The following is a 57,250-nucleotide window of genomic DNA, read 5'->3' as shown; positions in this document are numbered from 1 at the left end:
AGGACGGTGAACGGGGGCTGAAGGCGTCGTCCGTCCGGCTCGCCGAGGGCCCCGACGGAAGGCCCCTGACTCCCCCGCGGCCGGCCGCGGTCGGCATCGCCGGATCCGCGGACGACGACACGCTGTGCGACGTGCTCAGCGCGGCCGAGTACACCAAGGCGGTGACCGACGTCCTGCTGGAGTCGGCCCCCTCGCTGACGGGTGCTCAGATTCTGCAGATCCGGGGCGGGTTGCTGCAGTTCGCCAAGAACCACGGCTGGACCGAGGGCTGACGGCACACCCCGCACGAGCGTTCAGATGGTCGGCTCCCGCACCACCAGCGGGGTGCCCAGCACCTGGTGTCCGCCGCTGGCGATCATGCGCACCTCCCCGCGGTCGCTGATCTCCGCGCGCACGATTCCGGTCTCGTCCTCGTAGATCGGATACCCGCCCGCGCCCGACTGTTCCGTACGCCGGACGGTCACCGTGTCGTCCTCGACGGCCGACGCCTGAAATACCAACTGGTAGCTCTCCGGGTAATCCATGGCCGTTCTCCCGATACGGGCGGCGCGGGACAAGGTCCGCCCGCGCCTTCCCTCGTTCTCCTGCACCTTCCATCGTCCCTCGGACCGGCCCGTCGCGCCCGGCCGACGGTCCACGGCTGCGGGTTCATGCCCGGTCCACTTATCCTTAAGCCATACGGGCGGTTCGACGACATTCGGGCACACAGTACAGATACGCCCCCTTTCCTCCGGTTCGCGTGCGCGGCATGCGTGACCGGGACCCAGGAGCCGGGAAGGGACACACCATGAAGGACGCCGACATGGGAGACGATGTCTACCAGCCCCAGCAGCCTGAGGCCTCCGACCTCCCCGAGCAGCTCGACATCGAGGACACCCTGGACAACCGGGGCCTGACCGATCTGCTCGACGAGGGCTACTCCCCGCCCGAGCGGCCGTGGGTGGTGGAGGACCAGGGCACCACAGCCGCCGAGCAGCACAGCGGCGAGCCGCTGGAGAGCCGCCTGGCCCGGGAGCTGCCCGAGGTCTCCGAGATCACCGGCGACGGGCTGGGCGATCTCTCCGACGGTGACGGCGAACTGTGGGACGGGGAGGTCGGTACGGTACGCGCCGGCCGGCTCACCCGGCAGCTGGACATCAACGAGCCGGACACCCTGACGGCCGAGGACGTCGGGATCGACGGAGCGGCGGCATCGGCCGAGGAAGCGGCCATGCACGTGGTCCTGGACAGCCAGGTCTGACGAGGCTCCGCCTCCGCCCGCTCCGCCTCCTCGCCGCACCGCGCCGACGCACCCTCGCGCCGGGGGAGTTGCGCACCGCCCTTTTGTGATGTGACACCTCACCTCCGAGCCCCGGACCATGACCTCGGAGGTAATCGACGCTTTCCGCGCCATCGGACATCGTGTTCCTCACCTGCACACGGGAGCCCGGCCCCAGGGGTCGGGACGCGAGGAGAGGACAGCACGATGACCGCATACGAGGACGCCGTTCAGCGCTACTTCGTCGCCTGGAACGCGGCCACCCCCGAGGACCTGGAGAAGGCCGTGGCGGCCGCCTTCACGGAGAGCGCCACCTACACCGACCCGCTGGCGGACGTGCGCGGCCACGAGGAGCTCACGGCCACGATCAACGGAGCCCACCAGCAGTTCCCCGGCTTCGAGTTCCGGCCGACCGGCACCCCGGACGGGCACCACGACATCGTGCGCTTCAGCTGGGAACTGGTCTCCACCGCCGACGGCTCGGCGCCCGTCGCCGGGTCGGACGTGCTGACCCTCGCCGAGGACGGACGCATCGCCTCGGTCAGCGGCTTCCTCGACCGCGTGCCCGGAGCCTGATCCTCCGACAGGAGACACCGGGCGACGCCGAGCGCACCGGCCGTCCGACGGGCCGTCCGTTCCATGGACGGCCCCTCAGCCGTCCGCGCCGGGCGAGTCCCGCGACGCGGGCGCGGCGGCTCTTCGTCCCCCTCGGTCTCGTCCTCGGCAAGGACGCCTTCGGGCGGTTCCGCGTCGCGGCCGGGCCCGTCGGGGGCGCTCCTCGTCCGGCGGCCCGATGGCGCACACGCCAGAACGGAACCGGTGTCGGAGCACCTCGGCGTCAGGCCGGCTCGTCGAGGAACCTCCCGCCTTCCAGAAGGGTCTTGAGCGAGGAGAGGATCGCGATCCAGCCGTCGCTGACACCTTCCAGCATCCTGCTCTCCGGGCTGTCGAACCCGTCGTGGGTGACCGTCAGCCTGATCCCCAGCTCGGGCTCGTCTGCGGGCTCGATGTCGAAGGTCACCTTCGACCGCTCCCGGACAGCCTTCTCCCACTCCTCGTCCGAGGCGAAGTCGAACATCTGACGGTGCATGGGCTGCAGAGTGTGCCAGGTGTACGAGAGCCGCCTACCGGGCTCCGCCTCCAGGACGCGCTGGCCGACCTCCTCGAACTCACCGTCCGGATCCATCTTCCACCGCACCGGCGCGCCGACCTCCCAGGTCGACTCGGGGCCGTATCCACCCATGTAGATCTTGATGGACTCGGGGTCGGTCAGCGCCTGATAGAGATGCTCGGCGGTGGTCTGGATGTAGATGGCGTAGACGAACTCGGGTTTGCCCATGACCGTTCCTTCCGGGCTCTGCTCAAGGCGCGACAGTGCGGCCGGACGGTGGCGTCCGTACCGGCCGGTCCAGCGGTCGGCAACCTCCTGGATGGGCACCGGGTCGAGGTAGTGCAGCTTCTCCCGCCCCCGGCGCACGACGGTGACCAGCATCGCCGATTCCAGCACCGCCAGATGTTTGCTCACCGCCTGCCGGCTCATGCCCAGCCCCTCGCCCAACTCGCGCAGGGTCTGGCCACCCCGCGCATCGAGCCGGTCGAGGAGCTCCCGGCGGCTCGGATCGGCGAGCGCCCTGAATATCGCGTCCATCGCCGCCATCGGGACCACCCTCACCCGCTCGCCCCCTGCCTTCCTCTCCACCATAGGCAACCCCTTGGTTGCACGTCGAGTCGGAGCCACGGGACCCACCACGGGCCGGACCCCCGATGGGTGGCCACCATCTGCCGATGGTGGCCGGAAGACACCGCCGCGCCTCAGCGCCTCCCACCCCTCGCCGCTCCCCCGCAACGCCTTCAGGCCGCCGGAGCGATTTCTGGAATTAACTTCTGATGTCTTGTCACGGCCGGTTCTACGCGCATAGTTTTTGCCCTCACCACACTTCGGGAGCAACTCACCGTGCGCATATCCAGACCCCGTTCCGTCCTGCTGGCCGGCGCCGTCGCCGTCACACTCTCGGCCACCGCGCTGCCCGCCGCATTCGCGGCTCCGTCCTCGACCGCCGTGATCTCCGAGGTGTACGGCGGTGGCGGCAATTCGGGCGCCACACTCAGCCGCGACTTCATCGAGCTGGCCAACGCCGGCTCCGCCGGTTACGACCTGTCCGGTTTCAGCGTCCAGTACCTGCCCGCCGCCCCTTCCGCCGGATCGCTGTGGCAGGTCTCCGCACTGACCGGTTCCATCGCCCCCGGTGGCCGCTATCTCGTCGCCCAGGCCGCGGGCACCGGCGGCACCGTCGCGCTGCCGACGCCGGACGCCACCGGCACGGTCGCCATGGCGGCCGGCGGCGGAACCGTCGCGCTCGTCTCCGGCACGACCCCGCTGACCTGCAAGACGGCTGCCGACTGCGCGGCCGACACCCGGATCGTGGACCTCGTCGGCTACGGCTCCGCGGTCGTACGGGAGGGCAGCGGCCCGGCCGCGGGAGCGTCCAACACCTTCTCGGTGGCCCGCGGTGCGTCCCTCGCCGACACCGATGACAACGCCGCCGACTTCACCGCCGGTGACCCGACGCCGGTCAACTCGGCCGGTGAGACATCCGGCGGCTCCGGCCCGGTGGACCCCGGTGGCCCGACCGAACCCGGCACCGTCCGGATCCACGACATCCAGGGCACCACCCGGGTGTCGCCGCTGAAGGGTCGGCAGGTGACCGGGGTGCCCGGCATCGTCACCGGCGTGCGGACCACCGGTTCGCGCGGCTTCTGGATCCAGGACACCGCACCGGACGCGGATCCCCGTACCAGCGAGGGCGTGTTCGTCTTCACCGGCTCCACCGCTCCGGAGGTCGCCGTGGGCGACTCGGTGCTGGTCAGCGGCAAGGTGGACGAGTACTACCCGTCGACGACCACCCAGTCGATCACCGAGATCAGCGCCCCGAAGACGACGGTCCTGTCCTCGGGCAACGCGCTGCCGGCCCCGGTCGTGCTCGACGCGGCCTCGGTACCGGACGCCTACGCCCCTTCGGCGGACGGCGGTTCGATCGATTCGCTGGCCCTCGACCCCTCGGCGTACGCCCTCGACCTCTACGAGTCGCTCGAAGGCACCCGCGTCCAGATCTCCGACACGCGGGTGACGGGTGCGACGACCGCGTACGACGAGGTCTGGGTGACCGTCAAGCCGGACGAGAACCGGACCGGGCGGGGCGGCACGCTGTACTCCTCGTACAACGACCAGAACGCCGGCCGTATCAAGGTGATGTCGCTCGACCCGGCCAAGCCGGTCCCCGTCGCCGACGTGGGCGACGTGCTGTCCGGAGCCACGACCGGTGTCATGGACTACGCGTCGTTCGGCGGTTACAACCTCCAGGCCACCGAACTCGGCACGCTCACCGACAACCACCTGCAGCGCGAGGTCACCCGGAAGCAGAAGGGCAATGAGCTCGCCGTCGCCACGTACAACGTGGAGAACCTGGACGCGCTGGACGAGCAGGCCAAGTTCGACACCCTCGCCGAGGGCGTCGCGGTCAACCTCTCCTCCCCGGACATCGTGTCGCTGGAGGAGATCCAGGACGACAACGGTGCGGTGAACGACGGCACGGTCGGCTCCGAGGCGACGCTGAAGCGGTTCACCGACGCGATCGTCGCCGCGGGCGGTCCCCGGTACACGTGGCGGTACATCGCCCCCGAGAACAACAAGGACGGCGGCGAACCCGGCGGCAACATCCGCAACGTCTTCCTCTTCAATCCGAAGAGGGTCGACTTCGTGGACCGCGCGGGCGGCGACGCGACCACCGCCGTGACCGCGGTGAAGACGAAGAAGGGAGTGACGCTCTCGGCGTCGCCCGGCCGGATCACCCCGACCAGCGACGCGTGGGCGGACAGCCGCAAGCCGCTCGTCGGAGAGTTCCGCTTCCACGGGAAGCCGGTCTTCGTCATCGGCAACCACTTCACGTCCAAGGGCGGCGACCAGCCCCTGCACGGCCGCTACCAGGAGCCGAAGCGCAGCTCCGAGACGAAGCGTGCGAAGCAGGCGACGGAGGTGAACACCTTCGTCAAGTCGTTGCTGGCCGCCGACGATTCGGCCCGGATCATCACGCTCGGCGACCTCAACGACTTCGCCTTCTCCCCGACGATGGACGCGCTGACCAGTGGCAAGGTGCTCAAGCCGCTGATCACCACGCTGCCCGCGAGCGAGCAGTACAGCTATGTGTACGAGGGCAACTCGCAGACGCTGGACCACATCCTGACCAGCCCCGGCGTCCGTCGCTTCGACTACGACGTGGTGCACATCAACGCGGAGTTCGCCGACCAGGCGAGCGACCACGACCCGCAGGTCGTGCGGGTGGACGTCAACGCCCCGAGCAACAACGGGCACTGACCGCCGGGCCCGCGCGAACACCGCGGGCCACAAGGTGGGGTCGACCGGCCGCCGGTCGGCCCCACCCTCGCGTCGTTCCTGGGCGGACCACCGGGCCTCGCCCGTAGACTCCGCGATCATGACGACAGACATGCCGATAGCCGGGGCCGGAACCGATGAACCCGCGCTCTTCGCGACGATGTCCACCATGCGGGCCATGCGCCGTCTCAAGCCGGAGCCGGTGCCCGACGAGATGCTGGAGCAGCTCGTACAGGCCGCCGTCTGGGGTCCCAGCGGCGGCAACATGCAGTGCTACGAGTACGTGGTCGTGACCGACCGCGAGGTGATGGCGCGTCTCGCGCCACTGTGGAAGCGGTGCGTGGACGCCTATCTGGCGACGACCGGGAAGTACGCGCCCAAGGGCATGGACGACGCGGCGTACGGCCGGATGGTCGCCGCGATCGAGTACCAGCGAGACCACTTCGCCGACACACCCGCGCTGATCGTGCCCTGCTACCGGTTCCCGGAGCCGCGTCTGGACGAGGAGGGGCTACTGGCCTCCGCGCAGGCACTCGGTCCGGCCGGTACCGCGCACATGGCGAACACCGGGACACGCTTCCAGGCGCTCGCCGAGGGCTCCTGCGTCTATCCGGGTGTGCAGAACATCCTGCTCGCCGCCCGCGCGCTGGGGCTCGCGGCGAACATCACCATCTGGCACCTGATGCTGGAGCAGGAGTGGAAGGCGGCCCTCGGTATTCCTGAGGACATGCACACCTTCGCCGCCGTTCCGGTCGGGTGGCCGCAGGGCAACTTCGGTCCGGTCAGCCGCCGCCCGGTGGCGGACGTCATCCACCGCGACCGCTGGTAGGACAGCGCACCGGCCCGGCCCCGCCCGGTGGCCGCCGAAGCGGTCGTCGGGCGGGGGCCCGGCGTGCGTTCCAACCCCGTCCGGGTGAAAGGCAGTTCGACACACCAGCAGATGATTGTCATGCCCTGGACACATCGATACGCTGTGCGGGCTTCGGCCCCTCGGCCCACCCCACTCGGGCCCGGGGGCCGTTCTTCTCCCCCCACAGAGCAGGAGCAGGTATGCCCAGACGAGCAGCCGTCCACACAAGGGCACGCGCATCCGTCCTAGCGGCCCTCACCGTCACGGCGCTGGCCGCGGCAAGCACCCCGGCCTTCGCCGCTCAGCCCGACGACCATCCCATGAACCGGGCGTTCGCACGCGCGGCCGCGAAGTACGACGTACCGCGTGATCTGCTCGCCGCCGTCGGATACGGCGAGACCCGTCTCGACGGCCACTCCGGGCGCCCCAGCCAGGCGAACGGCTACGGAGTGATGCATCTGGTGAGCAACCCCCTGAACCGGACGCTGGAACGGGCCGCCGCTCTCACCGGCAAGCCGCCGGCCGCCCTCCGCGGCGACACCGCGGCCAACATCCTGGGCGGCGCCGCGGTGCTGCGGGGCTACGCGGACACGCTGGGCCTCGACGCCCGGGAGCGCGACGACATCAACGCCTGGTACCCGGCCGTCGCCCGGTACAGCGGCACGCAGGGGCCCGCCGCGGCCCTCTACGCGGACACCGTCTACACCCTCCTGGCCGACGGGCTCGACGCCGTCGTCCCCGGCGGCGAGCGGATCTCGGTGACGGGCCGCCCCGTCTCGCCCCAGAAGGGTTCGCTCACCGCCACCGAGGTGCGCACCCAGAGCCCCGACTATCCGTCGGCGCTGTGGGTGCCGGCCGACGCGAACAACTTCACCGTCGGCCGCTCGGCGAAGATCGACAAGGTGATCGTCCATGTCACCCAGGGCTCGTACGCGAGTTCGATCAACTGGTTCCAGGACCCGGTGGCGGAGGTGAGCGCGCACTACGTGGTGCGCTCCTTCGACGGTGAGATCACCCAGATGGTGCGTGACAGTGACACCGCGTACCACGCGCGGAGCGCGAACGCCTCGGCGCTCGGCATCGAGCACGAGGGGTTCATCGACGACCCGTCCTGGTTCACGGACACGATGTACCGCTCGTCGGCGGCCCTGACCAAGTACCTGTGCGACCGGTACGGGATCCCGAAGGACCGGGCGCACATCATCGGGCACAGCGAGGCGCCGGGCAACGACCACACCGACCCCGGGCCGTACTGGGACTGGACGCGCTACATGGAGCTGGTCGGCGGGTCCACCGGTGGCGGCGACAGCAGGGACGGACTGAGCTTCACCGCGTACGCGACCCAGCGCAGCGGCTCCACGGGTGCCCAGGTCAAGGCCGTTCAGCAGCTGCTGGGCGAGCAGGGACACCCGGTGGTCCCGGTGGACGGCAGCTTCGGCCCCGCCATGCAGAGCGCGGTGACGGCGTATCAGGCCGCCCACGGGCTGGACGCCGACGGTGTCGTCGGAGCCAGGACCTGGACCACGCTGCTGTCGGCCGGTGCGGCGACGACACTCCAGCAGGGCGAATCGGGCGAGGCGGTGAAGAGGCTCCAGCGCTCACTGACCGCGGCGCTCGGCTCGACGGTGGACATCGACGGGAGCTTCGGCCCGGCGACGGCGACGGCGCTGCGCGGCTACCAGACGAGCCGGGGACTCACGGCCGACGGCATCGCGGGGCCGGCCACCTGGGCGGCACTGCAGGCCGGTCGCTGACGGACATCGTCACGGCGGGGTGGTGCGGACCACGCACCACCCCGCCATTGAGCGTGCCGTCGCCCGCCTCCCGGCCGTCGTCCGCGTGTTCGGCGCCGTCGAGGCCGCCGGGGCACCACCCGTACCGCCGAGCCCCGCGTCACGTTTAGGTAACCTGCCGGAAACCCTTGACGTTTCTCCTGACTCGTTCTTAACCTCACTGCGTAGTTCGCATTCTTTGCAGTTCACGTGCTGCGGCGCTTTCCGCAGTGTTTTGACAGGCACAGACATAGACCACCTGTCGGTGGTTTCGTCATGCCTGTTTTTTTGTGCTCCCCGTGCCGCCGATGGGTCTTCCTCGAAGGCGGATTCATGGCACAACGTCCGAGCGTCAAAGGCGTCGCCGACGTCGTTGCGCTCATCGATGGGCTGGGAAAGATCACCGGCCGGGCGCAAGTCATCTGGTTTCTCGTGTTCGGCGGGCTGTTTCTCGACGCCTATTCGAATGCCGCGCTGAGCGCCGGTCTGGGACCGATGACGTCCCAGATGGAGCTGACCAGCACCCAGGTCTCGATCCTCACGGCCACCGCTCCGGCCCTGGCGATCATCTTCAATCCGTTCGGCGGCTGGCTCGCCACCCGGATCGGCCGCGTTCCCCCGCTGCTCATCGCGAAGGTGTTCGCCATCGCGGGCGCCCTGCTCGCCGCCTTCGCCGGTGACTTCACCGTCGTCTGGCTCGGCCGGGTACTGGTGGGTGTCGCATACGGCATCGACTTCGCGGTCGCGATGGCGCTGCTCGCCGAGTACACGCCCGCGAAGCTGGGCGGCCGGCTGAACCTGTGGCAGGCCGTCTGGTACGTGGCCACCACCAGCAACCTCGCGCTCGCCCTGCTCTTCTTCAACCTGGACGTCGGCGCGGACATCTGGCGCTGGTCGGTCGGCTCGGCCTCGGTCGTCGCCGCCGCGCTGCTCGTGGGCCAGTGGCTGATGCTCAAGGAGAGCCCCACCTGGCTGGCGAGCAAGGGCCGGCTGGACGAGGCCGTCGTCAACCTGGACAAGATCTACCGGATCAAGGCCGTCGCCGGCAGGCCCGACGAGGCGACCCGCGCCGCCACCGAGGCACCCGCCATCGGCTTCCGCCAGGCCGGGCTGCTCTTCAAGGGCGAGTACCTGCCGCGCACGATCCTCTCCTCCGTGATCTCGCTCGGACAGTCGATGCAGTACTTCGCGGTCGGCTGGTACCTCCCGCTGATCAGCCTGACGATCTTCGGCGAGAGCTTCGAGAAGGCCACCATCGGCTCGATGGTCTTCAACGCCTTCGGTATCGCGGGCGGCCTGCTGTCCGCTTACTTCGGCCGTCGGCTCGGGCTCCGGCTCAGCTCCGCCGCCGGTTTCGCCGGCGTCTTCGTCGCGCTGCTCGCGATGGGGCTGACCTTCGAGAAGGTGCCCACGGCCGTGGCGTTCCTGCTGCCGGTGCTGTTCATCCTCTGCCACTCGTCGGGCCCCGGCGCCAACGGCAAGTCCATCGCCGCGCTCTCGTACAGCAGTGATGTCCGCGCGCTCGGCACCGGGGTCACCGGGATGGTCGGCAGCTTCGGCAGTGTCGTCGGGCTGTACGTCTTCCCGCAGATCAAGGACTCGCTCGGACTCGCCGACACCTTCCTGGTGCTCTCCGTCGTACCGCTGCTCGGACTGATCACCTGTCTGGCGATCAAGTGGGACCCGACGAAGGCCGCGTCCCCCGACGAGGCCGTCGGGCAGGACCGTGACGCCGCCGAGGAGCGAACCGCCCGTTCCGCGACCGCGCGCTGACCCGCCGCCGGGCCTGTCGCACCACACGATGGTCCCTTCCCCCTGTCGTATCCCTCCGCACAGCTCGCGATGCTCGCGATGAAAGGGCTGCAATGACGCAGACGTTCCCCGGCGCCGCCCCACGGCGCGGCGTGCTGTCCATCGACGAGGGCACCACGGGCACCAGGGCCGGAGTCGTTCTCGACTCGGGCGCCGCGCACGAGGTGTTCTACCGGTCGATCAAGGTCAGCCATCCGGACGACCTCTCGGTCGAGCAGGACCCGATGGAGATCTGGACCGCCACCGTCGAGGTGGCGCGCCGGGCCGTCGGCCGGGCCCGCGAGGAGGGCATCGAGATCACCGCGGTCGCGCTCTCCACCCAGCGGGCCACCGCGATGCTGTGGGACCGGGTCACCGGGCAGCCACTGCTGCCCGCGGTGGTGTGGCAGGACCGACGGTACGCACACGAGCTCACCTCGTACGAGGCGGAGTGGGACGCCGCGCTGCTGGCCCGCCAGGGCCGGCCGGTCGGCGCCCGCGCCCCGTTCCTCTGGGCCGCCCGGCAGATCGCCGGACACCCAGCGGTGGCCGCCGCGCACCGCGACGGCCGGCTGCTCTTCGGCACCGTCGACACCTGGCTGATCTGGCGTCTCACCGGCGGCGCCGTGCACGCCACCACCCCGACCAACGCCGCTTCCACCGGCGGCTATCTGCTGGAGCGGCACGCCTGGGACGAGGAGTGGATCGACCATCTCGGCTTCCCCCTCGACCTGCTGCCGGAACTCCGCTCCGACGACGCCGGATTCGGTACGACCGACCCGGCGGCCCTCGGCATCGCCGTCCCGCTGGCCGCCTCCATGGGCGACCAGCACGCCGCACTCGTCGCGCTCGGCGGCCTCGCCGCCGGGCAGGGCATGTGCGTGTACGGGACCGGCGCCTTCGTCGACGCCGCGACCGGCACCACGCCCGCCCTGCCCCGGCCGGACATCTCCGGGGTGCTCGCCCAGCCCGGCCGGCGGCAGGGCGACATCAGCCACTACAGCCTGGAGGCCTACACCTCCACGGCGGGTTCGGCGCTGCGCTGGCTCTGTGACGACCTGGGGCTGTTCGCATCGCCGAAGGAGCTCGGTGAGGAGGCGGGCCGGGTCCCCACCCGGCCGGGCCGCACCCCGCGTTTCGTCCCGGCGCTCGCCGGGGTCCGTACGCCGGTCTGGCACCCGGAGGCCACCGCCTCCCTCACCGGCCTCACCCTCGCCACCACCCGCGCCGACCTCGCACGCGCCGTGCTGGAGGGCATCGCGCACTCCGTGTGCGACCTGATCGACGGCGTCGCCGACACCATGGGCACGCCGTTCACCCGGCTCCGGGTCGGCGGCGGGGTCTCCGGAAGCGACCCCCTCATGCGGATCCAGGCCGATCTGACGGGTCTGCCGCTGGAGCGGGTCTCCGACTCCGCCACCGCGAGCCTGCGCGGCACCGCCTATCTGGCGGGCGTCGCCCAGGGGCTGTGGTCCTCGCTCGAAGAGGTGGTCGAGGCCCAGCCGCACGGCCGGATCTTCGAGCCCTCGATCACGGCGGCCGAACGCGCCGGACAGCGCGCCGCCTGGCGCGACGTGCTGATCGCCCACCTGGACGACCCCGCGCTCCTCCCCCTGAAGGACCCCGAACCTCACACCCCCCACTGACGGCCCCCGACCGTCGCCCCGGTGGCCCGTACCCGACCACGCGGCCACCGCACCGAAACACCAGGAGTTGATGTTGTGATCACCATGCCCGCCCGGAAACCGCGGCGCAGCGCCGCGGCGACCCGCCGAACGCCCCTGCTGCTCGACCGGGCGGCCCTCAAGCGCCGGCTGGCCGACGACACGTACGACGTGCTCGTCATCGGCGGCGGCATCACCGGGGCGTACGCCGTGCTCGACGCGGCCTCGCGCGGTCTGCGCGCGGCACTGATCGAGAAGGACGACTTCGCCTCCGGGACGTCGTCGAAGTCCTCGAAGATGGTGCACGGCGGCCTGCGCTACATCGAGCAGGGCAACGTCAACCTGGTCCGCCACTCGCTCCTGGAGCGCCACCGCTTCCGCAAGAACGCCCCGCATCTGGTGCACCGGCTGCCGTTCCTCTTCCCGATCCTGGAGAAGGAGGGCATCTTCGACGCCCGCCTCGCCAAGGGTTTCGAGGGCCTGCTGTGGACGTACGACCTGGTCGGCGGCTGGCGGATCGGCAAGCTCCACCAGCGGCTCACCGTGCCGGAGGTCCTCGCGCAGGCGCCGACGCTGCGCGCGGAGAACCTCAAGGGCGGGCTGATGTACTTCGACGCCCGTACCGATGACGCCCGGCTCGTCCTCACCATCGTCCGCACCGCCGCCGCGCTCGGCGCGACGATCCTCAACGGCGCCAAGGCCGAGGGTCTGCTGATGCAGAGGGGCAAGGTGTCCGGCGCCCGGGTCTCGGCGGACGGCGACACCATCGACATCCGCGCGCGGGCCGTCGTCAACGCCACCGGCGTATGGACCGACGAGCTCGACGCGAAGGCGGACGACGGCCACAAGCCGCAGGTCAGGCCCGCCAAGGGCGTCCACATCGTGGTGCCCTGGGACAAGGTCAGGATCAACTGCACGGTCACCGTCCCGATCCCCGGCCGGGCCCGCCGCGCGACCTGCACCCGCTGGGGCAACAGCGTCGTGCTGGGCACCACCGACGAGGACTACCAGGGCTCCCCCGACGATGTGCACTGCACCCGCGAGGAGATGGACTTCCTGCTGGAGGGCGCCAACACCGCCTTCGAGGGGAAGCTCACCCCGGACGACGTGGTCGGCTCCATCGGCGGTCTGCGTCCGCTGGTCGGCGGCAAGGAGGGCGCCACGCTCGACATGCGCCGCGACCACCACATCACCGTCGGCCGCACCGGCATGGTGACGGTGACCGGTGGCAAGCTCACCACCAGCCGGCACATGGGCGAGCTCGTCATCGACAAGGTGATGGCGGTCCTCGGCCGCAAGGGGAAGAGCCGCACCACCGACCTTCCGCTGCTCGGCGGCGCCGGTTACGACGCCGAGGCCGTCGCCGCGTCCGGTGGCATCGCCGCGCACCTCGGCGAGCGCTTCGGCACCGAGGCCCGCTTCGTCGGCGACCTCATCCAGGACGACCCGGCGCTGGCCGAACCGGTCGTCGCGGGACTCCCGTACACCAAGGCCGAGGTCGTCTACGCGGCCCGCGCCGAACTGGCCCGTTCCGTCGACGACGTGCTCTCCCGCCGGACGCGCGCCCGGCTGTTCGCCCGGGACGCGTCCGTCGACGCCGCCGAGGCCGTCGGCGCGATCCTCGGCCGGGAACTGAACCTCACGGAGGCCGAGGTGGAGCGTTCGGTCTCCGAGTACCTCGCAGCCGTCCGTCACGAAAAGTCCGTACTCCTCGAAGGGGCAGCAGCATGATCAGCCGTCAGACCATCACCCACCCGTTCAACCGGGGCAACTACACGATCGGCGCTCCCAGCTTCGCCAAGTGGGCGCAGAACACGCCGATCGGGGACGGCGAGGCCGCCCTCCAGGTGAACCCGGTCGAGGTGCCCGGGACCGTGATCGAGGCGCTGCGCGAGGCCGCGCACGCCGTGCACACCTCCCGCGAGGAGGTCGTCACCCGGACCCGCGACTGGTGGGCCGGCTCGATGATCGGTGAGACCGAGGGCCGTCCGGCGACGCCGGACGCCGTGATCGTCGAGGCGGCCGACGCCGACCAGGTCGCGGCCGTGCTGCGGATCTGCCACGAGGCCGGCATCCCGGTCACCCCGTCCGCGGGACGTTCCAACGTCACGGGCGCCGCGCTCCCTGTCTTCGGCGGCGTCGTCCTGGACGTCTGCGGACTGAACCGCATCACCGGCTTCGACGCCGAGTCCAACATCGTGGACGTCCAGGCCGGCATGTTCGGCGACCTCTTCGAGAAGCAGCTCCAGGAGGAGTACGGCGTCACCACGGGCCACTGGCCGTCCGCCTTCGCCGTGTCCACGGTCGGCGGCTGGATCGCCTGCCGCGGCGCCGGTCAGCTCTCCACCCGTTACGGCAAGATCGAGGACATGGTCGTCGGCGTCGACGTCGTGCACGCGGACGGTACGCGTGCCACGTACGGCGACTACGCCCGAGCCGCGGTCGGTCCGGACCTGCGCCAGCTGTTCGTCGGCTCCGAGGGCACGCTCGGTGTGATCGTCTCGGCGCGGCTGCGCGTCCACCCGCTGCCAAAGCACGCGAACGCCGTCGCGTTCGGCTTCCAGACCTTCGCCGAGGGCCTGGACGCCTGCCGCCGGATCATGCAGCGCGGTGCGACCCCGGCCGTGCTGCGGCTGTACGACGCCCTGGAGTCCGGCACCCACTTCGGCCACCCGGAGACCAACCTGCTGCTGATCGCCGACGAGGGCGACCCGGCCATCGTCGACGCCTCGATCGAGGTCGCGAAGGACGTCTGCGAGGAGTACGGCCCCGAGCTGGACAGCCGGGCCGTCTTCGAGCGCTGGCTGGACGAGCGGATGCTGGTCGGCAAGTCCGCCGACGGCTTCGAGCCCGGTCCGGGCTTCGTCGCCGACACCCTGGAGATGGCCGCGTCCTGGACCGACCTCCCGGTGATCTACGACGAGGTGGTCGCCGCGATCCAGTCGGTGGACGGCACCCTGGCCGCCTCGGCCCACCAGTCCCACGCGTACACCGACGGCGCCTGCGTCTACTTCTCGCTCCGCGGAAACGTCGCCCCCGAGTCGCGCCGCGACTGGTACCGCGCGGTGTGGGACGCGGCCAACGCCGTGCTCATCAAGCACGCGGCGGCGCTCAGCCACCACCACGGCTGCGGTCTGCTGCGCGGCCCCTACCTGGAGGAATCCCTCGGGGCGAGCTTCGCGACCTTCGTCGCGGTGAAGAAGGCCCTGGACCCGGAGGGCATTCTCAACCCTGGCAAACTGGGCCTTCCCAGCCGATTCGGTACGTCTCCGCTGAACTGATCTCAGCAGCCGCGAACCCTCCTTCCCCAGGCAGGTCCTTGCCATGACCCCCTCCCCTTCCCGGTCCGGTGCCGTGCTCGACCCCCCGGCTCGCCTCGGCCTTCGCCGAGGTGCCGGTCGTCGCGTCGGTCGTCGGCACGCAGCCGCTGCGGCAGTTCCTGACCGCACCGGCGAAGGTGTGCATCGTCGCCTCGCTCGCGGTGGGGCAACTGCCCCAGGTCGTGCCGGCGCTGGGCCGGGCAGGGAAGACCGTGTTCGTGAACGTGGACAGCAGCCCCGGTCTGGCTCAGGACCGGGGCGCGCTGGAGTTCATCAAGAACATGGGCGCGCACGGCGTGGTCAGCACCCGGCTCTCCTTGATAGAGAAGGGCCGCCCGCTCGGCCTGCTGACGATGATGAAGGTGTTCGTCACCGACCGGTCCAATCTGCGCCGCTCCACGGACGCGATCTCGCGCGGGGCGCCGGACCTGGTCGAGATCATGCCCGCCCCGATCATCGCCCGGATGAGCGCGCAGGCACAGCGCGCGATGTCCCCGTCCATCGCCGCGGGTTTCGTGGAGACCCCCGCGGACGTGGCGCTCGCGCTGGCCCTCGGGTCGGCCGCCGCCGCCACGTCCGACCCCCGCCTCTGGCACCTGCGCCGGGACCAGCTGCCGCCGGTCCCGCCCACCGCCCTGAAGAGGCCCGCCGCACCACCCCAGGAGTAAGCCCCCATGACCTACGTCGTCGTCGCCCGCTACCGCACCAGGGAGGGCGAGGAGAACACCGTCCTCCCCCTGCTCGACACCATGGCCACCGCCTCCCGCCAGGAGCCGGGCAACCTCGCCTACCGGGTGCACCAGGGCACCGAGGACCCGCGGACGATCGTGCTGTACGAGGAGTACGCCTCCGAGGCCGACTTCACCACGCACTGCGCCACCCCGCACTTCCAGGAGATCGTGCTCGGCAAGGTCGTCCCGCTGCTGGAGAGCCGCGACGTGCTGCGCTGCGCCCCGCGTCCGGGGGTGCGCGCATGAAGACCCGTGCGGTGGTGCTGCGCGGGACATCGACGGCCCGCCCCTACTCCGAGACCCGCCCGGTCGAGGTGGAGGAACTGGAGCTGGGCGCCCCGCGCGAGGGCGAGGTGCTGGTCCGTGTCGCGGCCGCCTCGCTCTGCCACTCGGACCTGTCGGTGGTCAACGGCGACCGGGTCCGCCCGCTGCCGATGGCACTGGGCCACGAGGCGGTGGGCGTCGTCCAGGAGACCGGACCGGGCGTCGGCCGGGTCTCCCCCGGTGACCATGTGGCCCTGGTCTTCGTGCCGAGCTGCGGCTTCTGCGCCGACTGCGCGGCGGGGCGGCCGGCCCTGTGCGCCCGGGCGGCGGCGGCGAACGGATCCGGTGCGCTGCTGCACGGCCCTTCACTGCTGACCGACGCCTCCGGCACACCGGTCCACCACCAGTTGGGCGTCTCCGCGTTCTCCGAACACGCGGTGCTGGCCCAGGAGTCGGTGGTGGTGATCCCCAAGGACATCCCGTTCACCGTGGCGTCGATGTTCGGCTGCGCGGTCCTGACGGGCGCGGGTGCCGTGATCAACACGGCGGCCCTGCGCCCCGGGCAGTCGACGGTCGTTCACGGCCTCGGCGGCGTGGGCCTGTCCGCGGTCCTGGGCGCCCGTGCCGCGGGAGCGTATCCGATCATCGCGGTCGACCCGGTCCGGGAGAAGCGCGAGCTGGCCGTCCGGCTGGGGGCGACGCATGCCTACGCCCCCGACGAGGCGATCGAGGCGGTCCGCGAACTCACCGGCGGCGGGGCGGAGTTGGCGGTGGAGGCGGTGGGCAGCCCCAAGGTGATGGCCACGTGCCTGACTGCCGTGGCCCGGGGCGGCAAGGTGGTGTCGGTGGGTCTTCCCGCCCCCGACCGGGTACTGGAGGTCCCGGCCCTGGCGTTCGCGGGCGAGGGCAAGTCCCTGCTGGGCTCGTACATGGGCGACGCGGTCCCGCGCCGTGACATCCCGAGGTTCCTGGACCTGTGGCGCGCGGGCCTGATGCCGGTCGAGCAGATGCACACGGGCACGCTGCCGCTGACCGGCATCAACGCGGCGATGGAGGAGCTGGCCTCCGGCCGGGCGATCCGTCAGGTCATCGACGCGTCGGGGATGCTGAACGCCTGACGCGGCCCGACGCGCTGCCACCGGACCCGGCCGGCGGCGTCCCTTCCGGTCGACGGCGCCCGGTCAAGGGAGGGGCGCCGTCGGCGTCGACGTCCGGGTCGGCCCGCATGTTCGGGCACATGTCACATGTGCTCGGCGCCAAGCACATGTGACATGTCATGAGGGTCGCTGGTCCCCGTCGGACGGCGCACGGCGTGCGGCGACCTTGCGACGGCTGATGCGCCACCCCTTCGCACCACGCACGATCAGGTCCTCGTACGTCACGCTTCCGCACGTGCCGTCCGACCTGGTCCCGATCCCCTTGGACCGGGCGCGCACCTGATCCCCGCTCACCGGGGTGAGGATGATGTTGGTGACGTGGTGCCCCACGGTGCCGCGCTCCCCCATCGCCCGTGCCGCGTCCCGGACGGCCGCCGGACCATGCAACGCCCCGTGCCCCAGATCGGTGGCGTCGTAGACGACATCGGCGGTGAACAGCTCTTCCAGCCGGTCGAGTTCACCGTCATCGACCAGGTGCCCGTGCAGGCCGATCAGTTCCGTGATGGCCATGCGGTCCTCGACGCCCAGTGTCATCGCCCCAGTCCTTTCGCCGCTTCTTCGGTTCTTCGGTTCGTCGGCTCTCTCGACGGTGCGGCAGTTATACGGTGAGAACTCCCCTCAAGGCCCGGCGGAGCGGCGGGGACGCCGTCGCAACCCGTGGAGTTCATTCCGGTGGAGCAGCCGCGGGGCGCTCGTAGCGCAGGAGCACGACCCCGTTGCCGAAGGTCCGGCTCCCGGTCAGGCGGAGGGGGGTCCGGGCATCCTCCGCCGGGAAGAGGGGCTTGCCCCGACCGATGCGAACGGGATGGACGTAGAGGCGGTACTCGTCGATCAGGTCGTGACGCATGAACGACGCGGCGAGGCCGGCACCTCCGACGACCAGGTCCCCACCGGGCTGTGCCTTGAGAGCCGTGATCTCGGCCACGTCGACGGCGCGCATGATGGTGGTGTTCCAGTCGGCCCGCTCCAGCGTCCGGGAGAACACGATCTTGGGCATGTCCCGCCAGATGCCGGCGAACTCCGCGACAGGTCCGGCATTCGCGGGATCTGCGTCGGCAGTCGGCCAGAACTCCGCCATCAGCTCATAGGTCACCCGGCCGTCCAGGAAGCCGCCCATCGTCTTGAGCTGCTGGTTGAAGTGGCGGTGCAGTTCGTCGTCGACGAGGTGCCAGTCGATCTCACGGTCCGGGCCCTCGATGAAGCCGTCGAGGGACATCGACATCATCAGAACGATCTTCCTCATCGCAGTCCGTTCCCTCTCCTCGTCACGGTGCGGCGCGGCTTCCTGCTCTCGTTGCGGTCAGCGCTCGCCGGAGCCTTCGCGCCATACGAGTGTGTAGCGCCAGAACAGCCTGCGCCTCAGCCGGGCACCGGGCAACACCCGACGCGCCTCGCGAACGATGTCGGCGAAGGTCATCTCCGCCGGCCGGGTCACAGCGGTCATCGAGTCGGGGCGGAACGCCTTGCGCCCCTTGTCCTTGATCACGGCCATGGCGGCGTTCAGCGGAACGGAAGCGAGAGCCAGCAGGCGGTCACCGGGGGTCGATTCCCGGGACAGGCCGACCACCACCAGGGTTCCACCGGGAGCCAGATGCCCCCGGGGGAGGGGCCGTTCCCGTTCGGAAAGTGCCTCACCACCGAGGCACGGCCGACCGCCGTCGGCAAGATCCGGCACCTCGTCGAGCGGTACGGGCCGGCGAAGCGGCCGAGCACGGTCAGTAGTGACCCGTCTCGCCGTCCAGGATCTCCCTGATGGCGTCCAGGTGACCCGCGTGCCGGGCAGTTTCCTCGATCATGTGGAACGTGATCCAGCGCAGGCTCGCGGCCGAGGCGTCGAAGTCCGGGTGCCGGCCCACGTCGTCGAGCGACCGTGCCGCGATGATCTCGTTCGACAACGCGATCTGCCGGTCGTAGTCGTCGAGGAGCTCTGCGAGCGGGACGCCCTCGACCATCATGTCGGCGTCCTCGGGCCCGTCGAACACGGGCCCCACGGCCGGTCGGCCCAGCAGGACGACCTCGTACCAGAGGTGCTCCGCCCAACGGAGGTGTGACATGACACCCGCCACCGTCATGAGCGGCGAGGACGGCAGGACGGGCCGGTGGGCGTCCGCCTCCGTCAGCCCTTCGCACTTCCAGCGGGCGACCGCGCGCTGCGTGTCGAGCCAGCCGACGAGCAGCGGATTTCGACCATCGCCCCTCCGCTGGAACACCCTTTCTGGGGCTCGACTCGCCCTGGTACGTTGACCGGCATGTTCCTCTCCCGTGCGTAGGACTCCGCCCTCACCGCACCCCGTCCCACCGGGTGCGGCCCTTCGGTGTCCCCGCGTACCCGCAGTGCCGTGCACAGCGCTGCCCGACTGAGGAATGTCCTTGTGCTTTCACCCTCGCCCGCGCCCTCGCGCGCCCCTTCGTACGCCGCCGTCCTGCGTACCCGTCATGCCTCCCGCACCTTCGGCTCCGCACTGCTGGGGCGGCTCTCGTACGGGATGGTCTCCCTCTCCCTGATGCTGGCGGTGAAGGACACCACCGGCTCCTACTCCGTCGCGGGCACGGTCATGGCCCTGTTCGGGGCGACCAGTGTCTTCCTGTCCCCCGCCCGCGCCACGCTGATCGACCGGTACGGGCCGCGCCGGGCCCTGCCGCCGATGGCCGGTGTCTACGCGGCACTGCTCGCCGCCCTGGCGTACGCCACCTGGCGGCCGGGCACCTCCTCGCTCCTGCTGGGGGCGCTCGCCGTGACGGCGGGCGCCTGCACTCCGCCGCTGGGCCCCGTGATGCGGACCCTGTGGAGCACTCTCGTACCGGAGCGGGAACTGTTGCAGCGCGCCTACAGCCTGGACGGCGTCGCGGAGGAACTGCTCTTCGTCACCGGGCCGTTGATGGTGGGAGCGGTGATCGGGTTCGCCGTGCCCGCGGCGGGCGTCGCGATCAGTGCCGCACTCGTGCTGGTGGGCACCCTGGCGCTGGTGTCCTCGCCCGTGGTGCGCGACGTCGGCACGACGCCGTCGGCCCCGAAGGCCGTCGCACCGCGGGGTGCGCCCCGCGCGCAGCGGCTGCTCGGCGTCGTCGGGCTGCGGCACGCCGCGGTGGTGGCGGCCGCCGTGGGGCTGTGTCTGGGGGCCCTGGATCTGCTGGTGGTGGCGTTCACCGAGCAGCACCACCGGGGCGCGGCGGTGGCGTGGGTGATGGCCGCGCTCTCCGCCGGGAGCGCGGTCGGCGGGCTCGCCCACGGCGCCGTCTCCTGGCGTGCGTCGAACCGGGTACGGCTGCCCGTACCGGCCGCCGGCCTCGGGCTGGCGATGGCCGTGGCCGGCCTGTCGCCCGATGTGTACGTGCTGGTCGCGGTGGTCGCGGCGGCCGGGGCGTTCGTCGCACCGGCCCTGACCACGGCGTATCTCGTCGCCGACGAGTCCGTGGGCGAGGGCAGTCGCACGCAGGCGGGTGCGTGGGTCAACACCGCGGTCAACGCGGGGTCCTCGGTGGGCACCGCGCTGGTGGGGCTGCTGGTGGACCGGCTGTCGCCGGCCGCCTGCTTCGCGGTCGCGGCGCTGCCCGCCCTGCTGTGTGCGGCGGTGGTGGCGCGCGGCGCGGTCGGCCGGTCACGGCGGTGAGGAGGCCGCCACGACCGGAGGTGTGACGAGTACCCCGGCACGTCGCCGAGAGCATCGTGGGGTCCGGACGGCCTCCCGGCCGTCCCGCACCGTCCATGTCCCGCTCCCTCGGCGGCCGTTACACACGCTCGTGAAAGCGCACGGCCAACTGTTGCTGGTCCAGTCGGATCGACGCGCCGCACGATGTCCTCGGTTCGCGAGGGTCTCCGCTTCACGTGCCCCGGTCAGCTGCTCCCGCCTCCGTCGAATCGACGGATCCGTCGTTCCCGGGTGAACGGTGGCCAGCCGGGGTCGCCGGTCCGGGCGAACGCGACCCACGTCGCATGCATCTCTTCGGCCAGCGCGGCAGGCGGTTCGGCCGGCCCCAGCAGTCCTCGTTGCCCGCGCAGCGCCGGAAGGCCGAGTCGGTCGAACACGAAGGGAAGCTCCACCGTGTGTGCGGCGCCGAGCCGGCCGTCGATGGCGAGTGAACGCCAGGCGAACTCGTAGACGTGGGCGTGGCCGTGCGCCTCGGCCAGTCTCCGGCTGCCGGCACCGAACAGTGCGTCGCCGAGGATTGCTGAGCGCACCTCGCCGTACCCGGCGGCCGGATACCGGTCCCGGTGGGCCGCGACGAGTGGGCCGGGGTCGCCGTGGGCGGCGGCGGTCAAACGTACGTCTTCCGCGGTGGAGGTCGTCAGGTTGCCCTGGGGTGCGAGATACAGGTTCCCCTCCTCCGCGTTGGTGCCGACGAGCAGGTCGACGTCCGCCAGCGGACTCTCGGCCGGCTGGCGTTCCAGTACGAGACTGAACGGGCTGAGCCCCATGAGAGGGTCTGACCGATCGGCTGTCCGCAGGTCCAGCCCACCCAGCTCGGGCACCACCTCGACGAGCCCTTCGTCGGGGACGTCCGCGAAGGCAGCGGCCGTCGGCGCGACACCGAGCGCCGCCGCGGCCGTCCGCGTCACCCGTGCGGCCTGCTCGGGGGAGAACGCTCCGAGTCCGCTGCCGCTCTGCACGATCGCGCGCTTGACAAGCCCTGCTGCCGCGGGCGTGGCGAGGACCGCACCAGCGATCGTGGCCCCTGCGGACTGGCCGAAGAGGGTGACGCTGTCGGGATCGCCGCCGAAGGCCGCGATGTTGCTCCGGACCCAGCGCAGCGCGGCGATGACGTCGAGCAGGCCACGGTTGGCCGGCGCGTCGGGCAGGTCCAGGAAACCAGCGATGCCGAGGCGGTAGTTGAGCGTCACCAGGACCACACCGTCGCGGGCGAACGCGGCGCCGTCGTACAGGGCTGCGCTGGTCGAGCCTGCCACGAACCCGCCGCCGTGCACGAACACCATCACCGGGCTGCGCTCGGCCTCACGCGGAGCCCACGGAGACCCGAACAGACGTTGGCCCACTCGCAGGACCAAGGGCGTCGCCGGGCTGGAGACCCGAAGCGGGCCGGCCAGGGCTCGGCGGCGTCACTGTGGAGGGCCGCTGAGGATTCGGGAGACCAGGCGAGCCAGATCGCGGAGCAGGCTGGCGGACGCCGCCTGCTTGGTCACCCGGAAGCGGAACTCCGACTTCCCCTCGGTGCGCTTGATCTCGATGTCTATCTTCGTCTGAAGCCAGGACACCAGGGCGCCCAACAGCACTGCGGCGGCGCCGGCATGCTCCACGCTCATCTGCTCGTCCGCAGGCGGATCGGCCAGGACGGCCGCCGTGAGCTGCGCTGTCTCGGCGTCATGGGACAGCTCGGCAAGCAGTCGGCGTGCGGCGGCATGGTCGTGCACGCCCTCCAGCGCTGCGGCCACGGCCTCGGGCGATCGGCCGCCCGCACGGAGCAGGGCCTCGATCAAAGCTTGGGCCTCGGAGGCGTCCAGGGGCGTGTGGGTCGGGTCGGAACCACCGAGGTCCTCGGCGATCTCCTGGAGGGACAGCTGCACCGAGCGGACGGTCAACATGCCTGATTCCTCGGGATGTTCGGGCGGAGTGGTCACAGTCGGCTCCAATCGCCGGAGAGGGACAGCGCTGCCCAGTGGTAGGGGTGGGCCTGCCAGTCGTAGTCCGGCCGCGCGAGCATGTTGCGTTGCGCCTGCCAAAAGGCGCGCCAGACCGGCCGGTGCGGGGCGGTGGCCAGGTGCTGGTAGAAGTCCGTGAGGAAGCGTCGGGAGCTCGTCTCGTCGACGTTCCACAGCGCGGCCACTACGGTGCCGACGCCCGACCTCAGCAGCGCCTCCACCAGGTCTTCGACGTCGCCGGCGGCGAACTCGTCGTAGCCGGTGGCGCAGGCACGCAGGGTGAGGAGGTCCAGGTCCAGTACATAGTGGGCAAATTCCCGGACCGTGATCAGGTGGTCGAGACGCGCGCGGACCGAGAGCTGCCCGGGGGCCTTGCTCGGAAGCTTCCCGTCATGGGATACCAGGAGTCCGGAGTCCAGAGGTTCGCGCCGGTCGAAGTATCCGTGGCAGGTGAGGTGGGCGATCCGGGCTGTGGCCAGGCGCCGGAGGACCTCTTGCCGGTCCGCAGCCGTCCCGGTCAGCCGGTCCACCGACCAGGAGGGGACGGCCAGCAGGTCGGCGTCGTTCTCGAAACGCTCCGGGGCGGGGTCCTCCCGCGCGGCCACGCCCGCGCAGAACACCGGCCGGGTACCGATTGTCGTGGGTCGGGGCCTGCCACCGGTGACCAGAGCCTGGGGGTGTGGCACCCGGACGACGGCGTGGGCAGCGGCGAGCGGTCGGCCGTCCGGCATCGGGGCGGCGTGCAGTGGGATTCTCTGCATCGGCCCTTCCCCGGCGACGAGCAGGAGTTCCCGGTGGCGCACGTACGGTAGGAAGGCCGCGACCAGGGGCGTGAGCGAGTCGAGGAATGGGGTAGGTCGACGCCATGGCCGGCGCGGATGCAGTGGGGGCAGCGGCGGGAAGGTGTGTGGGTCGCCGTCGAAGGCGCGGTGCAGGTCGGTGACCGCGTCAGTGAGCTGCTTGTGTCCGATGGGCACCCGGTTCACGCGGAGCGCGTCCGTGGCCGGGACGTAAGTGAAGACCGTGGTCTGGTCCTCTCCGGGGAAGAGTGCCAAAAACGTGCATTGCTCGGCCGAAGGCATACCCCGCAGGCGCTCGCGAACGGACGCGAACCCGGTGCGGCGTCCAGGCTGCGCGATCTCCTCGTGGATGTCGAAGGCCAGTTCTTCCGGGGATCGGGCGCTGGGCAAGCGCAGTTCCCGTCCGTGATCGAGCAGCAGGTCCGCGAGGAGATGGTGGAGCGCCCGGTGCTGCTGGACGGCCGCCCGCATGCTCTGCGGGTCCGCGACGCTGGTGTCCGCGTCCGCCGCTGCGGCGAGGCGGCGCAGGAGTGCTGTACGCGACTGCCACAGCAGATCGACGGCGAGTTGGCGGTCTGCGTGCGAACCGGCTGCCAGCGTCTCGGCCAGGTCGGCCGTCACTGCATGGTACTGAAACTGCTCCGGATCCTCCTGCGTCTGCTGGCGAAGACGGCTGAGCAGGGTCGCTGCTTCCCGAAGTCGCCCCTGTCGACGGTGCTGGAGGGCCAGCGCGCGATCAAAGAGCAGCGAGACCCGCCGGTACTCGGGCGAGGAGGGTCCTTTCGGGCGGGCGAAGCCGTCGCGAAAGATCTCAGCGAGCGAGATCAGCAGGTCTGTCTCCGGGACGTCTTGGGTCAGCCGAGAGGCGAGCCGACTCAGTCCGGTGCCGATCGCCTGCAGATCGGGCGTGACCGTAACGATGAAGCCCTGAAAGAGATTCTCCACCATCTCCTCCCTGTTGCCGGACTCCAGGGCCGCGTCGCTCAGCCCGAACCGGGCCGCTGACTCGACGAGAGCCCAGCCCTCTTGGCCGCCCACCAGCTCCAGCGCGCGCTGGTGGCAGGAGCGGGCCCCCGCTGCGTCGCCGGCCAGGCGCAGAGCCTCACCGAGGTGGTTCAGCGCGTGGGCCAGCGCCACGTCCTCGTCGGGACGCCGGGTCTGGATGAGGTCGATGACCCGGCGGTGTTCGCGAACTGCGTCGCGGTGCCTGCCCACTGCGGAGAAGGCATCGGCCAGCCCCGTCCGAGCGAGCGCCTCCACCAGGTCGTCGCCGATCGGCTCGGCCAGTTGGCAGGCACTCGTGAAGGCGTGCCGCGCGCGGCCGTGCAGCCCGAGGCTCTGGCACAACGACCCTCGCCTGAGATGGAGATGAGCGGCCGCAAGGTAGGCCGGGCCGCCGTGCGGCAGCAGGTCCGGGCCCTCTGGGTCGGCGTCGAAGGACTCCATGATATCCAGCGCCTCGCGGTTGCGGTGCACACGTTGCAGCGCATCGGCGAGATGCACCCGCACCTGAGCGATTCGCGCCTGCTCGTCCCGGTTCGTGCAGGGTAGGGCGTCTGTTTTCCGGGCGCTGACGAGCGCGGCTTCCAGGTCACCGCGGTCGAGGTGTTCCAGCACTATCCGTTCCAGGACCATGCGCGGTTCCGTGGGGGCGACCGGGAAGACCTCGTCGATCCGGGTACGCTGCCCGCGCCGGTGCGCGAGGAGCTCCCAGGTGCCCCGACTCTCCTCCACCAGCCGCACCACCTGGAGAGCGGCCTGCTCGGCGGCCCGGCGCCCGTCCGCATGGAACCGGTCCCTGCGCAGCAGGAGCACCCCCCAGAGTTTGTCCCACGCGCACACGCCGGCGTTGTCGAAAAGCAGGGACTCCGCCTGGAGGAGCGACGTGGCGGCGAGGAGTTCGTCGACGAGGCGCTCGGCGGGGTCCTTCATGCACCGGGCTCCCGGGGCCGCGCGCGATTGTCTTCCAGCAGCGACTGAAGATCGCTCCGTGCCCGGCGGACCGTGTCCAGTACGGGTGCATGCGGCGCCAGCGCCTCCAACTCCCGTGTAGCTGCGTCTAATTCGGCGTCCCACCGAGAGTCACCGGCCCGTACCCGGGCCACACAGAGCGCCCCGACCAGGACCTCCAGCGGCTTCGGATCGCTCAGGTCGGCGGCGCGCGCCCAGCGCACGGTCTCAAGCAACTCCTCGTCGGTGACCGGGCTCAGCACCATCGACCTGAGCTCGTACATGGCCGTCGCCAGTCGGCCCGCGTCGCCAGGCTCCGCCCGGCCCTGCTCGATTGCCTCACGCAGCGCCTCGATCCTGAGCTCGACGAACCTGCGTTCCTGAGCCAACCGCATCTCTGTATCGGACACTACTCCCCCATCTCGGATCACCCAGCGGTCAATCGGGTCTGCTGACTCGGACGCGTCCAGGGAGGAAAGGGTTGCAGGACGGTGCGACGGCGCAGTGGAGCCTGCCCGAACACCCCACCGGGTCCTGCCGGGCTGCCCGCAGGGCGAGTACCGCGGCCGCAGCCTCGGTGACGGCCGTGGTGTGCAGCCGGGCACGCAGCAGTGCGGGGACGCTGTCGCGGGTCAGGCCCGCCGCGACGGCCGGTTCTGCCGATGTCGTGCAGGACGTCTTCGGCGGCGATCGTGGTGGAGCGGATGCGGGACTCCGCGCAGGCGAGGTCCTCGGGGACGCGCGGGTTGAGGTGGTGACAGACCATCAGCATGTCGAGGTGTTCGGCGACGGTGTTGACGGTGTGCGGGAGCGTGCTCGAACCGCAGGGACGTACCGGAGGGAATATCGAGCCGGAATCCCTCGGCCAGAGTCCGGTCGAGAGAAAGTGCGGGATTCGCGTCGGAGAAATGCAGATGCGATCCGAGGTGATGAAGGGAGCATGGAAAGAGGCGTGCGACGCACCCCGGCCGGGGTGCGTCGCACGCCTCAAGAGCGAACCTCAGCAGATCACTTCAGGCCGAACGCCCTGGTGATCTCCTGGTCGACGCCCAGCCCGTCGGCCGCCTCGGCGTGCGCCTTCAGCGAAACGAAGGAGCTGCCCGCCTTCGGCGTCTTGAACCTGGCGGTCCAGGAACCGGCCGCGTCCTTGCGCAGCTGAACCTCTTCCCAGGTCTTGCCGTCGTCGTAGCTGACCGACAGCGAGGCCTTGGTGGCCTTCACCGCACCCTCCAGCCACTCCTGCGTACCGGAGGTGAGAGCGATCTCGGTCCACTTGCCGGACTCGACGTCACCGGCGAGGTCGGTGTCGACCTTGTAGTCCAGCTGCAGCATCGGGATGTCGGCCTGGTACGGGCCGTTCTCGTCCATGGCGCCCGAGACGAAGTTCCACTCGGTGTGCGTACGGGTGGAGGTCTTCCAGGTGTCACCGTCCCGGGTGGAGTCGAGCACGAAGCGGTACGGCAGCTTCTCGGGCGAGACGTCCCAGGCGAATCCGGCCCGGCCCTTGACCTTCTTGATCAGGGTGTCGCCCTGGTAGAAGGCGGTGGTGGTGGTGGCGTACTCGTCCTCCGGCATGGAGCCCGAGTGCCCCGCACCCGAGTCCGTCCACGGGGTGAAGTTGAACTGGATGTCGTTGTAGACGGAACGGAACGGACCCCAGTAGCCGGTACCCAGACGCGGACGAGTGACCGGCGCGAACCACTGGGCGGGGTAGGTGCGGCCCGCCGTGTAGTCCAGCTCCCCGCTGCGCATCTCCTGCGCGCTGTCCGATTCGGTGGCGTCGAGGATCGAGTGGTTCTCGTACCAGAAGGAGGCGCCCGGGAGAGGGGTGACCCACTCGTCGCGGGTGCCGGGGAACTTCTCGTACTCCTCGAAGCCGAGGCCCGGGCCGTAGTCCGGGATGTCGTAGCGGTAGCCTCCGCCGAGCATGTCCTTGTGGCCGTAGAAGGTGTTCTCCACCTTCGCCAGCTGACGGACCGACGGGGCGAACTCCAGGGAACGGTCCGGGACGGTACCGTCGTGGCGGTCGACCAGGTCGTACACATAGCGGGCGAACCTGTGCTGAGCGATCGTCAGTTTGCGGTCGGCTTTCACCGCCTTGATCAGGTCCTCGCCTGCCAGGCGCTGGACCGAGGCGACAGGAATGGTTCCCTTGGTCCCATAGGGGGTGTAGCTCTCCATCAGGACGCCGTCGCCGTCGTTGACGACGAACAGTGCCCCGGCGCCCGCGGCCACGGCGTTGGCGAGCCGGTCGGCGGGAGCGACCGCGTCACTGCTGCGGATGACGACGGCCTTGCCCTTGACGTTCAGACCCTCGTAGTCGGCCACGGCGCCGTTGCCCGCGAAGACGCCGGCCAGCTTCTTCTCACCGTTTTCGGCTATGGCCGCACCACCCTGCGGGAAGACCGGCACGTCACGGCCGTCGGCCGACACATCCAGCTGCTTCTCGCCCTGCCGCCAGCGGGTCAGGAAGGAGAAGCTGCCCTGCGTGACCTTCTTGGTGGGGCCGGCCCACAGCTGGTCGTAGGTCAACGGGATCTGGTACGCGTCGCGCTGGACGGTGCCGTCCGGTGCGGTACGTGCCATGTCATATCGCAGCTGTCGGGTCTCGGTCTCCTTCGGGGTCCGCACACTGACCTTGTGGGCCTTGGACGCGTCGAGGGTGACCGTGGTCGCCTTGTCGAGGATCGTCTCGGGGGCAGCGAGGAATGCCACGGCCTTCGAGTCGGCGCGGTCGCCGGCAATGTCAGCGGCGGTCCAGGCGGTGTAATTGCCCGGCGGCAGCCGCAGCGTGGACTCGCCCGACACCTGGACGACGTTCAGGTTCGGGTCGCCGAGCGCGCCGAAGACGACCAGACCGTCCATCGGCTTGCCGTCTCGGTCACGGAGCCTGAGCGTCAGGTCGTACAGCTCCTGCTCCTTGTACAGGGCGAATCCGGTGTGCGCGACGGTGGTGCCCGCCGCGTCCGTGGCGATGACCTGACCGGAGAACCGGGTGTCGTTCGCGACCTTCGACGGGTCCAGCGAGAGCACGGCCTCGGCGGTGGAACCGGCCGGGACGGTCAGCCGCTTCGTCGACAGGGTGTAGGCCTCGGCGTCCGTGTCCATGGCCAGGTCGAGCGTGACGTCCTTCGCCCCGGTGTTGCGGTAGGTGATGGTCCGCCGGGCGACCGGGTCCGACGCTGAGTGCGGCCACTGGTAGGAGGCGACCTCGACGGATCCGGTGGCCTCGATCGTGGTGTCGACCGCCGCCTTCACGTCGAGCCGGCCGGTTCCCTGCTCGTACGGGGTGTAGGCGTCGAGCCTCTTCGACGAGCTCATCAGCGCGTCCTTGATCCGCTGGCCGGACCAGTCGGGGTGACGCTGCTTCAGAATGGCTGCGGCGCCCGCGACGTGCGGGGTCGCCATCGACGTACCGGACATCGACCGGTACATCCCGTTCGTGCCCGGGACCGACTGCGAGGCCGCGGCGTTGATGTCCACACCCGGTGCGGACAGGTCGGGCTTCAGGCCGTAGGACCTGACGAGCGGGCCCATCGAGGAGAAGTCCGCGCGCTTGTCCTTCTTGTCGACGGCGGCGACGGTCAGGGCCTTCTGCGCCGAGCCGGGCGAGCCGATGGTGCCCGCGCCGTAGGAGTTGCCCGCGGCGATCACGAAGAGCGGCCCGCCGTCGGCGGAGAGTGCGTCGACGGCCTGCGACATCGGGTCGGAGCCGTCGTCCGGGATGCTGGAACCGAGGCTCATGGAGACGACGTCGGCGCCTTCGGCCTTCGCCCACTCCATGGCCTCGATGATGCCGGAGTCCTCACCGGATCCGGAGTCGCCGAGCACCTTGCCGATGATCAGCCCGGCGCCCGGCGCCACGCCCTTGTTGACCCCCTCCGACGCGGCGCCCGAGCCCGCGATCGTGGAGGCGACATGCGTGCCGTGGCCGTTCTTGTCGACGACCTCCTCGCCCGGCACGAAGCTCTTGGTTTCGAGGATGCGGTCCTTGACGTCCGGATGGGTGGCGTCGATACCGGTGTCCAGGACGGCGACCTTGGAACCCTTGCCGTCATATCCCTCGGCCCATGCCTGGGGAGCGTTGACCTGCGGAACGGAGTCCTTGAGCGCTGCTTCCACCCGGCCGTCGAGCCAGAGCCTGTCGATGCCGTTGTCCAGCGACCGGGCCGTGGAGGTGCGGGCGATGTCGTTCCAGAAGGCCCGGACGGTGTCCTTGCCGGCCTTCAGCGCGGCACCGTGAATGCTGTCCAGGGTGCGGATCTTCTTGGCGCCGCGCGGGGCGGCGGGCAGTGAACGGCCCCGGCTCGCCGGGTAGGTGGCGATCACCGGGATGCCGCCCGATCTCTTGTCGTCGTACCCCATCCGGGCGAGAGCCGAGACGTTGAACAGCCGGCGGTCCAGCTTCCCCGCCGCGAGCAGGGAGCCGGCCTCGTCGGGCAGGACGTAGAGATCGTCACCGGCCTGCTGGACGTGCACGCCGCCGACCGCGCCGTCGGGGCGGTCCACGGTGACGGTGTCCTGCTTGCCGACGCCGTCCGTGTAGTGCACGACATCGCCCGTGAGCAGGGTGATGTCGTACTCCTTGACGGGGTCCTCGAGGGGTGCGGCGGCCTGGCGTCCGAGGGACCCGGGCCGGTCCGCCGAAGAGGCGGGGACAGAGGCGGAGGCGGAGCCCGCCGCGGGAAGCAGCGCGCCGCTCACCAGAGCGACCGAAGTCGCTATGAGCAGAGCCCGGCGACCCGCACGAGCGGGTCTCGCCCGGCCGGAAGCGGAGGAGGGTGTGAATGTCATGCAGCTGATCTACCGGCAAAAGCACGGCTACGGACGAGTTCACACCTGGCGTGAAGCCGCCGTGGCGGCAACCCGCCCACGATCAGTCGTGGTTCAGGGAACGGTTCAGGCCACGGACGTGATCACTCCGTTCGGCGGCCGGCCGCCTTCGTGGTGGATCGGGGTGTGCGCGCCCTTGAGCGGCACGCCGCTGCCGCCGCGCCGGTCGGCGACGATTTCGGCGGCGATCGACAGCGCGGTCTCCTCGGGGGTACGGGCGCCGAGGTCGAGGCCGATCGGCGAGTGCAGCCTGGCCAGTTCCAGCTCCGTGACGCCGATGTCGCGCAGCCGGTCGTTGCGCTCCAGGTGGGTGCGGCGCGAGCCCATCGCGCCGACGTACGCCACCGGCAGTCTCAACGCCCGTTCCAGCAGCGGGACATCGAACTTGGCGTCATGGGTGAGAACGCACAGGACGGTGCGCGCGTCGACATCGGTGGCCGCGAGATAGCGGTGCGGCCATTCGACGACCAGTTCGTCGGCCTCGGGGAAGCGGGCCTTCGTGGCGAAGACGGGGCGGGCGTCGCACAGGGTGACGTGGTACCCGAGGAACTTTCCCGCCCGGACCAGCGCCGAGGCGAAGTCGATGGCCCCGAAGACGATCATCCGGGGCGGTGGGACGCTCGATTCGACGAGCAGGGTGAGCGGCTGTCCGCAGCGCGAACCGTCGGCGCCGATGGTGAGGGAACCGGTGCGGCCGGCGTCCAGCATCGCGCGGGCATCGGCCGCCGCGGTGCGGTCCAGCTCCGGATGCCCGCCGAGCCCTCCCTCGTACGATCCGCCGGGGCGGACGAGCAGGGGGCGGCCGAGGAGTTCCGCGGGCCCCTCGGTGACCCTGGCCACCGCCGCTGCCTCCCCCCGTGCGGCGGTGGCGAGAGCTGCGGCGAACACGGCCCGTGCGGGATCGTCCGCACGGACCGGTGTCACCAGGATGTCGATGATGCCGCCGCAGGTCAGACCGACCGCGAAGGCGTCCTCGTCGCTGTAGCCGAACTGCTCCCGCACGGTCTCGCCGTCGTCGAGGGCCTGCTCGCACAGCTCGTACACCGCGCCCTCCACACACCCGCCGGAGACCGATCCGATCGCCGTGCCGTCGCGGTCGACGGCGAGGGCGGCTCCGGGCTGCCGGGGCGCGCTGCCGCCGACCGCCACGACGGTGGCCACGGCGAAGTCTCGTCCCTGCTCGACCCACCGGTTGAGCTCTGCGGCGATGTCCAGCATCTGTCGGTCTCCTCAGCGGTTGTGTGAAGGGCTGTTCGGGCGCGTCAGTGGACGCCCAGCCACCCCTCGATCGGATGCAGCGCGAAGTACACGAGGAAGATCACCGTCAGGCCCCACATGAAGGCCCCGATCTCCCGGGCCCTGCCCTGGGCGATCTTGATGGCGACCCAGGAGATGACGCCCGCCGCGACACCGGTGGTGATGGTGTACGTGAAGGGCATCAGGACCACGGTCAGGAAGACCGGGATCGCGGTGGCGCGGTCGGCCCAGTCGACGTGCCGGGCGTTCATCATCATCATGGCCCCGATGACGACGAGCGCGGCGGACGCGACCTCCTGCGGGACGATCGCGGTGACCGGCGTGAAGAACAGGCAGGCCGCGAAGAACAGTCCCGTGACGGCCGAGGCGAGGCCGGTGCGGGCGCCCTCGCCGACGCCGGTGGCCGACTCGACGAACACGGTCTGGCCGGAGCCGCCCGCGATGCCGCCGATGGCTCCGCCCGCGCCGTCGATGAACAGGGCCTTCGACAGACCCGGCATGCGGCCCTTGTCGTCGGCGAGCTCGGCCTCGGTGCCGACGCCGATGATGGTGGCCATCGCGTCGAAGAACCCGGCGAGGACGAGCGTGAAGACGATCATGCCGACCGTCATGGCGCCGACGGACCCCCAGCCGCCGAACTCGACGTGCCCGAAGAGCGAGAAGTCGGGCGTCGAGACCGCGCTGCCGTGCAGTGCGGGGGCGCCGCTGGCCCACTGCTCGGGGTTGATCACGTCGAGCGCGTTGAGGATCATCGCGACGATCGTGCCGGTGATGATGCCGATCAGGATCGCGCCGGGGGTGTTGCGCGCCTGCAGCATGAAGATCAGGAGCAAGGTGCCCGCGAAGAGCAGGACCGGCCAGCCGGCGAGTTCACCGGTGGGGCCCAGGGCGAGCGGGGTGGCCTTGCCGGTGTGCACGAAGCCGGACTTGTAGAGGCCGATCAGGGCGATGAAGAGGCCGATGCCCATCGTGATGCCGTGTTTGAGCGCGAGCGGGATCGCGTTCATGATCAGCTCACGGAGGCCCGTGACGACCAGAAGCATGATCACTACGCCGTACATCACGCACATGCCCATGGCCTGCGGCCATGTCATCGCCGGGGCGACCTGCGAGGAGATCACACCGGAGACCGACAGGCCCGCGGCGAGGGCCAGCGGCACCTTGCCCACGAAGCCCATCAGGAGCGTGGTGAGTGCGGCGGCGAACGCGGTGGCGGTGATCAGACCCTTCTGGCTGAGTGTGTCGCCCGCTACGTCCTTGCCGGACAGGATCAGCGGGTTGAGCAGAAGGATGTACGCCATGGCCATGAAGGTCGTGACGCCGCCGCGCACTTCGCGCGCGACGGTGGACCCTCGTTCGGATATGTGAAAGTACCGGTCGAGCCAAGATCTTCCGGCGGGGACGCGCGAGCCGTGGCCCGCTTCCTCCGCGGTGGTCTCGGACTCCACTGACTGCTGGGTCATGATGCCTGACTCCCAAGGTTCACAGGGGCACCCGCGATGAAGAATCGATATGCGGGATTTGGGATGACTGCGCTGGCGGCACGACCCGGGGGACGGCCCGAGACGAACTGTTCATGCAGAGTGGAATGTGCAGGTACTGCGATACTGCTCGGTGGAACAACGGCCGTATTCCGTACGGCACTTGGGATCTCCGGGCGGTGCGGGCGACGGAAGTGTGACGTTCCTGGGAGGCACGCACCGCCCGGAGGGTTCGGGGGGAGCTGTGACTCAGGTGCCCGTGAGGTGCTCGGGTCGTACCGGTGTCCTGTTGAGCTCCAGGCCCGTCGCGTTCCGGATCGCCGCGAGGACGGCCGGGGTCGACGACAGGGTGGGCGCCTCACCGATGCCACGGAGCCCGTACGGGGCGTGGTCGTCGGCGAGTTCGAGCACATCGACCGGGATGGTCGGCGTGTCGAGGATGGTGGGGAGCAGGTAGTCCGTGAAGGAGGGGTTGCGCACCTTCGCGGTCTTCGGGTCGACGACGATCTCCTCCATGACGGCGATACCCATTCCCTGGATGGTGCCGCCCTGGATCTGGCCCACGACCGACAGCGGGTTGAGTGCCTTGCCGACGTCCTGGGCGCAGGCCAGTTCGATGACCTTGACCAGACCGAGTTCGGTGTCGACCTCGACGACCGCGCGGTGGGCGGCGAAGGAGTACTGGACGTGGCCGTTGCCCTGTCCGGTACGGAGGTCGAACGCCTCGGTGGGCCGGTGGCGCCACTCCAGCTCGATGTCGACCGCCTCGTCCTCCAGTACGTCGACCAGGTCGGCCAGCACCTCGCCGCCGTCGGTGACGACCTTGCCGTCTTCCAGGAGCAGTTCGGCGGTGGCCCACGCGGGGTGGTACGTACCGAACTTGCGACGGCCGATCTCCAGGACGCGTCCGCGCACGGCCTCGCAGGAGTGCTTCACTGCGCCGCCGGTGACATACGTCTGCCGGGAGGCGGAGGTGGAGCCGGCCGAGCCGACCTGTGTGTCGGCCGGGTGGATGGTGACCTGGGCGACGCCGAGTTCGGTCCGGGCGATCTGGGCGTGGACGGTGACGCCGCCCTGTCCGACCTCGGCCATGGCGGTGTGCACGGTCGCGACGGGTTCGCCGCCGATGACCTCCATGCGCACCCGGGCCGTGGAGTAGTCGTCGAAGCCCTCGGAGAATCCGACGTTCTTCAGGCCGACCGCGTAGCCGACGCCGCGTACGACGCCTTCGCCGTGGGTGGTGTTGGAGAGCCCGCCGGGCAGGGCCCGTACGTCGGCCTGCTCGCCGGCCGACTCCCACTGGCGCTCGGGCGGCAGCGGCATCGCCTTGACCCGGCGCAGCAGTTCGGCGACCGGTGCGGGCGAGTCGACGACCTGTCCGGTCGGCAGGAGGGTGCCCTGCTCCATGGCGTTGAGCTGCCTGAACTCGACCGGGTCCATGGAGAGTTCGGCGGCCAGCTTGTCCATCTGGGCCTCGTAGGCGAAGCATGCCTGGACCGCGCCGAAGCCGCGCATGGCGCCGCACGGCGGGTTGTTGGTGTAGAGCGCGATCGCCTCGATATCGACGTCGTCGATGACGTACGGGCCGACGCTGAGCGAGGAGGCGTTGCCGACGACGGCCGGTGAGGCGGAAGCATATGCTCCGCCGTCCAGCACGATGCGGCATTTCATATGGGTCAGCTTGCCGTCGCGGGTCGCGCCGTGCTCGTACCAGAGCTTGGCGGGGTGCCGGTGCACATGGCCGAAGAAGGACTCGAACCGGTTGTAGACGATCTTGACCGGCTTGCCGGTGCGCAGGGCCAGCAGACAGGCGTGGATCTGCATCGACAGGTCCTCGCGGCCGCCGAACGCGCCGCCGACTCCGGAGAGCGTCATACGGACCTTGTCCTCGGGCAGGCCGAGGACGGGAGCGATCTGGCGCAGGTCGGAGTGGAGCCACTGGGTGGCGACGTACAGGTCGACGCCGCCGTCCTCGGCGGGCACGGCCAGACCGGACTCGGGGCCGAGGAAGGCCTGGTCCTGCATGCCGAAGACGTATTCGCCGCTGACCACGACATCGGCACGGGCCGCCGCCGCGTCCGCGTCGCCGCGCACGATGGGCTGGCGGTGGACGATGTTGGGGTGCGGTACGTACCCCGCGTGGTGGTCGTCGCGGCCCTCGTGGACGAGGGGCGCGTCGGGTGCGAGGGCGGAGGCCTCGTCGGTGACGACGGGCAACTCGCGGTAGTCGATCCTGATCTTCGCAGCAGCGCGGCGGGCCGTCTCCGGGTGGTCGGCGGCGACGAGCGCCACCGGTTCGCCGTGGTGGCGGACCTTGCCGTGGGCGAGGACCGGGGTGTCCTGGATCTCCAGCCCGTAGTTCTTCACCGAGGCCGGCAGGTCGTCGTAGGTGAGTACGGCGTAGACACCGGACATGGCGAGCGCCTGCGAGGTGTCGATGGAGACGATCTCGGCGTGCGCGACCGTGGAGCGCAGCGTGTGGCCCCAGAGCATGTCCTCGTGCCACATGTCGGAGGAGTACGCGAACTCTCCGGTGACCTTGAGGATGCCGTCGGGGCGCAGCGTGGACTCGCCGATGCCGCCCTTGGTGCGGGTGCCCTGGTTGATGCTGGTGGGGTTGCCGGTAACGCCCATCGTCAGACCGTTTCTTCCGCGCGGGCGGCCGCGAGGCGGACCGCGTCGAGGATCTTCTCGTAGCCGGTGCAGCGGCAGAGGTTGCCGGAGAGCGCCTCACGGATGTCCGCGTCGGACGGCTCAGGGTTGCGTTCGAGCAGCTCGTCGGCGGCGATCAGCAGGCCGGGGGTGCAGAAGCCACACTGGACGGCTCCGGCGTCGATGAACGCCTGCTGGATCGGTGAGAGTTCGCCGGTGTCCCGGCTCTCCTCGCCGGCCGGCGCGGCCTCCCACCGCCGCGCCTTGTCGAGTGCGGTGCCGCAGGCGCCGGAGGCGCAGCCACTGCCGGGGTGTTCCTGGGAACGGTGGGCCGCGAAGTCGGCGAGGCCCTCCACGGTGACGACCTCGCGGCCCTCCACCTGCCCCGCGGCGACCAGACAGGAGCAGACCGGGACACCGTCCAGGCGGACCGTGCACGATCCGCACTCGCCCTGCTCGCAGGCGTTCTTCGAGCCCGGCAGGCCCATCCGCTCACGCAGCACGTAGAGGAGGGACTCGCCCTCCCAGACGTCGTCCGCCTCGTGCCTGCGGCCGTTGACCGTGAAATTGACGCGCATGATCAGGCAGCTCCTTCGGTGCTGCGGCCGTTGCCGCGGTACGACTCCCAGGTCCAGCCGAGGGTGCGGCGGGCCATGATCCCTACCGCGTGCCTGCGATAGCTCGCGGTGCCGCGCACATCGTCGATCGGGTTGCAGGCACCGGCGGCGAGCGCGGCGAACTGCGAGGCGATGGACGGGGTGATGATCGTTCGGCTGTCCCAGAAACCGCCCTCTTCGAGCGCGGCGTTCAGGAATTCCTCGGCCTCCTTCGCCCGTACGGGCGTGGGGGCGGCCGAGCCGATGCCGGTGCGCACCGTGCGGGTCTCGGGGTGCAGGGCCAGGCCGAAGGCGCAGACGGCGATGACCATCGCGTTGCGGGTGCCGACCTTGGAGTACTGCTGCGGCCCGTCGGCCTTCTTGATGTGCACGGCCCGGATCAGCTCGTCCGGGGCGAGGGCGTTGCGCTTGACGCCGGTGTAGAAGGCGTCGATCGGGATCATCCTCGTCCCGCGTACGGATTCGGCCTCGACCTCGGCGCCCGCTGCGAGCAGCGCCGGATGGGCGTCACCGGCGGGCGAGGCGGTCCCCAGGTTGCCGCCGACGCCGCCGCGGTTGCGGATCTGCGGCGAGGCGACGGTGTGCGAGGCGAGCGCGAGTCCGGGCAGCTCGGCGCGCAGGTGCTCCATGATCTGGCTGTACGGTACGGAGGCGCCGAGCCGTACGCTCTCCTGGCCCACCTCCCATTCGGACAGTTCTCCGATGCGGTTGAGGTCCAGGAGGTACTCGGGCCGCCGGTGGTCGAAGTTGATCTCGACCATCACATCGGTGCCACCCGCAATGGGCACAGCCGTGGGGTGCTCGGCCTTGGCGGCGAGCGCCTCCTCCCAGCTGGCGGGGCGAAGGAAGTCCATGAGTGGCTCTCTTCTTCTCAATCGGTCGTTCGCTGGGGCTGGGGACGGCCGGCCCTCGACTGGTCGTTCATGTGTTGTTAACGCGGTGTGGGGCCAAGTACACAAGCCGTGCTCCACCCGGTGCAGTCACCGAAACCATGAAGGAGTTGGCTGGCCGCTCTCTCCGTCTTGTAGATTCGAACGAATGGCGGGGATCAGTAACCTCACCGCAATACCCAGTTTTCACCCGCACCAACGAAAGAGATCGGCGGCGACGAGATGCGGCTGCGCGCACTGCTGGAGACCGACGCGCTGGGCCTGCGGCTGCTCGGCGGCGAGGACGAGCTGGACCGCTCCGTCCGTGGCGTGATGACCACCGACCTGCGGGATCCCAGCCGCTATCTGTCGGGCGGCGAGCTGGTCCTGACGGGTCTGGCCTGGCGCCGGGACGCGACGGATTCGGAGCCGTTCGTACGCATCCTGGCAGGTGCCGGGGTCGCCGGGCTCGCGGCCGGCGAGGCGGAGCTCGGTGACGTCCCCGGCGATCTGGTGGAGGCCTGTGGACGACACCGGCTGCCGCTCTTCGCCGTCCATGAGACCGTCGCGTTCGCAACGATCACCGAGCATGTGGTGCGCCAGGTGTCGGGCGAGCGTGCGGGCGATCTCGCCGCCGTCGTGGACCGCCACCGCAGGCTCATGACCTCGGGCCCGGCGGGCGGCGGCCCCGAGGTGGTGCTGGATCTGCTGGGCTCCGATCTCGACCTGCACGCGTGGGTGCTCTCCCCCACCGGGCGGCAGATCGCGGGCGCCGGAGACGCGCCGCTGGCCGGGCCGGTCGGCGCGGCGCTCGCCGGCCACCATCTGGCCGCCACCCGCGGCGGCCGCCGGGCCCCGCACCGCACCACGGTCGACGGCATCACGTATTCGCTCTTCCCGATCCGGAACACCGGGCGGGGCGCGGTGCCGGCCTCGCGGGATGTGCGCGAGTCGGTGCTCTCCGACTGGCTGCTCGCGGTCGAGGCGGACGCGAGCGACTGGCCGCCCGCCCGGCTGGACCTGCTCCAGGGCGTCACCCAGCTGATCGCCGTCGAACGGGACCGGCGCGACGCGGCCCGTACGGTACGCCGCAGGCTGGCCCAGGAAGTCCTGGAGCTGGTCCAGACGGGCGCGCCGCCGGCCGAGATCGCCGCCCGGCTGCGGGTCGCCGCTCCGGTGCTGCTCCCCGGGCTCGGGGCGGCGCCGCACTGGCAGGTCGTGGTGGCACGCGTCGAGTGGGGCGACGCGGCGGGCTCCCCCGCCACGGGCGGCCAGGCCGGCTCCGGCCCCGCCGTCGCGGGCGGCCCGGTGGCCCAGGCATTGCTGGAGGAGATCCTGGTCGACCCGGCGGTCACCGGCACCGACTCCGCGGACCGGATCGCGGTCGCCCACACCGGCGACGAGGCCGTGGCGCTCGTACCGCTGCCCGCCGTCACCGTGCCCGCTTCGGGCGGCGAGCCCGGCGCGGCGCCGTCCGGCGCGCCCGCCGAGGCCGACCCCGCGCTGCACGCCGGTGTGCTGCTCGCCGCCGTCCGCGAGCCGCTCTCCGCGGGCCTCGCCGACGACGGGCGGCTGACACTGGGTGTCAGCGCGGCCGTGCTTTCGCCCGAGGGACTGCGCGGCGCCCTGGAGGAGGCCCGGCACGCCCGCCGGGTCGCGGCGGCCCGGCCCGGCCGGGTCTGCGCGGCCGGGCACCACGAGCTGGCCTCGCACGTGCTGCTGCTGCCGTTCGTCCCCGACGACGTGCGCCGCGCGTTCACCGCACGGCTGCTCGACCCGCTGCGCGACTACGACCGGCGCCATCGCGCGGAGCTGATCCCGACGCTGGAGACGTTCCTGGACTGCGACGGTTCCTGGACGCGCTGCGCCGCCCGGCTCCATCTGCACGTCAACACATTGCGCTACCGGGTCGGGCGAATCGAGCAGTTGACGGGGCGTGACCTTTCGCGCCTGGAGGACAAGCTCGATTTCTTCCTCGCCCTGCGCATGAGCTGACTTCCGGGCGCCACCTCCCCTGCGGGCATGTCGGCTCGTTTGTGAAATCTTTCACCTGACATTGACCCGACCCCTTGGCCCGGCGTGCCATTCCGTGCTGAGATGCGGCCAGACTCAACAGCTCGATGGCGCGCTCGGGGAGGGCAATGTGGCGCATACCGCCATGTCTGGTTCCGGAACGACAGCCGATGACGATCCGCCGCTCCAGACAGCGGTATGGCGCCTGCGGTCACGCGCCTGCTGGACGGACGCCGCCGCGCTGCTCGAACACGACGCCGTCACCGATCCGGCGGCGGCACTCCAGCGGACCGCGCTGCTCACCGAACGGTGCCTGTACACCGGGCAGGGCTGGACCGACGCCGAGGACGCCCTGCGCACCGCCGAGGCACTGGCCCATGACGACGCCGAACGCGGCGCGGCGGCCTGCGAACGCGGCCATCTGGCGTACGCGTCGACACTTCTGGGCGTCCGGGACCGGGCGGACGAAGCCAGCGTCGCCCTGAGCCGCGCCGCCGCGCTGCTCGCCCCGTCCGCGCCGGGCCGCCCGCTGCTGGACTTCCGCCGAGGCCTGATCGCGCAGAACATCGCCGACTCGCCGCAGGCCGCGCGGGCCGCCTACCGCAGGGCCCACGCCGGTGCCACCGCCCAGGGGGACGCGCTGCTGCTCTCCTCGACCTGGCGCCATCTCGCCCTGCTCGCCCTGCGCGAGGGCGAACTGGCGGAGGCGCGTCACGGCTTCGCCGAGTGCCTGCGGATCAGGGAGGAGCTGGGCTACCTGATCGGGACGGCTCCGGCCCTCATCGCCCTCGCGGACTCCGAGCCCGAGCCCGAGGCGGCGACCCGGCTGCGCGCCGAGGCGGGCCGGCTCTTCCGGCTGCTCGGCGGCGTACCGACCTGGCTGGCTCCGCACCTGGACCCGCCGCCCCCGCAGACGGCCGAGGCGAACTGAATCCGCGGCACCGCCCGGAGGAGGGGCGGGAGCGTTCCCGGCTCCTCCTCCGCACGTCAGGTGAGATCCACGACCGGATCACCGGGCTTCCAGCCGGCGCCGCTCCACTCCGGTGTCGGAGACGGGCGGTCCGGGGCGGGCGGCGGATGGGGACCCCGGTTGGGGTTCTGCGGTACGGCGGGAGGGTTGTCCCGTGATCCGCCGCTGTCCCGTCGCGGGGGCGGGACCGGGGATTTGGGCGGCGCGGCCTTCCGTGGCGGTACCACGACGGCGACGGTGTGCGAGGCGTCCGGGGCCGGTTCGGACGGCTTCGCGACGGGCGTGTGTCCCGGTGTCGCGACGGGGGTGCCCGTGGGCATCGGCGACGGTGTCACGGACGGCTGTGCGGACGTGGCCACCGGGCTCTCGCCCGCCGGGACGGTCGCACCCCGGCCGGCCGCCTGTGAACAGCCGCCTGCGCCCAGCACCACCGCCGCCATCAGCAGTCCGGACACCGGTCTCGACGCCCGGCTTCCTGCCATTCCCGCCCCTAAGAATGATCATGTGATCAGAGGCGTAGCGTAACCCGTTCCCACGGCGAGGCCGACGGAGCCCGCGGCAGCGTCCGGTTCAGCTCTCGGCGCCGGTGAAGTGTTCGCGTACCAGCGACTGCACGACGGCCAGGTCCTGGGCGATGAGCGCGTCGAGCAGGGCGGTGTGCTCGGCGGCGTCGGCCAGCAGGTCGGCGCGGCGGGTGGCGGGGTTGTCCCCCAGCGGCCACTGGGAGCGGCGGTGCAGGTCGTCGGCGACCATCACCAACTGCTCGTTGCCGCAGAGGGCGAGGACGGCGCCGTGGAAGGCGCGGTCGGACTCCGCGTAGCCGGCCCGGTCGCCGACGGCGGCGGCCGCCACGGTGGCGTCGGCCAACGGGCGCAGGGCGCACCAACGGGCCGACGGCACGGTGCGGGCCAGCCGCAGCATGACGGGGACCTCGATCAGGGCCCGCACCTCCGCCAGTTCGGCCAGCTCGCGCGGGCCCCGCCGGGAGACACGGAAACCGCGGTTCGGTACGACCTCGACGGCACCCTCGATGGCCAGCTGTTGCATCGCCTCGCGCACCGGCGTCGCGGAGACCCCGAAGCGGGCGCCCAGAGCCGGGGCGGAGTAGACCTGTCCCGGGACCAGCTGACCGTCCACCAGCGCGACGCGCAGGGCGTCCAGGATCTGACCGCGTACGGAGTGCCGCTGCACCACCGGCCGCGGGGCGGACGGCTCGCCGTGTGTGTGTTCGCCGCGCGCCTGCTCGGGCACCCGCGCATCGGGCACCCGCACGGACGAAGAGGCGGTCGCGGACGCGGCGGACGAGTACGACGGCCGTGCCTGTTCACGCGCTCTGCCCTGCTCCACTCGGACCTCCCCGGCCTGCCGTGGGCGCGGCTCGCGTGCGCCATGCCCCTTGTGCACCATAGGCGGAGCAGGCCGCAGTTCAAACATCGATCCGTTCGGGTAAGGTAAGGCTTACCTGCAAACGATCGCGATTCGGTGGTCCCTGCATGACACTCCCCGTCCTTCTTCCCGGCACCACCGCGTCCGCCGTGACGGGCGCGTACGCGCGCCTGAGCGAGGTGTTCCCCGGTCTGCGCGCAGAGGTGCTGACGGACGAGGAGGCCGCTCCCCGCGGTGCCGGCTGGGTGGGTGCGCACGAGCTCGCGGCGGGCGGTGCCGCGCTGGACGCCTTCCTCGCCCGGGACCACGCGCAGGTGCTGCGGGACCACGGGCAGCAGCCGCGTCCCGATGTGGTCGCCGGCTTCGGGCTGCACCGGTACGCCTGGCCCGCCTGCCTGCTGGTGACGGTGCCGTGGTTCCTGCACCGGCGGGTCCCCCGGATCCCCGTCGAGGATGTGGCGTTCCAGCGGGCGCTGGGCCATCTCACGGTGCGCCTGAGGGAGTTCGCCTGCCTTCCCGACGATCCGGCCGCCGGACTGCCGGGCGCCCGCGTCGTTCCCGACGAGGCGGCGCTGCGGGCCGAGGTGCTGGCGTCGGTGGCCGAGCACATCGGCCCGGTACTGAACGGCTTCGGTCCGCGGATGCGGCGCGGCAGGAGGGCCTTGTGGGGGATGGCGACGGACGAGGTCGTCGAGGGCCTGTGGTACATCGCCCATCTGCTCGGGGAGGAGCGACGGGCGATGACCGAGCTGGAGGAGCTCCTGCCCGGCACCATCAAGCCGTACGTCGGCTCGGCGGGCTTCCGTGAACTGACCGGTCCGAACGGCGAATCACTGCCCACCCGGGACCGGACGAGCTGCTGCCTCTTCTACACGTTGCGCCCCGAGGACACCTGCGTCACCTGCCCCCGCACCTGCGATGCGGACCGGGTACGGAAACTGACGCCCGCTCACTGATCCACGCCCCTCGTACGGGTAGTACTATTCGAACGCAGATCACTGGCCGCATACGGATATTCGATCAGATCTCGGTTATCCGTATGCCCTGCCAACCCAATGGCGTTCTCTTGCCCCGAAACCCCCTGAGCATGACGGGGTTTCGGCAATCATGGCGCCCGAAATGCCCTACGCGACGCAAGGGACCGCGCATGAGACTGACCGACATATCGCTGAATTGGCTGCTTCCGGGCGCCGTGCTGCTCGTGGGGGTCCTGGCGGCGGTGGCGGTGGTCGTACGCGGCAAGCGTGCCGCTGACAATTCCGCTGCCGACGACAGCTGGGAACGCAGCGAGGAGCGTCGCAGACGCAAGGAGGCGCTGTATGCCACCGCCTCGTACGTCCTGCTGTTCTGCTGCGCGGCGGTCGCCGCGGCGCTCTCCTTCCACGGGCTCGTCGGTTTCGGCGAGCAGAACCTCGGCCTCTCCGGTGGCTGGGAGTATCTCGTTCCGTTCGGCCTGGACGGGGCCGCCATGTTCTGTTCCGTGCTCGCGGTGCGCGAGGCCAGTCACGGTGACGCGGCGCTCGGTTCTCGGCTGCTGGTATGGCTGTTCGCCGGTGCGGCCGCCTGGTTCAACTGGGTGCACGCCCCGCGCGGCATCGACCACGCCGGCGCGCCGCAGTTCTTCGCGGGGATGTCGCTCTCGGCGGCCGTGCTCTTCGACCGGGCACTGAAGCAGACCCGCCGGGCCGCGCTGCGCGAGCAGGGCCTGGTGCCCCGTCCACTGCCGCAGATCCGGATCGTACGGTGGCTGCGCGCCCCCCGGGAGACCTTCGGCGCCTGGTCGCTGATGCTGCTGGAGGGCGTACGCACTCTGGACGAGGCGGTCGAGGAGGTACGTGAGGACCGGCGGGAGAAGGAGCAGAACCGTCTGCGCAGGAAGGACCAGGTCAAGCTGGACCGGGCCCGCATCAAGGCACTGAACCGGCAGAACCGGGCCTGGCGCCGGGTCGGCCGGGGTGGGACCCAGGTGGACGTCCAGGCCATCGCCCCGTCGACGGCTTCCGCTCAGTCCACCGTGGAGCCTGCCCTATCCGAGCCGGGACAACTGCCCTTGCGTGCACGGCCCTCCCTGCAGGCCGTGACGGGTCCGGCCCGAGAGGCATCGGACCGAAACCCCGGTGAACCGATCACCGTCGACCTCACCGCCGAGGACGACACCCAGGCACTGCCCCGGCTCGATTCGCTGGAGCGGAAACTGAAGGACCTGGAGCAGCAGTTCGGCTGATCCGTCCGCCGCACAAGGCCCTGACGGCCCGGTTCTCCCGGGCTCTCAGGGCCTTTCGCCGTCCAGTTCGAACCAGACGACCTTGCCCAACGCCTGCGCGCCGACCCCCCAGGCATCCGCGAGATTCCGCACCAGGACCAGCCCTCGGCCGTGCGTACCGTCGTCGGCGTTCGGTACGTACGACGAGGACAGCCCGGACACGAAGTCACGCACCTCCACCCTCAGTCTGGCGGGCGCCACATTCACCGTGACGACCGCGCCGTGACGCGTATGGATCAGGGCATTGGTCACCAACTCACTGAGCAGCAGTTCCGCCACCTCGGCCGACTCCGGCCGCCATCGGTAGCGCAGGAACTCCCGCAACGCGCCGCGCACTTCGCTCACGCCCGCCAGATCGGTGTGGGCCAGTCTGCGATGCAGCCGGACCGGCCGCGGTCCCTGCTCCCCCGGCTCGCGCGCCGTCCCGTCCACCACGAAATCGGCCTCGCCCCGACGCTCCATCGTTTCCCCCGTACGCACAGTGAATCCCCCTGCTCGCCGTCTCGTCTTCCCGCGCCCTTGTCGTGTCCTGTCGTCGCGCCCTTGTTGTCGAGCCCCGTTGTCGCGCCTTGTTGTCGCCCTGCGGCTTCTCGTGTTCCGCTCGTTCCTTCCGGCTCCTTCTCGTTCCTTCCGGCTCCTTCTCGCCGAACGGCTTCGCGGAACGCCTCCACGGGGATGCATGCCCCACAGACCGGCCGCCACGCTTGTCGACTCATCAATAAATGAACTCTTCGGCCGAGCGGCCCACGAGCCTTCGGACACATCGGCGTCACATTTCCTCCTCTCCGGTTAACTCCCAAAAAATTCACAGCGGTTGGCGTTGACGGCACCATGTCTACGCGCGTCATCATGGTGGCTATGCGAATCCCCCCACGGATCACCACGCTCGGTGGCGCAGCCGCCCTCCTGTCCGTTCTCCTCGTCGGCGGCCCGGTCACCACGGCCACCGCCTCCCCCTCGTCCATCGACTCGGTCGGCAGCATCTGCTACTCGGCGCTGCCCTCCCAGGCGCACGACACCCTCGACCTGATCGACGCCGGCGGACCCTTCCCGTACTCGCAGGACGGTGCCGTCTTCCAGAACCGTGAAGGCGTCCTGCCCGGTCAGGGCACCGGCTACTACCACGAGTACACGGTCATCACCCCCGGCTCCCCGACCCGCGGCGCCCGTCGGATCGTCACGGGCGAAAAGGTGCGGGAGGACTACTACACCAGCGACCACTACGCCACATTCGACCTCATCGACCAGAGCTGCTGAAGGCTCAACCCTCCGGACCGATCCGCGCCGCAGCCCCCCCCACCTGCGGCGCGGATCACGGACCGGGGGAAGCGGGCGGACTTGTACGCTCCACCCATGACCGTGACCTATGTGATCGACGGCTCCCGGGTCACCGGCCTGGAGCAGTTCTGGAAAGTGATCGGCGAAGCGGTGAACGGGCCGGGCGGGTACTTCGGCCGCAACCTCGACGCCCTCGCGGACTGCCTCGGCGGCGGGATGGGCACTCCCGACGATGGCGACTTCGTCTTCGAGTGGCGGGACCACGCGTCCTCCGCACAGGCCCTGAGCCATGAGGAGACGGCGCGCTATCTGCGGCAGAGCCTGAGCCGGGTGCATCCCACCAACCGGGCGGCGGTCCAGCAGCGGCTGGACGAGGCCCTGGCGGGGCGGGGGCCGACGCTCTTCGACCTGATCACGGCGATCCTGGCGGACGACACGACCCCCGGCACGCTGCGGCTGTTGTGAGCCCGGGGCCGTGTCCGACGGGCGCGGCCCCCGGGCGACGGCACCGGCCGGCCGAGCGGGAACATCACTCGGCCGGCCGATACCGTGGGGGTCGCGGGATCAGAACTCGGTGGTGACCTTGGCGCCGTCGAACTTCTCGTTGCCGTAGAGGCTGATGAAGTGGTAGCCCGGCGCCGGGTTGTTGACGGTCAGGGTGTGCTCGTTGCCCGCCCCGACGGACTTGTCGGTGTAGACCTCGGTGGTCGCCCACTCCTTCGCGCTGTAGTAGAGGTCGGCGTCACCCGTGCCGCCGGAGGCGGTGATCTTCAACTGGGTGGTGCCCGCCGGGATGAGGACGGCCAGGTAGGCGTAGTCGCCCTTGACGGCCTTCAGCTCGCTGCGCATGCAGTTCCGGCCCAGCAACCTGGTGTCGGCGTCCTTGCACTCAGTGATCTCACCGGGCGGGTTGGTGGACCCGCTGCCGCAGGCACCGGCCACGCAGGCGGCCAGCCAGGTGTCCCAGTCGGCGTCGTAACGGCTGCCGATGGTCGACGTGAGCAGGGTGCGGGCGCCGTCCCAGTCGCCCTTGCGGTAGAGACCGAGCAGGGTGTCGACGTCCGAGCGGTGGGATTCGAGCATGTAACGGACGGCCAGGTAGCCCCAGTTGTACACGCGGGTCTGGTCGGCGTTCTCGTAGGTGGTGTCGAACAGGGTGCTCAGGCGGTAGGTGCGGTTCGCGGCCTGGGCGATGGCGGCCTCGTAGTCGAGCTTGCGGTACGAGTAGGAGACGAACTCAGCGAAGCCCTCGACCCACCAGACGGTCGGCGTGGTCATTCCGGCGGCGAAGTCGCCGTACATGTTGAAGCGGCCGTCGAGGTAGTGCGTGTACTCGTGGTTGAGGTTCCAGATCTGGAAGTCGGGGCGGGCCCACTCGGCCTCGTAGGCGATGAACCGGGGCTGGTTGCCCTCGGCCTTGGGGTCGCCCTCCAGGTACATGCCGCCGTTGTTGGTGTCGATGCCGAAGATCACTCCGGCGTAGGTCTGGTAGTCGGCGCTGGAGTCGAAGGCCACGACCTCGATGGTCTTGTTGTTGTCGTCGGCGACCGCGCCGTTGTCCCGGGCCACCTCATGGAAGTAGGCGTCCTGGTCGCGCAGGCTGGTGCAGCTGGCTTCGAGTTCCTCCGCGGCCATGTCCTGCGCCCGGATCGTGATGCTGTCGCTACAGGTGTGCTTCACCGGCAGGACGACCTTCTCGAGGCGCTCCGCGAGGTTGCAGGCGTCGTACTCCGCGCAGTTGTCCTTGTCGTAGGCGTCGACCATCTTGGCCAAATTGACCCAGAGCGGGGCGGTGGGGCCGTCGATGGAGCTCTTGCCCATCAGGTCGACCGCGAACGGACTCGCCTTGGCGCGCAGCGAGTCCTCCTTGAGGAAGCGGCCGAGTTCGAGTCCCGCGTTGGACACCAGGAACGACTGCTTGGTACCCAGCAGGTCGAGGTGGTTCGCGGCGAAGTCGCGCAGGGAGTTCAGCACGCTGGAATCGGCCTCGATGGCCCTGATGAACTCGGGCACCTGGTGCCCGCGGAACATGACCGTGTACACGCTGTTCACGGCGTTGAGCATGTACCAGGAGTCGTTGTACGACTCGTCGTAGTCGGCCAGCATCCGCTTGACGATGTTCAGGTAGCGGGCGTTCTTCCCGGCGCTGTCGACCAGGATGATCGCCTCGGACAGGCTCTCGCCGTTGGCGTCGGTGACGTCGAAGGCGTGCGAGGAGCCGAAGAAGCCGTCGAGCGCGCCCTGGATGGCCGTGCGCAGGCGCGGCCCGTACTCCCCGACGGTGTCGGGGTCGTAGTACTGGACGTAGTAGCCGGCCCGGAGGAAGAGGATCAGCTGGGGCATGCCGGTGCTGTCGTCACCCGGGTAGGAGGCTGACGCGTCGCGCATCGCATCGGCGATGGTGACCATCTGGTCCTCGCGGAAGGCGTGGTAGCCGTCCTGGCCCTGGAGACGGAACAGCGTGTTGACGCAGTCGGTGGTCGCTGCCTTGACCTTCTCGACCAGGGCGCTTCCGGTGTTGTTGGTGAAATCGGTGATGTTGCACTCGGCCGCGGCCTTGCCGAGCGTCTTGGCGCGGCGCTTCTCGGCCTTCATCGAAGGTGCCGGGTGGCTCGGAAGCGCGGTGGCCTGGTCGTCGTAGTCCCGCTTGAGCGCGTCCTTGGACGCGGACAGCGGCGGCTGGTCGGCGGCCTCGAGCGACTTGCGTTGGACGTGAGCGGCATCGTCGGCGGGTGCCGTCAGCGCCTCGGCGGTGGGGCCGCCGGGGTCCTCGGTCCGGGGTTCCGCCCGCTTCTGGGCGGCGTCCGAGGAGTGGGGGGTCACGGTCGACACGGCGGGGCGTGGCTCGACGGCCTGGCTCGGTGCCGTGAACAGGCCCACGCCCAGGCATGCTGCCAGGACCGCGGTGGACAATCCGGATATTCTTTGCCGAACCCTCAGGTTCTTCACGTGCCGCCTCCCAGCGGAGTGGTGACCGCGCGACAGGGCGCGGTTGTGGGGGAATGCAAGGGGTCGGAACCGGACCGAGTCCGACTGCACTCACGTCGTGACATGAACACGGTTCCTGCCGTCCTGCGCGCTGTACAATGGCACATGTCACATGTCCTTCGGAAGCCCTCTCACACACATTCATCTCGGCGACAACTTCCCGTCGCGACACGGGATTTGAGATGCGGCCCGCACGCACCGTCGCCACCACCGCTTTTCCGGCCGCCGAACCGCTGCGTCCCGACAGAGCCCGGAGCCCCGCGCCCGGGCGCCGACAGAGCCCTGAGGAGCAATGCCCGTGCCCCGTTCCCTCTCCGTGCCCCGCACCAGCAGTCACGACCTGCCGGTGTCACCCGCACTGGACACCTTCATGAGCACGGCGTGGGCGGACACCCCCTTGCCGGCGGACACTCGTGTCCCTTCCTACGACGTCACCCCCGCCCGCCGGGCCCGGTTGGCCGCCCGCTTCCCCGGCGAACGCCTGGTCATCCCGGCCGGTGCGCTCTCCGTCCGCTCCAACGACACCGACCACCGCTTCCGGCCGCACACCGGCTACGCCTGGCTCACCGGCCTCACCGGTGAGGACCAGGCCGGCCACGTCCTCGTGCTGGAACCGGACGGCGACGAGCGGCACGAAGCGGTGCTGTATCTGCGGCCCCGATCACCGCGCACCGGCCAGGAGTTCTACCGCGACCGCAGGTACGGGGAGTTCTGGGTAGGGCGCAGACCCGACCTGGCGGAGGCCGCCCGGCTGACCGGCGTCCGCTGCGCGCACCTGGACTCCTGGGAGAAGCTGCTCACCGGGCCGCAGCCACCGGTACGGGTACTGGCCGGGGTGGACCCTTCCGTCGACGAACTCCTGCGTTCCTGCCGTGCCTTCCCGCAAGGGCGCTCGGCGCCGGCCGGGCTCGAAGCGGTGCTCAGCGAGCTCCGGCTCGTCAAGGACCCCTGGGAGACCGGACAGTTGCAGCAGGCCGTCGACGCGACGACGGCGGGGTTCGAGGATGTGGTGCGAAGCCTGCCGCAGGCGCTGCGGCACCCGCGCGGCGAGCGCTGGATCGAGGGCGTCTTCGATCTGCGTGCCCGCGCGGAGGGCAACGGTCCAGGCTACTCCACGATCGCCGCGGCCGGGGCGCACGCCTGTGTCCTGCACTGGATCCGCAATGACGGCCCACTGGACCGCGACCAGTTGTTGCTTTTGGACGCCGGGGTGGAGACCGACTCGCTCTACACGGCCGACATCACCCGCACCCTGCCTCTGTCCGGCCGCTTCTCCCCCGTGCAGCGCACCGTCTACGAACTGGTGCTGGCCGCGCAGGACGCGGGCATCGCGGCCCTGCGTCCGGGGGCGCGATTCCGTGACTTCCATCTGGCGGCCATGCGGGTCATCGCCGAGGGGCTGCACGAGTGGGGCGTGCTGCCGATGTCCGCGGACGAGGCGCTCGATCCGGACAACGGCTTCTACCGCCGGTACACGCTCTGCAGCAGCGGCCACATGCTCGGCATGGACGTGCACGACTGTGCGCAGGCGCGTGCCGACACGTATCTGGACGGGCGCCTGGAAGCCGGTCAGGTGCTGACCGTGGAGCCCGGGCTCTACCTCCAGCCCGACGACGAGACACTGCCCCGGTCGCTGCGCGGGATCGGGGTGCGGATCGAGGACGACCTCGTGATCACGGCCGACGGCGCCCGTCTCATGTCGTCCGCGCTGCCGCGCACCGCCGACGGTATCGAGGAGTGGATGGCCTCGCTGCTGGAGACCGAGGCCTGATCTGCCGCGTCAACGGCCGTCATCACGGCGGCCGTTGAACAGCGAGGGACTGGGTGGGGGCAGGGCGGGCAGGAGGAGTCCATCGGGGCGAGGAACGAGCATCGGTGCGCGCCGTGAACTCCGGGCGGAACCGGTGGATCACTCCTCCGTGGCCGGCAGCGACACCCTTCTGATCTTCGTGCCTCCCGTGCCGGAGTCGTCGGCCTCCTCCTCGGCCCAGAGATTCCTGACATGTGACATATGGGCCAGCATGCACCTCTCGGCGCGCTCCGCGTCGCCCGCGATCAGGAGGTCGAGCAACTGGGCATGCTCCTCGGCCGACTGGACCAACAGCCCTCTTTCATCGAGCTGGTTCAGCCCGAAGAGGCGCGAGCGCTTGCGCAGATTGCCGACCTCCTCCACCAGGCGGCGGTTTCCCGCCAGGCCGAGCAGTTCGAGATGGAAGCGGCGGTCGGCCTCCAGATAGCCGAGGATGTCGTGTTCGGCGGCGGCCGCGACGATCGCCTGGGCGAGCGGCCTCAGCGCCTCCAGCTCCTTGGTCCGGCCCGTTCGAGCGATGCGGCCGACGGTGGGAACCTCGATCATGACCCGCAGCTCGGTGAAGTCGTCGAGATCCTGCTCGGTCAACTCCGTTATCCGGAAGCCCTTGTTGCGTACCGCTTCGACCAGGCCCTCACGAGCCAGGTCGAGCATGGCCTCCCGGACCGGGGTGGCGGAGACCCCGAAGTCGGCGGCGAGCGCGGGGGCGGAGTAGATCACGCCGGGCCGGAGTTCCCCTGCGATCAGGGCCGCCCTGAGGGCGTTGGCCACCCGGTCACGCAAGTGCTCCTGCGCGGAGATGGCGTTGAGCGTCGTCAGGCGGGCCATATGTGTTCCTCCAGCGCCGTGCGGGGCCTCAGGATACAATGCCGCGTTTCCGTCAGGGCCCGTCGTTCCGGCGCTGTGGACAACTCCCTCAGGACGCCGACTTCCGGTGCACCGCGGCGGCGACAGCGAGGTCTTCCCAGCCCATTCCGACGCTCTTGAAGAACCGGGGGCCCGTGGCCCCGGCCGACTGCCCGCCGGAGGCTCGACCGGTCACCAGCTCCGCGAGGTTGCCGCGGATGTCCTCGCCCCGGAAGGCCCCGCCCGCCATCGGGATCAGCAGATCGCCCGCCTCCGACAGCGCCGCCGACCGCGATTCGACGAAGACGGCGGAACGGGACACCAGAGCGGTGTCGACCTCCCGGGCATCGTGGGTGTGCGAGCCGACCGCGACGACCATCGCCCCGTCCGGTACGAGGGCACCGTCGAACAGCGGAGTGGCGGAGGTGGTGCAGCAGAGCACCAGATCGGCCGTGGCGATCTCCCCGGCGCCGTCCGCCCGCGCCACGCGGGCGTCCGCACCGAGCCGACGGGCGTGCTCGGCGAGTGCGTCGGCCCGGTGCGGGGTACGGCCGACCACGGTGACCCGTTCGACCCGGCGTTCCGCGAGCACCGCGGCGAGGTGCCCGTACGCCTGCGGGCCCGTTCCGAAGAGCACCATATGGTGCACGACGGGCCCGGTGAGGTGGCGGATCGCGAGTGCGGACACGGCCGGCGTGCGCAGGGTGGTGAGCGCGGCCCCGTCCAGCAGGGCGAGCGGCAGCAGGGTGGGGGCGTCGAGGAGCAGATAGCTTCCGGTGATCCGGGGCAGGTCTCGCGCCGGGTTGGCCGGGGCCACCCCGGCGATCTTCACTCCGGTCACCTGTTGCGTGGTGGCGGGCATGATCAACAGCTCCCCGCCCGGCACGTTGAGATGGTGCCGGGCCGGCGCCGTCTCCGGATCCAGTCCCCCGCGCAGTGCCGCCTCCAGTGCGTCCACGGCTCCGGTCGGTCCCAGGGCCTCGATGTCGTCGGCACCGAGCAGGGGCAGTTTCACAGCAGGAATCCTTCGGGGAAGGGGTCGGACGGGTTCAGGAAGAATTGTGCGGTACCGGTGATCCAGGCGCGGCCGGTGACGACGGGGACGACCGCCGGCAGCCCGCCCACGGTGGTCTCCTCGGCGAGGCGTCCGGTGAACGAGGTGCCGATGAACGACTCGTTCACGAAGTCGGTGTCCAGGGGGAGTTCACCGCGTGCGTGCAGCTGTGCCATGCGTGCCGAGGTGCCGGTCCCGCAGGGCGAGCGGTCGAACCAGCCGGGATGGATGGCCATCGCGTGCCGGGAGTGGCGTGCGTCGGACCCGGGTGCGATGAACTGCACGTGCTTGAGGCCGTGAATGTCCGGGTCCTCGGGATGGACGGGGCGGTCGGTGCCGTTGACCACGTCCATCAGGGCGAGTCCGGCGGCCAGGATGTCGTCCTTGCGCGCCCGGTCGAAGGGCAGCCCGAGGTCGGACAGCTGCACCATCGCGTAGAAGTTGCCGCCGTAGGCGAGGTCGTAGCGCACCGTCCCGTGGCCCGGTACGTCCGCCGTCCGGTCGAGCGCGACGCTGAACGCCGGAACGTTGGTCAGCGTCACGGCGGTGGCCGCGCCGTCGCGCACCGCCACGTCGACGCTGACGAGCCCGGCCGGGGTGTCCAGTCGTACGGTGGTGACGGGTTCGGTGACCTCCACCATGCCGGTCTCCACCAGAACGGTCGCCACCCCGATGGTTCCGTGCCCGCACATCGGCAGAAACCCGGAGACCTCTATGTAAAGGACGCCGAAGTCCGCGTCCGGCCGGGTGGGTGGCTGGAGGATCGCGCCGCTCATGGCCGCGTGGCCGCGCGGTTCGTACATGAGCAGGGTGCGCACGGCGTCCCGGTGCTGCTGGAAATAGCCGCGCCGTTCGGCCATCGTCGCACCGGGAATGGTGCCGATGCCTCCGGTGATGACGCGGGTGGGCATGCCCTCGGTGTGTGAGTCGACGGCATGGAAGATGTGACGTGTCTGCAAGGCTCCCCCTGGTTCGTCACGACGGACACGAAGAACACAAGAAACGGGACGGAACGCTACGGGCCGGGCCGGGCGTTCCGTCCCGGCGTACGGCGGCGGGGCGCCGCTCTCAGTCAAGGCCGCCGGCGACTGCCTTTTCCGTCGCGGCGCGTACGGCGGCCAGGTCGTCGGCGGGCAGCGGGAACCGCGGCGGCCGGGTGCGGCCCCCATGGCGTCCGACGACGTCCATGGATGCCTTGATGGCCTGGACGAACTCCGGCTTCGAGTCCCATCGAAGCAGCGGGTGCAGCTCCCGGTACAGCGGCAGGGCAGTCGCCATGTCACCGGCGACAGCGGCCCGGTACAGCTCGACGCAGCAGGACGGCAGCATGTTCGGGCAGCCCGCGATCCACCCGACGGCGCCGGCGAGCGCCAGTTCCAGCAGTACGTCGTCGGCACCCACGAGCAGGTCGAGGCCGGGCGCCTCCTCGGCGATCTCGTAACCCCTGCGGACGTCGCCGCTGAACTCCTTGACGGCCACGATGCTGCCGTCCCGGTGAAGTCGGGCGAGCAGTGCGGGGGTCAGATCCACCTTCGTGTCGAACGGGTTGTTGTACGCGACGACCGGCACTCCGACCTCGGCCACATCGGCGTAGTGGGCGCGCACCGCCTCCTCGTCGCAGCGGTATCCGTTGGGCGGCAGGAGCAGCACGGAACCGGCGCCCGCCTCTGCGGCCTGTTCCGCCCAGCGCCGTGACTCCGCGCTGCCGTACGCGGAGACGCCCGGCATGACGCGGCTGCCGTCGCCCGCGGCCTCGACTGCGACCCGGACCACCTGGTCGCGCTCGCTGTCGGTCAGGGTCTGGTACTCACCCAGTGAGCCGTTGGGCACCACTCCGTCGCAGCCCGCCTCGATGAGCTGCCGCACGTGGGTGGCGAAGGCGTCGTAGTCAATGGTGCTGTCCTCGCGCAGGGTGAGCGGGGTGGCGACCATGACCCCGTGCCAGGGGCGGGTGCGCGAGTCGGTGTTCGTCTGCATCGTGGCTCCTTGAGAGGTGTGACATGGCATGGCGTGGCAGAAATATGGACAAGGGGCGGCGAACGTTGCGCTCAAGTGCTCGCGGGAGACCGTCGGGCGTGCCGCCGGGTACCGAGTGGGGGACCTACCCGGGGCCGGACAGGTCGGCGAGCGTGGACAGCTTCACGGGGCAGGCCAACGGGCGCCGGTCGGGTCCGTCCGGCTCGTGTCCGACGCCGTGCGTGGCGGCGAGTTCACGGACGGCGAATCCGCACGTCCGGCCCTGGCACCACCCCATTCCGGCCCGGGTGAGCAGTTTGACCGTCCTGGCGTCACCGGCTCCCAGCTCCTCGCACGCCGTACGGATCCGGCCCGCGGTCACCTCCTCGCAACGGCAGACCTCCGTATCGCCGGTCAACCACCGGCTCCACCCGGTGCCCGGCCGGTGCACGGTCCCCATCAGCGCGGCGAAGGCCCGCAGGCGGCGCCGGGAGCGTCGCAGTACGGCCGCTCTGCGCGCTTCCGCCTTCCGTGCTCCGCCCCGTACCTCATGGATGATGGACAGTGCCGCCAACTCACCTTCACAGAAAGCGAGTTCGACGCCGCCGACGCCACCGACCTCGCCGGCCGCCCAGACCCCGGGGACGGTGGTCCTGAGCTGTTCGTCCAGGGTGACCGCGTGCGTTCCGTCGGGGCCCGGACGCGTACCGCAGCCGGCTGCCACGGCGAGTTCCAGCTGCGGCACGAGCCCGTGTCCCACGGCGAGCGCGTCGCAGGCGATCCGGCGGCCGGACCCCGCGACGGGACGCCACTGGCGGTCCACCCTGCTGACGGTCACCGCCTCCACCCGCTCGTCGCCGTGCACCTCGGTGACCGCCCGATGGCTCAGCACCGGGACCCGGGCACGGGCCAGCCCCGCCGCGAACCGGGCCCCTTGCGCCGCCTTGCCGGGGTTGACGGCCAGCACCCGGGGAGCACGGGCGTACGCTCCGTAGCCGGCGGCCTCGACCAGCGCCGGGACGCGTGCCCCCGCACGCGTCAGCGAGAGGGCGACCGCCTGCAGGAGCGGCCCGCTCCCCGCGACCACGATCCGGCGCCCCGGCAGCACCAGCCCCGACTTGAGCATCGCCTGCGCCCCCGCCGCGCCCACCACCCCGGGAAGTGTCCATCTCGGAAAGGGCAGTTGACGCTCGTGGGCACCCGTCGCCAGGAGCATCCGGCGGGCCCTGATGGCGCTGCGGGCCTCCTCCTCGGCCCCGGTGACCGCGTGCAGGATCCAGTCCCCGTCACCGGTTCGTTCGACCGTCCACACCTGGTGGCCGGTGAGATGGCGGATCGAGCCGGTCTCGCGGTGTGCGGCCAGCCGCGCGGAGAGTTCCGTGAAGGCGCGCCAGCCGTGGTGGAGGGCCTCGGGCCGGGTGGCGCCGAGTCCGTCGGCCGGGCTGCGGTAGTACTGCCCGCCTGGCGCGGCGGCCGCGTCGAGCAGAATCACGTCGAGCCCGTGGTCGGCAGCGGTGACGGCAGCGGCCAGACCTGCCGGTCCCGTGCCCACCACCGCGATTTCGGCGCGGCCGGTCTCCCGCGCCCGTGGCTCATCCGTCGAGTGCGGCATGCCCGTCGCCCTCCTGTGTGGTGATGGCGTCGCCCGGCTTCGCGGGCAGCAGGCACGCACGCTGGTTGGGCCGGCCGTTGACGGTGGCCAGGCAGTCGTAGCAGGCGCCGATGCCGCAGAAGGCGCCCCGCGGACGGCCGTGGACCCGGGTGGTGCGCCAGGTCAGGATGCCCGCCGACCAGAGTGCGACGGCGACGGTCTGGCCCGGCAGTCCGCGGATCGGGCGGCCGTCGAAGGTCAGCTGGAACTCCGTTTCGGGCGCGGCCCCGACGAGTTCGGCGGGGGTACGTGCACGGGTGCGTCTCACTGGGTCCTCTCCTGGGGCGTGGGCGCCCCGCTCTCCACCGTCACGTGACATGGCTTGTGGCATCGAACCGCTCGGGTGCGAACGGTGCCAGATCGAGTGCGGGCCGCTTTCCCTCGATCGCGTCGGCGATCAGCCGTCCGGTCGCGGGCGCCAGCCCGATCCCGGCCCCCTCATGACCGCAGGCGTGGAAGAGCCCCGGCACCCGGGGGTCCGGACCGATCGCAGGTAGGTGATCGGGCAGGTAGGGGCGGAATCCGTGGTAGGCGCGCATCACCCGTACGTCGGCGAGTACGGGGAAGAGCGCGGCGGCCCGGGCCGCCAGCCGGGCGACCACCGGAACGGACAACGTCCGGTCGAAGCCGACCCGTTCGCGGCTCGCCCCGATGAGTACCGGCCCCGACGGCGTGCCCTCCACCACGGGCGAGGTCTGCAACGCGGCGGACCCGCTCGAAACATCGGCCACGTACTCCGCCGCGTAGACCTTGTGCCGGATCAGCCGCGGCAGTGGTTCGGTGACCAGCACGAACCCTCGGCGCGGCAGGACCGGCAGGTTCACCCCGGCCAGTGCGGCCAGGTCACCGCCCCAGGTGCCCGCCGCGTTGACCACGACGGGGGCGTGCAGTTCGCCCCGCGCCGTGCGTACCCCGGATACGGCGCCCTCCCGGTCCCTGAGTATTCCGACCACCTCCTGACCAGGGCGGACCAGCGCGCCGGCCCGGACGGCCGAACGCAGCAACTCGGCTGCGGCCAGGGCCGGATGGACCTGTGCGTCCTGCGGGTAGTGGCAGCCGCCGGCCAGCTCCGGTGCGAGGTGGGGCTCGATGTCGCGGAGCCGGTCAAAGGTGACATGGTGCGCCTCGACGCCCGCCGCACGCTGACCGGCGGCCGTCGCGGACAGGGCGGCCAGGGAGTCCTCGGATGCCGCGACGACCACACCGCCCTTCAGCTCGTACTCGATGTCCGGGGGCAGCTCCCCGGACAGTTGTTGCCACAACGTGGCGGAGAGCAGGGCCAGTTCAAGCTCCGGTCCCGGCACTTTGTCGGAGACGAGGAGGTTGCCCTCGCCGGCTCCGGTGGTGCCGCCGCCCACCGGCCCGCGGTCGACGACGGCTACGGACAGTCCGGACCGGGAGGTGTAGTAGGCGCAGGCCGCACCGACCACTCCGGCCCCGACGATGATGACATCCAAGGGGTGTCTCGTGAGCACGGCAGTAATATGTCACATTGCTTAAGGGGCGCCAAGGGTGCGCACAGGGCCAGTTGATCAACCGTCACCCCGTCGCACGGCTCGCAGGGGTGCCGGGCCGGTCGCCGGGGAAGTGGAGCCATGGACACTCGCAGGCGCCGACCCCTTGGAGCCGTGATGCACGACGACCGCACCCTGGTGGAGGACCGCCTCGAACGCGCCCTTCACCAGTTCATCCGCCCCGCCCAGTACTCTGCCCGCACCCCGCTCGCGCTCTCGGTGCGGCACCTCCCCGGCGAACCCGTTCCGGTGGCCCAGGTCCTCGGGGA

General features: G+C 70.7%; 48 protein-coding genes and 3 pseudogenes (2 of these 51 cut by a window edge). 22 read left to right on the top strand and 29 right to left on the bottom strand.

Annotated elements, in window-relative coordinates; genetic code table 11:
- Nucleotides 1-272, top strand: the 3' portion of a protein-coding gene (locus ACF1B9_RS17035) for a cold-shock protein (RefSeq protein WP_391740614.1). The gene continues 154 nt to the left of window position 1, outside the view; 272 of the gene's 426 nt are visible here — the last part of the coding sequence; its start codon lies beyond the left edge, outside the window; its stop codon occupies nt 270-272.
- Nucleotides 273-293: 21 nt separating this feature from the next.
- Here the strand turns inward: ACF1B9_RS17035 and ACF1B9_RS17030 are convergent, their stop codons facing one another.
- Nucleotides 294-524, bottom strand: coding sequence for a DUF6296 family protein (locus tag ACF1B9_RS17030; RefSeq protein WP_391740613.1), 231 nt, complete (start codon nt 522-524; stop codon nt 294-296).
- 263 nt (nt 525-787) lie between these two features.
- Here ACF1B9_RS17030 and ACF1B9_RS17025 point away from each other — a divergent pair, with 263 nt between their 5' ends.
- A complete protein-coding gene (locus tag ACF1B9_RS17025; protein WP_391740612.1) occupies nt 788-1,240 on the top strand; it encodes a DUF5709 domain-containing protein in 453 nt (150 codons plus the stop codon).
- Nucleotides 1,241-1,465: 225 nt separating this feature from the next.
- On the top strand, nt 1,466-1,834 hold the full coding sequence (locus ACF1B9_RS17020; RefSeq protein WP_376216515.1) for a nuclear transport factor 2 family protein: 369 nt from the start codon (nt 1,466-1,468) through the stop codon (nt 1,832-1,834).
- A gap of 262 nt (nt 1,835-2,096) precedes the next feature.
- Here ACF1B9_RS17020 and ACF1B9_RS17015 read toward each other — a convergent pair whose 3' ends face one another.
- A complete protein-coding gene (locus ACF1B9_RS17015; RefSeq protein WP_391740763.1) occupies nt 2,097-2,906 on the bottom strand; it encodes an ArsR/SmtB family transcription factor in 810 nt (269 codons plus the stop codon).
- 306 nt (nt 2,907-3,212) lie between these two features.
- On the opposite strand from ACF1B9_RS17015, the gene ACF1B9_RS17010 reads away from it, so the two are divergent.
- From ACF1B9_RS17010 to ACF1B9_RS16965, 10 genes are all read left to right on the top strand, one after another.
- The gene (locus ACF1B9_RS17010; RefSeq protein ID WP_391740611.1) at nt 3,213-5,630 is read left to right on the top strand and encodes an endonuclease/exonuclease/phosphatase family protein; all 2,418 of its coding nucleotides are present in this window, start codon (nt 3,213-3,215) and stop codon (nt 5,628-5,630) included.
- Nucleotides 5,631-5,748: 118 nt separating this feature from the next.
- Entirely contained in the window at nt 5,749-6,477 is a 729-nt protein-coding gene (locus ACF1B9_RS17005) for a nitroreductase family protein (protein WP_391740610.1), read from the top strand.
- A gap of 221 nt (nt 6,478-6,698) precedes the next feature.
- The gene (locus tag ACF1B9_RS17000) at nt 6,699-8,252 is read left to right on the top strand and encodes an N-acetylmuramoyl-L-alanine amidase (RefSeq protein ID WP_391740609.1); all 1,554 of its coding nucleotides are present in this window, start codon (nt 6,699-6,701) and stop codon (nt 8,250-8,252) included.
- A gap of 351 nt (nt 8,253-8,603) precedes the next feature.
- Nucleotides 8,604-10,043 carry an MFS transporter gene (locus tag ACF1B9_RS16995; protein ID WP_391740608.1) on the top strand — a complete coding sequence of 480 codons (1,440 nt, stop codon included), beginning with the start codon at nt 8,604-8,606 and terminating at the stop codon, nt 10,041-10,043.
- Nucleotides 10,044-10,135: 92 nt separating this feature from the next.
- Nucleotides 10,136-11,707: an FGGY family carbohydrate kinase gene (locus ACF1B9_RS16990; protein WP_391740607.1), complete on the top strand. Its 1,572-nt coding sequence runs from the start codon at nt 10,136-10,138 to the stop codon at nt 11,705-11,707.
- Nucleotides 11,708-11,782: 75 nt separating this feature from the next.
- Entirely contained in the window at nt 11,783-13,456 is a 1,674-nt protein-coding gene (locus ACF1B9_RS16985; RefSeq protein ID WP_391740606.1) for an FAD-dependent oxidoreductase, read from the top strand.
- Nucleotides 13,453-15,006: an FAD-binding oxidoreductase gene (locus ACF1B9_RS16980; RefSeq protein ID WP_391740605.1), complete on the top strand. Its 1,554-nt coding sequence runs from the start codon at nt 13,453-13,455 to the stop codon at nt 15,004-15,006. Before ACF1B9_RS16985 ends, ACF1B9_RS16980 begins: the two co-directional genes overlap by 4 nt.
- A gap of 68 nt (nt 15,007-15,074) precedes the next feature.
- Complete coding sequence (locus tag ACF1B9_RS16975; RefSeq protein WP_391740604.1) at nt 15,075-15,713, top strand: glycerol-3-phosphate responsive antiterminator; 639 nt, start codon at nt 15,075-15,077, stop codon at nt 15,711-15,713.
- Between the two features lie 6 nt (nt 15,714-15,719).
- A complete protein-coding gene (locus ACF1B9_RS16970; RefSeq protein ID WP_391740603.1) occupies nt 15,720-16,022 on the top strand; it encodes a putative quinol monooxygenase in 303 nt (100 codons plus the stop codon).
- Entirely contained in the window at nt 16,019-17,158 is a 1,140-nt protein-coding gene (locus ACF1B9_RS16965; protein WP_391740602.1) for a zinc-binding dehydrogenase, read from the top strand. The genes ACF1B9_RS16970 and ACF1B9_RS16965 overlap by 4 nt, the downstream gene beginning before the upstream one ends.
- Nucleotides 17,159-17,314: 156 nt before the next feature.
- Here ACF1B9_RS16965 and ACF1B9_RS16960 read toward each other — a convergent pair whose 3' ends face one another.
- From ACF1B9_RS16960 to ACF1B9_RS16945, 4 genes and pseudogenes are all read right to left on the bottom strand, one after another.
- A complete protein-coding gene (locus ACF1B9_RS16960) occupies nt 17,315-17,731 on the bottom strand; it encodes a nuclear transport factor 2 family protein (RefSeq protein ID WP_391740601.1) in 417 nt (138 codons plus the stop codon).
- A 130-nt stretch (nt 17,732-17,861) separates the two neighbouring features.
- A complete protein-coding gene (locus ACF1B9_RS16955) occupies nt 17,862-18,440 on the bottom strand; it encodes a dihydrofolate reductase family protein (RefSeq protein ID WP_391740600.1) in 579 nt (192 codons plus the stop codon).
- A gap of 57 nt (nt 18,441-18,497) precedes the next feature.
- Nucleotides 18,498-18,797 (bottom strand): annotated as a pseudogene (locus tag ACF1B9_RS16950) (SAM-dependent methyltransferase); the annotation flags it as partial.
- Nucleotides 18,798-18,912: 115 nt separating this feature from the next.
- Nucleotides 18,913-19,407 (bottom strand): DinB family protein, encoded by a 495-nt coding sequence (locus ACF1B9_RS16945; protein WP_391740599.1) that lies wholly within the window; start codon nt 19,405-19,407, stop codon nt 18,913-18,915.
- A gap of 162 nt (nt 19,408-19,569) precedes the next feature.
- Here ACF1B9_RS16945 and ACF1B9_RS16940 point away from each other — a divergent pair, with 162 nt between their 5' ends.
- Nucleotides 19,570-20,808, top strand: coding sequence for an MFS transporter (locus ACF1B9_RS16940; protein ID WP_391740598.1), 1,239 nt, complete (start codon nt 19,570-19,572; stop codon nt 20,806-20,808).
- A 224-nt stretch (nt 20,809-21,032) separates the two neighbouring features.
- Here ACF1B9_RS16940 and ACF1B9_RS16935 read toward each other — a convergent pair whose 3' ends face one another.
- The 12 genes and pseudogenes from ACF1B9_RS16935 to ACF1B9_RS16880 form a co-directional block, all read right to left on the bottom strand.
- On the bottom strand, nt 21,033-22,190 hold the full coding sequence (locus ACF1B9_RS16935; protein WP_391795921.1) for a carboxylesterase family protein: 1,158 nt from the start codon (nt 22,188-22,190) through the stop codon (nt 21,033-21,035).
- A gap of 63 nt (nt 22,191-22,253) precedes the next feature.
- Nucleotides 22,254-22,736 carry a hypothetical protein gene (locus ACF1B9_RS16930; protein WP_391740597.1) on the bottom strand — a complete coding sequence of 161 codons (483 nt, stop codon included), beginning with the start codon at nt 22,734-22,736 and terminating at the stop codon, nt 22,254-22,256.
- A gap of 32 nt (nt 22,737-22,768) precedes the next feature.
- Nucleotides 22,769-25,525 carry a CHAT domain-containing protein gene (locus tag ACF1B9_RS16925; RefSeq protein ID WP_391740596.1) on the bottom strand — a complete coding sequence of 919 codons (2,757 nt, stop codon included), beginning with the start codon at nt 25,523-25,525 and terminating at the stop codon, nt 22,769-22,771.
- Nucleotides 25,522-25,938, bottom strand: coding sequence for a hypothetical protein (locus ACF1B9_RS16920; protein ID WP_391740595.1), 417 nt, complete (start codon nt 25,936-25,938; stop codon nt 25,522-25,524). Before ACF1B9_RS16920 ends, ACF1B9_RS16925 begins: the two co-directional genes overlap by 4 nt.
- 263 nt (nt 25,939-26,201) lie before the next feature.
- Nucleotides 26,202-26,357, bottom strand: a pseudogene (locus tag ACF1B9_RS16915) (amidohydrolase family protein); the annotation flags it as partial.
- Nucleotides 26,358-26,406: 49 nt separating this feature from the next.
- Nucleotides 26,407-26,457, bottom strand: a pseudogene (locus tag ACF1B9_RS16910) (hypothetical protein); the annotation flags it as partial.
- A 94-nt stretch (nt 26,458-26,551) separates the two neighbouring features.
- The gene (locus ACF1B9_RS16905) at nt 26,552-30,337 is read right to left on the bottom strand and encodes a S8 family serine peptidase (protein WP_391740594.1); all 3,786 of its coding nucleotides are present in this window, start codon (nt 30,335-30,337) and stop codon (nt 26,552-26,554) included.
- 105 nt (nt 30,338-30,442) lie between these two features.
- Nucleotides 30,443-31,594, bottom strand: a complete 1,152-nt coding sequence (locus ACF1B9_RS16900) for an XdhC family protein (RefSeq protein WP_391740593.1) — start codon at nt 31,592-31,594, stop codon at nt 30,443-30,445.
- 44 nt (nt 31,595-31,638) lie between these two features.
- Nucleotides 31,639-33,096: an NCS2 family permease gene (locus tag ACF1B9_RS16895; RefSeq protein ID WP_391740592.1), complete on the bottom strand. Its 1,458-nt coding sequence runs from the start codon at nt 33,094-33,096 to the stop codon at nt 31,639-31,641.
- A gap of 267 nt (nt 33,097-33,363) precedes the next feature.
- Nucleotides 33,364-35,748: a xanthine dehydrogenase family protein molybdopterin-binding subunit gene (locus ACF1B9_RS16890; RefSeq protein WP_391740591.1), complete on the bottom strand. Its 2,385-nt coding sequence runs from the start codon at nt 35,746-35,748 to the stop codon at nt 33,364-33,366.
- A gap of 2 nt (nt 35,749-35,750) precedes the next feature.
- Nucleotides 35,751-36,344, bottom strand: a complete 594-nt coding sequence (locus ACF1B9_RS16885) for a (2Fe-2S)-binding protein (protein ID WP_391740590.1) — start codon at nt 36,342-36,344, stop codon at nt 35,751-35,753.
- A gap of 2 nt (nt 36,345-36,346) precedes the next feature.
- Nucleotides 36,347-37,237, bottom strand: a complete 891-nt coding sequence (locus ACF1B9_RS16880; protein WP_351073722.1) for a xanthine dehydrogenase family protein subunit M — start codon at nt 37,235-37,237, stop codon at nt 36,347-36,349.
- Between the two features lie 258 nt (nt 37,238-37,495).
- On the opposite strand from ACF1B9_RS16880, the gene ACF1B9_RS16875 reads away from it, so the two are divergent.
- Both ACF1B9_RS16875 and ACF1B9_RS16870 read left to right on the top strand, forming a co-directional pair.
- Nucleotides 37,496-39,247, top strand: coding sequence for a PucR family transcriptional regulator (locus ACF1B9_RS16875; protein WP_391740589.1), 1,752 nt, complete (start codon nt 37,496-37,498; stop codon nt 39,245-39,247).
- A gap of 163 nt (nt 39,248-39,410) precedes the next feature.
- Nucleotides 39,411-40,196: a hypothetical protein gene (locus ACF1B9_RS16870; protein ID WP_391740588.1), complete on the top strand. Its 786-nt coding sequence runs from the start codon at nt 39,411-39,413 to the stop codon at nt 40,194-40,196.
- A gap of 56 nt (nt 40,197-40,252) precedes the next feature.
- Here ACF1B9_RS16870 and ACF1B9_RS16865 read toward each other — a convergent pair whose 3' ends face one another.
- Entirely contained in the window at nt 40,253-40,717 is a 465-nt protein-coding gene (locus tag ACF1B9_RS16865) for a hypothetical protein (protein ID WP_391740587.1), read from the bottom strand.
- 88 nt (nt 40,718-40,805) lie between these two features.
- Entirely contained in the window at nt 40,806-41,582 is a 777-nt protein-coding gene (locus ACF1B9_RS16860; protein ID WP_391740586.1) for a GntR family transcriptional regulator, read from the bottom strand.
- A 146-nt stretch (nt 41,583-41,728) separates the two neighbouring features.
- On the opposite strand from ACF1B9_RS16860, the gene ACF1B9_RS16855 reads away from it, so the two are divergent.
- Nucleotides 41,729-42,577, top strand: a complete 849-nt coding sequence (locus ACF1B9_RS16855) for a (2Fe-2S)-binding protein (protein WP_391740585.1) — start codon at nt 41,729-41,731, stop codon at nt 42,575-42,577.
- Between the two features lie 191 nt (nt 42,578-42,768).
- Complete coding sequence (locus ACF1B9_RS16850; protein ID WP_391740584.1) at nt 42,769-43,845, top strand: DUF2637 domain-containing protein; 1,077 nt, start codon at nt 42,769-42,771, stop codon at nt 43,843-43,845.
- A 45-nt stretch (nt 43,846-43,890) separates the two neighbouring features.
- On the opposite strand, the gene ACF1B9_RS16845 is transcribed toward ACF1B9_RS16850, so the two are convergent.
- Nucleotides 43,891-44,253 (bottom strand): ATP-binding protein, encoded by a 363-nt coding sequence (locus ACF1B9_RS16845; RefSeq protein WP_391740762.1) that lies wholly within the window; start codon nt 44,251-44,253, stop codon nt 43,891-43,893.
- 489 nt (nt 44,254-44,742) lie between these two features.
- On the opposite strand from ACF1B9_RS16845, the gene ACF1B9_RS16840 reads away from it, so the two are divergent.
- Together ACF1B9_RS16840 and ACF1B9_RS16835 are read left to right on the top strand one after the other, a co-directional pair.
- Entirely contained in the window at nt 44,743-45,141 is a 399-nt protein-coding gene (locus ACF1B9_RS16840; protein ID WP_391740583.1) for a ribonuclease domain-containing protein, read from the top strand.
- 96 nt (nt 45,142-45,237) lie between these two features.
- Nucleotides 45,238-45,627 carry a barstar family protein gene (locus ACF1B9_RS16835; protein ID WP_391740582.1) on the top strand — a complete coding sequence of 130 codons (390 nt, stop codon included), beginning with the start codon at nt 45,238-45,240 and terminating at the stop codon, nt 45,625-45,627.
- Between the two features lie 99 nt (nt 45,628-45,726).
- Here ACF1B9_RS16835 and ACF1B9_RS16830 read toward each other — a convergent pair whose 3' ends face one another.
- Nucleotides 45,727-48,111 (bottom strand): M9 family metallopeptidase, encoded by a 2,385-nt coding sequence (locus ACF1B9_RS16830; RefSeq protein WP_391740581.1) that lies wholly within the window; start codon nt 48,109-48,111, stop codon nt 45,727-45,729.
- Nucleotides 48,112-48,448: 337 nt separating this feature from the next.
- Between ACF1B9_RS16830 and ACF1B9_RS16825 the strand changes: the two genes are divergently transcribed.
- On the top strand, nt 48,449-49,921 hold the full coding sequence (locus ACF1B9_RS16825; RefSeq protein ID WP_391740580.1) for an aminopeptidase P family protein: 1,473 nt from the start codon (nt 48,449-48,451) through the stop codon (nt 49,919-49,921).
- A gap of 138 nt (nt 49,922-50,059) precedes the next feature.
- Here the strand turns inward: ACF1B9_RS16825 and ACF1B9_RS16820 are convergent, their stop codons facing one another.
- The 7 genes from ACF1B9_RS16820 to ACF1B9_RS16790 all read right to left on the bottom strand — a co-directional run bounded on the left by ACF1B9_RS16820 (nt 50,060) and on the right by ACF1B9_RS16790 (nt 56,942).
- Entirely contained in the window at nt 50,060-50,788 is a 729-nt protein-coding gene (locus tag ACF1B9_RS16820) for a GntR family transcriptional regulator (RefSeq protein ID WP_391740579.1), read from the bottom strand.
- A gap of 88 nt (nt 50,789-50,876) precedes the next feature.
- A complete protein-coding gene (locus ACF1B9_RS16815; RefSeq protein ID WP_391740578.1) occupies nt 50,877-51,821 on the bottom strand; it encodes an ornithine cyclodeaminase family protein in 945 nt (314 codons plus the stop codon).
- Nucleotides 51,818-52,819 carry a proline racemase family protein gene (locus tag ACF1B9_RS16810; protein WP_391740577.1) on the bottom strand — a complete coding sequence of 334 codons (1,002 nt, stop codon included), beginning with the start codon at nt 52,817-52,819 and terminating at the stop codon, nt 51,818-51,820. The genes ACF1B9_RS16815 and ACF1B9_RS16810 overlap by 4 nt, the downstream gene beginning before the upstream one ends.
- 109 nt (nt 52,820-52,928) lie before the next feature.
- Complete coding sequence (locus tag ACF1B9_RS16805) at nt 52,929-53,837, bottom strand: dihydrodipicolinate synthase family protein (RefSeq protein ID WP_391740576.1); 909 nt, start codon at nt 53,835-53,837, stop codon at nt 52,929-52,931.
- Between the two features lie 124 nt (nt 53,838-53,961).
- Nucleotides 53,962-55,428, bottom strand: coding sequence for an FAD-dependent oxidoreductase (locus ACF1B9_RS16800; protein ID WP_391740575.1), 1,467 nt, complete (start codon nt 55,426-55,428; stop codon nt 53,962-53,964).
- Nucleotides 55,409-55,735 (bottom strand): (2Fe-2S)-binding protein, encoded by a 327-nt coding sequence (locus tag ACF1B9_RS16795; protein ID WP_391740574.1) that lies wholly within the window; start codon nt 55,733-55,735, stop codon nt 55,409-55,411. The genes ACF1B9_RS16800 and ACF1B9_RS16795 overlap by 20 nt, the downstream gene beginning before the upstream one ends.
- A gap of 40 nt (nt 55,736-55,775) precedes the next feature.
- A complete protein-coding gene (locus ACF1B9_RS16790; RefSeq protein ID WP_391740573.1) occupies nt 55,776-56,942 on the bottom strand; it encodes an NAD(P)/FAD-dependent oxidoreductase in 1,167 nt (388 codons plus the stop codon).
- Nucleotides 56,943-57,098: 156 nt separating this feature from the next.
- On the opposite strand from ACF1B9_RS16790, the gene ACF1B9_RS16785 reads away from it, so the two are divergent.
- Nucleotides 57,099-57,250, top strand: the start of a protein-coding gene (locus tag ACF1B9_RS16785; protein WP_391795922.1) for an alpha-mannosidase. It continues 3,145 nt past the right edge of the window; the window shows 152 of its 3,297 coding nt (coding positions 1-152); it begins with the start codon at nt 57,099-57,101; its stop codon lies off the right edge, out of view.

It is taken from the genome of Streptomyces sp. NPDC014727 (genome assembly GCF_043083485.1).
GTDB lineage: Bacteria > Actinomycetota > Actinomycetes > Streptomycetales > Streptomycetaceae > Streptomyces.
This window is presented reverse-complemented; position numbering and strand designations above follow the sequence as displayed.

What these genes read in the sequence shown, in the direction of transcription:
- ACF1B9_RS16885 (WP_391740590.1), bottom strand. Translation starts at nt 36,344, where the DNA reads ATGCGCGTCAATTTCACGGTCAACGGCCGCAGGCACGAGGCGGACGAC.
- ACF1B9_RS16870 (WP_391740588.1), top strand. Translation starts at nt 39,411, where the DNA reads ATGTCTGGTTCCGGAACGACAGCCGATGACGATCCGCCGCTCCAGACA.
- ACF1B9_RS17005 (WP_391740610.1), top strand. Translation starts at nt 5,749, where the DNA reads ATGACGACAGACATGCCGATAGCCGGGGCCGGAACCGATGAACCCGCG.
- ACF1B9_RS16965 (WP_391740602.1), top strand. Translation starts at nt 16,019, where the DNA reads ATGAAGACCCGTGCGGTGGTGCTGCGCGGGACATCGACGGCCCGCCCC.
- ACF1B9_RS17000 (WP_391740609.1), top strand. Translation starts at nt 6,699, where the DNA reads ATGCCCAGACGAGCAGCCGTCCACACAAGGGCACGCGCATCCGTCCTA.
- ACF1B9_RS16900 (WP_391740593.1), bottom strand. Translation starts at nt 31,594, where the DNA reads ATGCTGGACATCGCCGCAGAGCTCAACCGGTGGGTCGAGCAGGGACGA.
- ACF1B9_RS17025 (WP_391740612.1), top strand. Translation starts at nt 788, where the DNA reads ATGAAGGACGCCGACATGGGAGACGATGTCTACCAGCCCCAGCAGCCT.
- ACF1B9_RS16995 (WP_391740608.1), top strand. Translation starts at nt 8,604, where the DNA reads ATGGCACAACGTCCGAGCGTCAAAGGCGTCGCCGACGTCGTTGCGCTC.
- ACF1B9_RS16880 (WP_351073722.1), bottom strand. Translation starts at nt 37,237, where the DNA reads ATGGACTTCCTTCGCCCCGCCAGCTGGGAGGAGGCGCTCGCCGCCAAG.
- ACF1B9_RS16895 (WP_391740592.1), bottom strand. Translation starts at nt 33,096, where the DNA reads ATGACCCAGCAGTCAGTGGAGTCCGAGACCACCGCGGAGGAAGCGGGC.
- ACF1B9_RS17015 (WP_391740763.1), bottom strand. Translation starts at nt 2,906, where the DNA reads ATGGACGCGATATTCAGGGCGCTCGCCGATCCGAGCCGCCGGGAGCTC.
- ACF1B9_RS16865 (WP_391740587.1), bottom strand. Translation starts at nt 40,717, where the DNA reads ATGGCAGGAAGCCGGGCGTCGAGACCGGTGTCCGGACTGCTGATGGCG.
- ACF1B9_RS16955 (WP_391740600.1), bottom strand. Translation starts at nt 18,440, where the DNA reads ATGAGGAAGATCGTTCTGATGATGTCGATGTCCCTCGACGGCTTCATC.
- ACF1B9_RS16835 (WP_391740582.1), top strand. Translation starts at nt 45,238, where the DNA reads ATGACCGTGACCTATGTGATCGACGGCTCCCGGGTCACCGGCCTGGAG.
- ACF1B9_RS16800 (WP_391740575.1), bottom strand. Translation starts at nt 55,428, where the DNA reads ATGCCGCACTCGACGGATGAGCCACGGGCGCGGGAGACCGGCCGCGCC.
- ACF1B9_RS16990 (WP_391740607.1), top strand. Translation starts at nt 10,136, where the DNA reads ATGACGCAGACGTTCCCCGGCGCCGCCCCACGGCGCGGCGTGCTGTCC.
- ACF1B9_RS16960 (WP_391740601.1), bottom strand. Translation starts at nt 17,731, where the DNA reads ATGACACTGGGCGTCGAGGACCGCATGGCCATCACGGAACTGATCGGC.
- ACF1B9_RS16890 (WP_391740591.1), bottom strand. Translation starts at nt 35,748, where the DNA reads ATGGGCGTTACCGGCAACCCCACCAGCATCAACCAGGGCACCCGCACC.
- ACF1B9_RS16970 (WP_391740603.1), top strand. Translation starts at nt 15,720, where the DNA reads ATGACCTACGTCGTCGTCGCCCGCTACCGCACCAGGGAGGGCGAGGAG.
- ACF1B9_RS16840 (WP_391740583.1), top strand. Translation starts at nt 44,743, where the DNA reads ATGCGAATCCCCCCACGGATCACCACGCTCGGTGGCGCAGCCGCCCTC.
- ACF1B9_RS16905 (WP_391740594.1), bottom strand. Translation starts at nt 30,337, where the DNA reads ATGACATTCACACCCTCCTCCGCTTCCGGCCGGGCGAGACCCGCTCGT.
- ACF1B9_RS17030 (WP_391740613.1), bottom strand. Translation starts at nt 524, where the DNA reads ATGGATTACCCGGAGAGCTACCAGTTGGTATTTCAGGCGTCGGCCGTC.
- ACF1B9_RS16850 (WP_391740584.1), top strand. Translation starts at nt 42,769, where the DNA reads ATGAGACTGACCGACATATCGCTGAATTGGCTGCTTCCGGGCGCCGTG.
- ACF1B9_RS16820 (WP_391740579.1), bottom strand. Translation starts at nt 50,788, where the DNA reads ATGGCCCGCCTGACGACGCTCAACGCCATCTCCGCGCAGGAGCACTTG.
- ACF1B9_RS16805 (WP_391740576.1), bottom strand. Translation starts at nt 53,837, where the DNA reads ATGCAGACGAACACCGACTCGCGCACCCGCCCCTGGCACGGGGTCATG.
- ACF1B9_RS16920 (WP_391740595.1), bottom strand. Translation starts at nt 25,938, where the DNA reads ATGCGGTTGGCTCAGGAACGCAGGTTCGTCGAGCTCAGGATCGAGGCG.
- ACF1B9_RS16930 (WP_391740597.1), bottom strand. Translation starts at nt 22,736, where the DNA reads ATGTTGACCGTCCGCTCGGTGCAGCTGTCCCTCCAGGAGATCGCCGAG.
- ACF1B9_RS16925 (WP_391740596.1), bottom strand. Translation starts at nt 25,525, where the DNA reads ATGAAGGACCCCGCCGAGCGCCTCGTCGACGAACTCCTCGCCGCCACG.
- ACF1B9_RS16875 (WP_391740589.1), top strand. Translation starts at nt 37,496, where the DNA reads ATGCGGCTGCGCGCACTGCTGGAGACCGACGCGCTGGGCCTGCGGCTG.
- ACF1B9_RS16980 (WP_391740605.1), top strand. Translation starts at nt 13,453, where the DNA reads ATGATCAGCCGTCAGACCATCACCCACCCGTTCAACCGGGGCAACTAC.
- ACF1B9_RS16855 (WP_391740585.1), top strand. Translation starts at nt 41,729, where the DNA reads ATGACACTCCCCGTCCTTCTTCCCGGCACCACCGCGTCCGCCGTGACG.
- ACF1B9_RS17020 (WP_376216515.1), top strand. Translation starts at nt 1,466, where the DNA reads ATGACCGCATACGAGGACGCCGTTCAGCGCTACTTCGTCGCCTGGAAC.